50 protein-coding genes, 7 tRNA genes, 1 rRNA gene and 1 pseudogene (1 of these 59 cut by a window edge) are annotated in these 57416 nt (G+C 44.1%); 16 read left to right on the top strand and 43 right to left on the bottom strand.

Going from position 1 to position 57416, the window contains the following annotated elements; all coding sequences use genetic code 11:
* The first annotated feature begins 210 nt into the window (after window positions 1-210).
* A complete protein-coding gene (locus HMPREF9625_RS00345; RefSeq protein ID WP_009538350.1) occupies window positions 211-1725 on the top strand; it encodes a polysaccharide deacetylase family protein in 1515 nt (504 codons plus the stop codon).
* A 36-nt stretch (window positions 1726-1761) separates the two neighbouring features.
* On the top strand, window positions 1762-2061 hold the full coding sequence (locus tag HMPREF9625_RS00340) for a YerC/YecD family TrpR-related protein (protein ID WP_009535275.1): 300 nt from the start codon (window positions 1762-1764) through the stop codon (window positions 2059-2061).
* Between the two features lie 240 nt (window positions 2062-2301).
* Here HMPREF9625_RS00340 and HMPREF9625_RS00335 read toward each other — a convergent pair whose 3' ends face one another.
* The 5 genes from HMPREF9625_RS00335 to HMPREF9625_RS00315 form a co-directional block, all read right to left on the bottom strand.
* The gene (locus HMPREF9625_RS00335; protein WP_009535276.1) at window positions 2302-3816 is read right to left on the bottom strand and encodes a C69 family dipeptidase; all 1515 of its coding nucleotides are present in this window, start codon (window positions 3814-3816) and stop codon (window positions 2302-2304) included.
* A 139-nt stretch (window positions 3817-3955) separates the two neighbouring features.
* On the bottom strand, window positions 3956-4549 hold the full coding sequence (locus HMPREF9625_RS00330) for a tRNA (cytidine(34)-2'-O)-methyltransferase (protein WP_009535277.1): 594 nt from the start codon (window positions 4547-4549) through the stop codon (window positions 3956-3958).
* Between the two features lie 18 nt (window positions 4550-4567).
* Window positions 4568-4843, bottom strand: a complete 276-nt coding sequence (locus HMPREF9625_RS00325) for a DUF6472 family protein (RefSeq protein WP_009535278.1) — start codon at window positions 4841-4843, stop codon at window positions 4568-4570.
* 79 nt (window positions 4844-4922) lie between these two features.
* A complete protein-coding gene (gene nth / locus HMPREF9625_RS00320; protein WP_009535279.1) occupies window positions 4923-5618 on the bottom strand; it encodes an endonuclease III in 696 nt (231 codons plus the stop codon).
* Window positions 5619-5701: 83 nt separating this feature from the next.
* Window positions 5702-6202, bottom strand: a complete 501-nt coding sequence (locus HMPREF9625_RS00315; protein ID WP_009535280.1) for a deoxycytidylate deaminase — start codon at window positions 6200-6202, stop codon at window positions 5702-5704.
* A gap of 322 nt (window positions 6203-6524) precedes the next feature.
* On the opposite strand from HMPREF9625_RS00315, the gene HMPREF9625_RS00310 reads away from it, so the two are divergent.
* From HMPREF9625_RS00310 to HMPREF9625_RS00290, 4 genes are all read left to right on the top strand, one after another.
* Window positions 6525-8207: a methyl-accepting chemotaxis protein gene (locus HMPREF9625_RS00310; protein ID WP_009535281.1), complete on the top strand. Its 1683-nt coding sequence runs from the start codon at window positions 6525-6527 to the stop codon at window positions 8205-8207.
* 167 nt (window positions 8208-8374) lie between these two features.
* A tRNA-Gly gene (locus tag HMPREF9625_RS00300) sits at window positions 8375-8445 on the top strand.
* Between the two features lie 5 nt (window positions 8446-8450).
* Window positions 8451-8523 (top strand) — tRNA-Phe (locus HMPREF9625_RS00295).
* A gap of 4 nt (window positions 8524-8527) precedes the next feature.
* A tRNA-Gly gene (locus HMPREF9625_RS00290) sits at window positions 8528-8599 on the top strand.
* Between the two features lie 234 nt (window positions 8600-8833).
* Here HMPREF9625_RS00290 and HMPREF9625_RS00285 read toward each other — a convergent pair.
* Window positions 8834-10471: an ABC-F family ATP-binding cassette domain-containing protein gene (locus tag HMPREF9625_RS00285; RefSeq protein WP_009535282.1), complete on the bottom strand. Its 1638-nt coding sequence runs from the start codon at window positions 10469-10471 to the stop codon at window positions 8834-8836.
* Between the two features lie 97 nt (window positions 10472-10568).
* Between HMPREF9625_RS00285 and HMPREF9625_RS00280 the strand changes: the two genes are divergently transcribed.
* Entirely contained in the window at window positions 10569-10985 is a 417-nt protein-coding gene (locus HMPREF9625_RS00280) for a PaaI family thioesterase (protein ID WP_009535283.1), read from the top strand.
* Window positions 10986-11003: 18 nt separating this feature from the next.
* Here the strand turns inward: HMPREF9625_RS00280 and HMPREF9625_RS00275 are convergent, their stop codons facing one another.
* From HMPREF9625_RS00275 to HMPREF9625_RS00265, 3 genes are all read right to left on the bottom strand, one after another.
* On the bottom strand, window positions 11004-11798 hold the full coding sequence (locus HMPREF9625_RS00275) for an SDR family NAD(P)-dependent oxidoreductase (RefSeq protein ID WP_009535284.1): 795 nt from the start codon (window positions 11796-11798) through the stop codon (window positions 11004-11006).
* Window positions 11799-11945: 147 nt separating this feature from the next.
* Window positions 11946-13319 (bottom strand): sodium-dependent transporter, encoded by a 1374-nt coding sequence (locus HMPREF9625_RS00270; protein ID WP_009535285.1) that lies wholly within the window; start codon window positions 13317-13319, stop codon window positions 11946-11948.
* A 135-nt stretch (window positions 13320-13454) separates the two neighbouring features.
* On the bottom strand, window positions 13455-14126 hold the full coding sequence (locus HMPREF9625_RS00265; RefSeq protein WP_009535286.1) for a Maf family protein: 672 nt from the start codon (window positions 14124-14126) through the stop codon (window positions 13455-13457).
* A gap of 174 nt (window positions 14127-14300) precedes the next feature.
* On the opposite strand from HMPREF9625_RS00265, the gene HMPREF9625_RS00260 reads away from it, so the two are divergent.
* Both HMPREF9625_RS00260 and HMPREF9625_RS00255 read left to right on the top strand, forming a co-directional pair.
* Window positions 14301-14543 carry a hypothetical protein gene (locus HMPREF9625_RS00260; protein WP_009535287.1) on the top strand — a complete coding sequence of 81 codons (243 nt, stop codon included), beginning with the start codon at window positions 14301-14303 and terminating at the stop codon, window positions 14541-14543.
* A 17-nt stretch (window positions 14544-14560) separates the two neighbouring features.
* Entirely contained in the window at window positions 14561-15109 is a 549-nt protein-coding gene (locus HMPREF9625_RS00255; RefSeq protein ID WP_009535288.1) for an NAD(P)-binding protein, read from the top strand.
* A 33-nt stretch (window positions 15110-15142) separates the two neighbouring features.
* Here HMPREF9625_RS00255 and HMPREF9625_RS00250 read toward each other — a convergent pair whose 3' ends face one another.
* Window positions 15143-16564 carry a uracil-xanthine permease family protein gene (locus HMPREF9625_RS00250; protein WP_195891278.1) on the bottom strand — a complete coding sequence of 474 codons (1422 nt, stop codon included), beginning with the start codon at window positions 16562-16564 and terminating at the stop codon, window positions 15143-15145.
* A gap of 318 nt (window positions 16565-16882) precedes the next feature.
* Here HMPREF9625_RS00250 and HMPREF9625_RS00245 point away from each other — a divergent pair, with 318 nt between their 5' ends.
* Window positions 16883-17767 (top strand): LysR family transcriptional regulator, encoded by an 885-nt coding sequence (locus HMPREF9625_RS00245; protein ID WP_009535290.1) that lies wholly within the window; start codon window positions 16883-16885, stop codon window positions 17765-17767.
* Between the two features lie 140 nt (window positions 17768-17907).
* Here HMPREF9625_RS00245 and HMPREF9625_RS00240 read toward each other — a convergent pair whose 3' ends face one another.
* From HMPREF9625_RS00240 to HMPREF9625_RS00225, 4 genes are all read right to left on the bottom strand, one after another.
* The gene (locus HMPREF9625_RS00240; RefSeq protein WP_009535291.1) at window positions 17908-19857 is read right to left on the bottom strand and encodes a heavy metal translocating P-type ATPase; all 1950 of its coding nucleotides are present in this window, start codon (window positions 19855-19857) and stop codon (window positions 17908-17910) included.
* 173 nt (window positions 19858-20030) lie between these two features.
* Window positions 20031-20249 carry a cation transporter gene (locus tag HMPREF9625_RS00235; protein ID WP_009535292.1) on the bottom strand — a complete coding sequence of 73 codons (219 nt, stop codon included), beginning with the start codon at window positions 20247-20249 and terminating at the stop codon, window positions 20031-20033.
* A gap of 40 nt (window positions 20250-20289) precedes the next feature.
* A complete protein-coding gene (locus HMPREF9625_RS00230; protein WP_009535293.1) occupies window positions 20290-20589 on the bottom strand; it encodes an ArsR/SmtB family transcription factor in 300 nt (99 codons plus the stop codon).
* A 275-nt stretch (window positions 20590-20864) separates the two neighbouring features.
* On the bottom strand, window positions 20865-22070 hold the full coding sequence (locus HMPREF9625_RS00225) for a MalY/PatB family protein (RefSeq protein ID WP_009535294.1): 1206 nt from the start codon (window positions 22068-22070) through the stop codon (window positions 20865-20867).
* A 375-nt stretch (window positions 22071-22445) separates the two neighbouring features.
* Between HMPREF9625_RS00225 and HMPREF9625_RS00215 the strand changes: the two genes are divergently transcribed.
* Window positions 22446-23369: a CAP domain-containing protein gene (locus HMPREF9625_RS00215; protein ID WP_009535295.1), complete on the top strand. Its 924-nt coding sequence runs from the start codon at window positions 22446-22448 to the stop codon at window positions 23367-23369.
* Window positions 23370-23412: 43 nt separating this feature from the next.
* Here the strand turns inward: HMPREF9625_RS00215 and HMPREF9625_RS00210 are convergent, their stop codons facing one another.
* The gene (locus HMPREF9625_RS00210; RefSeq protein WP_009535296.1) at window positions 23413-24258 is read right to left on the bottom strand and encodes a P-loop NTPase family protein; all 846 of its coding nucleotides are present in this window, start codon (window positions 24256-24258) and stop codon (window positions 23413-23415) included.
* Between the two features lie 284 nt (window positions 24259-24542).
* On the opposite strand from HMPREF9625_RS00210, the pseudogene HMPREF9625_RS11595 reads away from it, so the two are divergent.
* Together HMPREF9625_RS11595 and HMPREF9625_RS00200 are read left to right on the top strand one after the other, a co-directional pair.
* Window positions 24543-25390: pseudogene (locus HMPREF9625_RS11595) on the top strand (PD-(D/E)XK nuclease family transposase).
* A 305-nt stretch (window positions 25391-25695) separates the two neighbouring features.
* Window positions 25696-25977 carry a thioredoxin domain-containing protein gene (locus tag HMPREF9625_RS00200; RefSeq protein WP_009535298.1) on the top strand — a complete coding sequence of 94 codons (282 nt, stop codon included), beginning with the start codon at window positions 25696-25698 and terminating at the stop codon, window positions 25975-25977.
* A gap of 251 nt (window positions 25978-26228) precedes the next feature.
* Here the strand turns inward: HMPREF9625_RS00200 and ybaK are convergent, their stop codons facing one another.
* Genes ybaK through HMPREF9625_RS00185 form a run of 3 tightly spaced genes read right to left on the bottom strand, consistent with a single transcriptional unit; the run spans window position 26229 to window position 30318 of the window.
* Window positions 26229-26711 carry a Cys-tRNA(Pro) deacylase gene (ybaK, locus tag HMPREF9625_RS00195; protein ID WP_009535299.1) on the bottom strand — a complete coding sequence of 161 codons (483 nt, stop codon included), beginning with the start codon at window positions 26709-26711 and terminating at the stop codon, window positions 26229-26231.
* Window positions 26712-26726: 15 nt separating this feature from the next.
* The gene (locus tag HMPREF9625_RS00190; protein WP_009535300.1) at window positions 26727-28448 is read right to left on the bottom strand and encodes an amino acid ABC transporter ATP-binding/permease protein; all 1722 of its coding nucleotides are present in this window, start codon (window positions 28446-28448) and stop codon (window positions 26727-26729) included.
* Complete coding sequence (locus HMPREF9625_RS00185; RefSeq protein WP_009535301.1) at window positions 28441-30318, bottom strand: ABC transporter ATP-binding protein/permease; 1878 nt, start codon at window positions 30316-30318, stop codon at window positions 28441-28443. The genes HMPREF9625_RS00190 and HMPREF9625_RS00185 overlap by 8 nt, the downstream gene beginning before the upstream one ends.
* 220 nt (window positions 30319-30538) lie before the next feature.
* On the opposite strand from HMPREF9625_RS00185, the gene HMPREF9625_RS00180 reads away from it, so the two are divergent.
* From HMPREF9625_RS00180 to HMPREF9625_RS11410, 3 genes are read left to right on the top strand one after another with little or no spacing between them, the layout of a single operon-like run.
* Window positions 30539-31276: a TIGR01906 family membrane protein gene (locus HMPREF9625_RS00180; RefSeq protein WP_242822696.1), complete on the top strand. Its 738-nt coding sequence runs from the start codon at window positions 30539-30541 to the stop codon at window positions 31274-31276.
* A 9-nt stretch (window positions 31277-31285) separates the two neighbouring features.
* Window positions 31286-31939 (top strand): HflX-like GTP-binding protein, encoded by a 654-nt coding sequence (locus tag HMPREF9625_RS11415; protein ID WP_016361577.1) that lies wholly within the window; start codon window positions 31286-31288, stop codon window positions 31937-31939.
* Window positions 31936-32568, top strand: coding sequence for a GTPase (locus tag HMPREF9625_RS11410; protein WP_016361576.1), 633 nt, complete (start codon window positions 31936-31938; stop codon window positions 32566-32568). The genes HMPREF9625_RS11415 and HMPREF9625_RS11410 overlap by 4 nt, the downstream gene beginning before the upstream one ends.
* A gap of 245 nt (window positions 32569-32813) precedes the next feature.
* Here the strand turns inward: HMPREF9625_RS11410 and HMPREF9625_RS00170 are convergent, their stop codons facing one another.
* From HMPREF9625_RS00170 to HMPREF9625_RS00050, 25 genes are all read right to left on the bottom strand, one after another.
* Entirely contained in the window at window positions 32814-33578 is a 765-nt protein-coding gene (locus tag HMPREF9625_RS00170) for a YlmH family RNA-binding protein (protein ID WP_009535304.1), read from the bottom strand.
* Between the two features lie 107 nt (window positions 33579-33685).
* Window positions 33686-34573, bottom strand: coding sequence for a DUF3881 family protein (locus HMPREF9625_RS00165; protein WP_009535305.1), 888 nt, complete (start codon window positions 34571-34573; stop codon window positions 33686-33688).
* Between the two features lie 200 nt (window positions 34574-34773).
* Window positions 34774-36177, bottom strand: a complete 1404-nt coding sequence (gene lpdA, locus HMPREF9625_RS00160; protein WP_009535306.1) for a dihydrolipoyl dehydrogenase — start codon at window positions 36175-36177, stop codon at window positions 34774-34776.
* A gap of 71 nt (window positions 36178-36248) precedes the next feature.
* A complete protein-coding gene (gcvPB, locus tag HMPREF9625_RS00155) occupies window positions 36249-37676 on the bottom strand; it encodes an aminomethyl-transferring glycine dehydrogenase subunit GcvPB (protein WP_009535307.1) in 1428 nt (475 codons plus the stop codon).
* A gap of 2 nt (window positions 37677-37678) precedes the next feature.
* On the bottom strand, window positions 37679-38989 hold the full coding sequence (gene gcvPA, locus HMPREF9625_RS00150) for an aminomethyl-transferring glycine dehydrogenase subunit GcvPA (RefSeq protein ID WP_009535308.1): 1311 nt from the start codon (window positions 38987-38989) through the stop codon (window positions 37679-37681).
* 16 nt (window positions 38990-39005) lie between these two features.
* A complete protein-coding gene (gene gcvH, locus HMPREF9625_RS00145) occupies window positions 39006-39380 on the bottom strand; it encodes a glycine cleavage system protein GcvH (RefSeq protein ID WP_009535309.1) in 375 nt (124 codons plus the stop codon).
* Between the two features lie 134 nt (window positions 39381-39514).
* Window positions 39515-40606, bottom strand: coding sequence for a glycine cleavage system aminomethyltransferase GcvT (gene gcvT, locus HMPREF9625_RS00140; protein WP_009535310.1), 1092 nt, complete (start codon window positions 40604-40606; stop codon window positions 39515-39517).
* A gap of 35 nt (window positions 40607-40641) precedes the next feature.
* Window positions 40642-41625, bottom strand: a complete 984-nt coding sequence (locus HMPREF9625_RS00135) for a lipoate--protein ligase (RefSeq protein WP_009535311.1) — start codon at window positions 41623-41625, stop codon at window positions 40642-40644.
* A complete protein-coding gene (gene lipA, locus HMPREF9625_RS00130; protein WP_009535312.1) occupies window positions 41612-42514 on the bottom strand; it encodes a lipoyl synthase in 903 nt (300 codons plus the stop codon). Before lipA ends, HMPREF9625_RS00135 begins: the two co-directional genes overlap by 14 nt.
* A gap of 17 nt (window positions 42515-42531) precedes the next feature.
* Entirely contained in the window at window positions 42532-42771 is a 240-nt protein-coding gene (locus HMPREF9625_RS00125; protein WP_009535313.1) for a biotin/lipoyl-containing protein, read from the bottom strand.
* 54 nt (window positions 42772-42825) lie between these two features.
* Window positions 42826-43797: a lipoate--protein ligase gene (locus tag HMPREF9625_RS00120; protein ID WP_009535314.1), complete on the bottom strand. Its 972-nt coding sequence runs from the start codon at window positions 43795-43797 to the stop codon at window positions 42826-42828.
* Between the two features lie 428 nt (window positions 43798-44225).
* The gene (gene gdhA / locus HMPREF9625_RS00115) at window positions 44226-45560 is read right to left on the bottom strand and encodes an NADP-specific glutamate dehydrogenase (RefSeq protein ID WP_009535315.1); all 1335 of its coding nucleotides are present in this window, start codon (window positions 45558-45560) and stop codon (window positions 44226-44228) included.
* 275 nt (window positions 45561-45835) lie between these two features.
* The gene (locus tag HMPREF9625_RS00110) at window positions 45836-46381 is read right to left on the bottom strand and encodes a LemA family protein (protein WP_009535316.1); all 546 of its coding nucleotides are present in this window, start codon (window positions 46379-46381) and stop codon (window positions 45836-45838) included.
* Window positions 46382-46461: 80 nt separating this feature from the next.
* Window positions 46462-47430 (bottom strand): DUF3137 domain-containing protein, encoded by a 969-nt coding sequence (locus HMPREF9625_RS00105; RefSeq protein WP_009535317.1) that lies wholly within the window; start codon window positions 47428-47430, stop codon window positions 46462-46464.
* Window positions 47431-47688: 258 nt separating this feature from the next.
* Window positions 47689-48360 carry a CvpA family protein gene (locus HMPREF9625_RS00100; RefSeq protein ID WP_009535318.1) on the bottom strand — a complete coding sequence of 224 codons (672 nt, stop codon included), beginning with the start codon at window positions 48358-48360 and terminating at the stop codon, window positions 47689-47691.
* Window positions 48361-48363: 3 nt separating this feature from the next.
* A complete protein-coding gene (locus tag HMPREF9625_RS00095) occupies window positions 48364-50289 on the bottom strand; it encodes a tetratricopeptide repeat protein (protein ID WP_009535319.1) in 1926 nt (641 codons plus the stop codon).
* A 16-nt stretch (window positions 50290-50305) separates the two neighbouring features.
* Entirely contained in the window at window positions 50306-50902 is a 597-nt protein-coding gene (gene recR / locus HMPREF9625_RS00090; RefSeq protein ID WP_009535320.1) for a recombination mediator RecR, read from the bottom strand.
* Window positions 50902-51243, bottom strand: coding sequence for a YbaB/EbfC family nucleoid-associated protein (locus tag HMPREF9625_RS00085; protein WP_009535321.1), 342 nt, complete (start codon window positions 51241-51243; stop codon window positions 50902-50904). The genes recR and HMPREF9625_RS00085 overlap by 1 nt, the downstream gene beginning before the upstream one ends.
* A gap of 158 nt (window positions 51244-51401) precedes the next feature.
* A complete protein-coding gene (gene dnaX / locus HMPREF9625_RS00080; RefSeq protein WP_009535322.1) occupies window positions 51402-52979 on the bottom strand; it encodes a DNA polymerase III subunit gamma/tau in 1578 nt (525 codons plus the stop codon).
* A gap of 17 nt (window positions 52980-52996) precedes the next feature.
* A complete protein-coding gene (locus HMPREF9625_RS00075) occupies window positions 52997-54079 on the bottom strand; it encodes a 6-phosphofructokinase (RefSeq protein ID WP_009535323.1) in 1083 nt (360 codons plus the stop codon).
* 221 nt (window positions 54080-54300) lie between these two features.
* Window positions 54301-54374: transfer RNA gene (locus HMPREF9625_RS00070), tRNA-Met, on the bottom strand.
* 12 nt (window positions 54375-54386) lie between these two features.
* Window positions 54387-54459: transfer RNA gene (locus HMPREF9625_RS00065), tRNA-Val, on the bottom strand.
* Between the two features lie 23 nt (window positions 54460-54482).
* A tRNA-Tyr gene (locus HMPREF9625_RS00060) sits at window positions 54483-54564 on the bottom strand.
* A gap of 23 nt (window positions 54565-54587) precedes the next feature.
* Window positions 54588-54661: transfer RNA gene (locus HMPREF9625_RS00055), tRNA-Asp, on the bottom strand.
* Window positions 54662-54808: 147 nt separating this feature from the next.
* A 23S ribosomal RNA gene (locus HMPREF9625_RS00050) occupies window positions 54809-57416 on the bottom strand (it continues 271 nt past the right edge of the window).

Genomic DNA, 57416 nt, shown 5'->3' with positions numbered 1-57416 from the left:
CTCATTACACCCGATATTGCTGCCTGTATCCGCTTTGGAGCAAGCAATCGGGTGTTTTCTTTCACTTTAAGAGAATCTACCATTGAAACCAGTGAAAATTTTCCGTAAAATAACGAGAATAGGAAGTATTTCATGCAAAAGAACACAAAAAGACTATTCTCAGCAATTTCGTGTTTCAAGCTTTTAATATAATATAGCAGAGGGAAAAAAATGACAGAACATGATTTTGAAGAAATAAATTATCAAAAAAAGATGGAAGAACATCGAAAAAAAATGGAAAAAAGGATGGAAAAAAGGAGAAGAGACAGACAGTCTCATATCCTTCTCTTTGTTTTGGCCTTAATCCTTCTTCTCCTCGCCTTTGTCGGATTCCGTTTCGCTATTCCCTACCTGCAAAAAAGGAATCTATTAACGCCGAATAAGGAAAGCGCACCCGCATGGGAAACGGATATTCAGCCCCTTTCTTCCGAGGGAGAAACGGGCGGGGAGGAAAACAGCAGTGCAGGCTCTATCCTATCCGAAAAAGAAGAAGCCATGAAGACCGCAGACTTGCAAGCCAAGCAATATGATTATGACGGTGCTGTCACAACACTCAATGCTTTAAGCGAGACCGAAGATACGGAGGTTTCCTCCAAAATCGCGGAATATGAAGAAGCGAAAGCCAAACTTGTTCCGGTAGATATGAACAATATCACCCACATTTTCTTCCATATCCTGATTGTAGATACAGACCGCGCCTTAAAAGATACCCATCAGGGAAGACAGTACAATTCCGTGATGACCACGATTCCGGAGTTTAAGGAGGTCATTCAGGAAATGTATGATCGTGGCTATGTCATGGTACACATGCATGATATTGCGGAAATGCAGGAGCAGGCAGACGGCACGAAGAAAATGGTAAAAAAGCAGATTATGCTGCCGGAGGGAAAGAAGCCCTTCATTATGTCCGAGGATGATGTAAATTATTATATTTATATGCAGGGAAGCGGCTTTGCCGACAAAATGGTTTTGGATGAAAACGGAAAACCGAAGCTGCAATATACCGATAAGGACGGAAATGTAAGTGTCGGAGACTATGACTTAGTGCCAATCTTAGATGCATTCGTGGAAGAACATCCCGACTTCGCTTATCACGGACATAAGGCCATTCTTGCATTCACGGGATATAACGGCGTTCTGGGATACCGTACGGACGAAACCTTTGATCCGAATTCACCCGCCCTTGATCCGAAGAACAAGGCAAATCCGAATATCGAAGAGGATAAAGAAACCGTAAAGAAGCTGACACAGGCTTTGAAGAGTGACGGATATGAATTCGCTTCACATTCTTGGGGACATATCAATTTTTCCACTCGTTCTTTGGAAGCAATCCAAAAGGATACGGATCGTTGGGAGAGAAATGTGGAGCCTCTGCTTCCGGATCCCTGTGAAATTCTTCTCTATCCCTTCGGAGCAGACATCGGAGATTGGCATCCCTACCAAAGCGGACAGCAAGACGGAAAGTTTGACCTTCTGGAAAATGCAGGCTTCCATTATTTCTGTAATGTAGACTCTACACAGGTTTGGATGCAGTACGGCGATCAATTCCTCCGCCAGGGAAGAAGAAATATAGACGGCTATCGCTTGTATGAATCTTATATCGGTAAGGCCGACCGGCTTTCCGACCTCTTTGATGTAAAGAAGGTTTTCGATACCCGAAGACCCACTCCCATTAATTGGGAATAAATGGAACAACGATATTGAAAGGGAGGAAAAGCTCTAATGAATAAAAAGCTGGATACGAAGGAGGTAAGACACCTCTTCGAAGGAATACAGGAGCTAAAGGGAACAGAGGAATATTTTTGCTTTTTTGAAGATGTCTGCACCATCAACGAGCTTCTTGCCATGGCACAACGCTATGAAGTCGCAAAGATGCTTCGAGAAGGAAAAACCTATATCGATATTGCCAAAACTACCGGTGCCTCCACCGCCACCATTTCCAGAGTAAATCGCTCTTTAAACTATGGCGCCGAAGGATATCGACTTGCATTTGAACGCTTAGACAAAAAGAAAAAGAAATAGATACTTATCTTCAAAAAAACAGCACCGCAGATTCTGTATGAATAAAATACGTATGAAAAAGGGAGGAGCCGGACCGCTCCTCCCTTTTATACTTATCAAGTATCGCTCCTGTAGCATGCGGTATCTCGTTTTTGATTCATACTAAATATCGCGTGCAGAGCGTACATTTCCCATTTGCAAGAATTCATGCGCAACGCCTGAGTGACCTATATATTGAATATAAGATAAATACGATACGTCCTAAGCATCGGATCGACTGAAGCCGTTTTTCATCTTACAGCTCACTTCATAAAGAACCTTATCCAGTACGGCTTCCGTCTCTTCCTTTACCATCTTTGCAATCTCTTCATTACAGTCTTCCAAGAGCTTTATGACAGCGGCATTCTTCGGAAGCTTCTTTTCCAATTTTTCTTCCAAACTCTTCATCAAGGTATAGCCCTTTGTCGGAACCTTTCCCTGATAGCGCTCAATATGCATCTTACATTCGCTAAATTGTGCATCGGCAAGAGCTGCAATGATTCTATTTGCCCAGTAAAAGCTTTCCGAAGTGACGGTCTTCGTAGTATTCGCAAAATATTCCGGCGTCTTATTCACATTTGCATAGAAAGGAACAAAGGCATTGAAGGTGTTGGAACCGAAGCATACCCATTCAATGGCGGCATATTCCTTCGGAACATCCGGACGGATCTGAACAAGACTCAGGAAATTGTTACGACTGATTCCAATAGGGCGATATTTTCCGCGATTCTTCTCATCCCCGTATTTTCCGTAGCAGTCATAGGGTGTTCCTTGGAAATGCGAGGAGAGAATATACTTTACATCCTCCGGCGTAATCTTGATTTCCGGGCAAAGGCACCAGGGAAGATCATCATCCTCCGGCTTTAACTCTGCATTTTCTCCATCAAAGCTGAACGTATTTTTATTGAAATACCTTGCCATATACCAAGCTCTCGGGGTGTTATAAATATGATCCCCGTCAGAATGTGTACCAAAACACTCTCTCGGATTAATCCAGTCTCCCTCCGTCTTTTCGATTTCATCCGAAAAACGAAGGTCCAGATGGTTCCTAGCAATAAAGTCCTTTAAATCCTTGGAGCAGATATATTCATCTTGCGCACCAAAAGCATCTTCAAAATCAAAATAATCAATTCCAAGCTGATTCGGCATCATAACATAAGCATTGTCAGGCACTCGTCTTGCAATAAAATGATGTCCTCCAATGGTTTCCAGCCACCAGATTTCCTTCTCATCCGAAAAAGCAATGCCGTTCATCTCATATGTACCGTACTGCTCTAATAGCTCTCCAAGCCGAAGCACGCCTTCTCTTGCAGAATGAATATAGGGAAGAACGAGGCTGACCATGTCTTCTTCTCCTATTCCGCCAATCTGCTCCGGCCTTCCGTTCTCCGCCTTCTTATACACTACAAGAGGATCTCCGGAAAGGACACGTTCGTTGCAGGCAATGGTTTCCGTTGCCGTCATGGATACATTTTCACTATTTACCCCTGCCGCACCCCAGATTCCTTCGTCCTCATAGACTGCATTGGGCATACAGGTATAACGAAGAGGATTGTTCGGAAGCGGAATCTTCACATGGGAAAGGACGGAAACATACTCCTCCCCCTGAGCCTTAGCTTCCACTACTATAAACTTCTTAGGGCTGAAAGAGCCGGAGCCGGAGTCTTCATTTCTGGCAATCATGGTTGAACCGTCGAAGCTTGCCTCTCGCCCTACTAAAATCGTTGTACAAGACATACTTTCCATCCTTTCTGTGGTTTCCAATTTCATAAAAAATTGGAAATAAAATACGCTCACGTTTTTAGTATACTCCGTGCGCAATTCCATTTCCATAAAAAAGACGGTCTTTATAAGGGCTATAAATCTTTTCAGCTTTTTACTTCCAATGCAGTCTGTGCAATTCTCCTGCCTTTTTCAGGCTGTTAAAATCCTGCTGCCGTAAGGCTTCGTAGAGAATAATGGCCACAGAATTCGAGAGGTTTAGAGAACGAGCTTCCTCCAGCATGGGAATGCGAATACAATGCTCTTCATTTTCCACCAGAATCTCCTCCGGAATACCGGCGGATTCTTTTCCGAACATGATGTAGTCCTCTTCGGAAAAAGAAACTTCCGTGTAGCTTCTTTTCGCTTTCGTGGTAGCGTACCAGATTTTAGGATTGGAAGGAGACTTGAGGCCGGAACATATACCGAGCTCATCTTTTCCCTGCTTATTTTGGACAGCTTCGTGGAAAGAATCGGAATTCCCATGCTTATTTTCTTCTTCTATACTCCGCAAAAAATCCTCATAGGAGAGGTACTCCTTCAGCTGCAACAGGGGCCAGTAGTCCATACCGGCCTTTTTGATATTTTTGTCATTTAAGATAAAGCCGTAGGGCTTAATCAGATGAAGCTTCGTATTTGTCGCAACGCAGGTGCGTCCAATAGCCCCTGTGTTAAAGGGGATTTCCGGTTCATGCAATACAATATTCATTATCTTTATCTAACCTCTTTATTCCACTTTCTTCCGCTTTGCAAGCTTTTCCCGTACCTTTTTCGCAATACTTTCCGCGGCGAGATGCCCTATCGCTTGGTATTTCACGGTATCGTATTCATTGCCGCTGTGTTTTGCCTTTATAGAGTCACTTCTACACCAGTAAGGGCAGTGTGCACGAGAATCGGAGTCCTGCAGCCTTGCCAGATCGTCCTCATCTAAGCTTGCCAGGCAGCCCGCCTCATCTTCATCCTCATCATAGGAATAATTTCTGCAGTCCTCACAATCTTCCATAACTCCGCTCCTTTATGCTTTTCCGTTACATCACATTCTTAGTTCATTCTATATCTTCCGTTTAACGGCTGTTTCCGTATCAGCGTTTCCGCTCCGAAGGTGCTCTCCATGTTTCGGGATCCCCCTTTACCGAAGGGCAAAGATCATTTAAATAGCAAAGCTCACACTTCGGCTTTTGAGAAGTGCAAAGGGTACGCCCCAGAGCAATAATATGCGTATTCCAGCGAATCCAGAACTCCTCCGGAAGCACTTCCATAAGCTGAAATTCCGTCTTCGTCGGATCGGAAGAATCGGCAAGGCCGAGACGGTTGGAAATGCGCTTTACATGGGTATCTACGACAATAGAGGGAATATCAAAAATATTTCCCAAAATCAAATTCCCCGTCTTTCGTCCTACACCGGGAAGGGCGGTAAGAGTATCAATATCCTTTGGAACCTCTCCCCCGTGCTCTTCCACTAAGGCTGCAGCACAGGCCTTGATGTTTTTCGCTTTGTTATGGTAGAAGCCGGTGGAATGAATATCCTCTTCCAGTTCTTGTAAGTCACAGGAAGCGAAATCCTCCAAGCTTTTATATTTCTTAAAGAGCTTTTCCGTCACCATGTTGACTCTGGCATCGGTGCACTGTGCCGATAAAATAGTGGCAAAAAGCAGCTGCCAGGCATTTTCCGCCTCTAAAAAAATCATGGGATGATCTCCGTAATGTGCGTCCAATCGAGCCATGATTTCCCGTACGCGAGCTTCTCGTTTTTTCTTACTTTCTCTTGGGATAAACATTTTTCTACTTTCTCTAAACAAATATCTTAGCGTTATAATGAAACCGCCGGTCTGTTGACCGGAGTCCTCATCGAGGACTTTTCCTATAAAGCAATAGAAATATTTCTGCCTGTTGCCTGATACTGATAATAGCGTACCCCTGCAGCATCGAGCATTCTTTTTGAAGCGCGTACAGAAGGCGTATCCGCATATTTATCCTCACGGAAAACCAATGTTTTAATGCCCGCCTGAATGATAGCCTTTGCACATTCATTACAGGGGAAGAGGGTGACATAGATTTTTGCTCCTTCTAAAGAACCGCCTCTATAGTTCAAAATGGCATTTAACTCCGCATGGGTAACATAAACATATTTTGCATTATACGGGTCATGATCAACCTCTATTCTGGTCCATGGAAAGATATCATCGGAACAGCCCTTAGGGAAGCCGTTATAGCCCATGGAGAGAATTTTGTTGTCGGAAGAAACAATACAGGCACCTACTTGGGTGGACGGGTCCTTGGAACGACGAGCGGAAAGCTCGGCAATCCCCATAAAATACTCGTCCCAAGAGATATAATCACTTCTTTTTTCATTTTCACTCATTTTATTTCCTCACTTTTTATGGAAAACTGCTCCGTTCTTCATGCATAAAGCATATTTTCCTCTTAGCAATGACAGCTTATTTTTAATAAGCCTTGCAAAAATACAAAATCTCATTCTAAAGTAAGGCTAATCATAGCAAAATCACAGAAAAATGAAAAGAGATTCTCCAAATATCCGCTTTTCGCTTTAGCAAGAAAAGCTTTGTAAGAGGATATCCATAAAAGACTTAAGTTTTAATTCTTTTATGTCGATACAGTATTCATAAAGCTAGAAATCAATACAGAATCTCTTAGAGGAAATCTTACCCAAGGAGGGGGAATTCATGAAAAAACGATGGACGCAGTCCGGAAAGCTTCGATTTTACTCAATCGGAGTCATTATTATGTTGCTTCTTACTGCAATCGCTACCATTTTCAGCGCCGTAACAATGAGGGAAGAAAAAAATACCTCCAAAAAAAGATTTGCTCTTGTTTTAGCAGCGAGGCAATTCTCTACTGCCAGTGTGGATTTAACAAGGCACGCCAGATCTTATGCATCAACCCTGGATACCCGTTTTTTAGATAAATATAATAATGAAATCAATACCTATAAGAATCGTGAAAAGGCAAGAGCAGTCATGAATCAGTATGGCTTGAATCCGGTAGAAGAGACGGCAATGCATACCATGGAAATCACTTCAGCACACCTTGCAGACTTAGAAGCGCAGGCCTTTGACTATGCAGCAAAAAAAGATTCCAAAAGCGCAAGCGAACTCCTCTATAATGCTGATTATATGCAGGGCGAAGCGGAAGTGCAAAAGCAGTATGCCGTTTTCTATAACAGCATTACGGAAAGAACCGATCGAATCATGAGGGAGGCAGAGAGTTTTTCCACCTTAGTGACAACCATCAGTATTGCGCTTTTAATTCCTTCTATTATCCTTGTTTTCCTCATGATGCTTTTCGTAAGAAGAGAACTGATGAAGCCGCTTGTGGTCATTAAGGACAGTATGCTGCGCCTTTCGGAAGGCCGTCTTTTCGATACCCATATTAATCTCCCTGTAGACAACACCGAAGTCGGAAGTACAGTCGGCGCCATAAAAGAAATGACACACCGTCTAAAGAAAATCATCGGAGATATGCATTCTCTCCTTTTTGCCATGGCAGACGGAAACTTCCGCATTAAAAGCAGCTGCAGAGAAATGTATGTAGGAGACTATCAAAGCATATTTGAATCCCTAGTACAGATACATCACAAATTAAAGGACACTTTGTCAGAGGTGGAAAAGACCTCCGAGTATGTCAACGACTCTGCGAAGGAAGTCTCCAGAGGAAGCGAAACCCTAGCCAAAAGTTCCACGGAGCAGGCAAGTTCCATCGAAGAGCTTTCCGCCAATATTTCCGATGTTTCCGATAAGATTAAAACCAATGCGGAAAATGCAAGCTTGGCAACCGAGCTTTCGGATGCTACGGAAGCAATGCTGAAGGACAGCAGTGATCAAATGAATGCTCTGAGCAGTTCCATGAACGAAATCAACGGAACCGCTCAGCAGATAAGCAGTATCATCCAAACCATTGATGATATTGCCTTCCAAACCAATATCCTCGCTCTGAATGCCGCAGTAGAAGCTGCCCGTGCAGGAGAGTTTGGAAGAGGCTTTGCCGTAGTTGCAGACGAAGTACGTAATCTTGCGGGAAAATCCGCAGAAGCCGCTAAAAATACGACAGCACTGATTGAAAATACAGTTCGTTCTATACAGGATGGTACAAAAATGGCGGATCAAGCAGCATCGTCCTTGGAAAAGCTGGTAAAGAGTTCCCGTCAGATGAATACAAAGATTACGGAGATTGCAGAATATTCCAACAGACAGTCTGAAACTGTAAGCGGAATAGAACAGGGAGTAGAAATGATTTCTTCCATTGTGCAGAACAATTCTGCCTCTGCAGAGGAATTATCCGCAACAAGCGAAAGACTCTTTGACCAGGTACAGAACATGGAAGAGATTCTTAAGCATTTCACACTTTAGTTTTGTGCATCAGATGTTTCTTTTTTTCATTTTTCATTCCTTGCCCCCCTTCTCCTGCTCTTAGAGAAGGGGGGATTTTTTTGCGAAAAACAAAAAAGTCGTTGACAAGGTCAATGGGGGTATAGTAATATATCGTTCGTGCCTTGAAAATTAAACAAAGTACAAATGCGGGTGTAGTTCAATGGTAGAATGTCAGCCTTCCAAGCTGAACACGTGGGTTCGATTCCCATCACCCGCTTTTTTGCCCAGATAGCTCAGTCGGTAGAGCAGAGGACTGAAAATCCTCGTGTCACTGGTTCGATTCCGGTTCTGGGCACTGTGCGCGAGTGGTAGAGTGGTACTATGTCTCCTTGCCAAGGAGAAGGTCGCGGGTTCGATTCCCGTCTCGCGCTCTCAGAGATTAAAAAGAAGCCTGATGATTTCAGGCTTCTTTTTACTTTACAATTTCATATCGCTCTATTATACCGCTTGATAGTAAAAGAGGCTGTAAAAAAATCAAATTAATATAGGGATTCTTTGCAATACATTTTGATTTTTTACAGCCCCTTTTATCACTCTTCTTCTATTTCCTTTACATCAGAACAGAAAAGCATTCTGTTTTTAAATTCTCTTTTGCCGCTCTTCTCTTAGTTATCTCCTGCATCATCCTCGGATACCGTATAGGTAAATCTCTTCTTGATATCCTCATCGGATGCCAGATACTCATCATAGGTCGTAAGCTTGTCAATCAGCTTTCCGTCAATGATTTCCATGATACGGTTTGCGGTGGTTTCCACAACCTGATGATCACGGGAGGCAAAGATAATCACACCCGGGAAGTTCTTTAAGCCGTCATTCAAAGCGGAAATCGCCTCCATATCCAAGTGGTCTGTAGGCTCGTCCAAAATGATGACATTGGAACCCGAAATCATCATTTTCGAGAGCATACAACGGACCTTCTCTCCTCCGGAAAGGACATTGACCTTCTTCACGCCGTCATCCCCCTTAAAGAGCATTCTGCCAAGATAACCGCGGACAAACTGGGTATCCTTGTCCGGGGAATACTGGGTAAGCCACTCTACAATGGTGTCTTCGGAATTGAATTCCTTACTATTGTCCTTTGGAAAATAGGACTGGCTGGTTGTCAGTCCCCACTTATAATCTCCGGAATCCGGCTCCATTTCTCCTGCAATAATCTGCATGAGTACCGTCTTTGCAAGCTCGTTCGGGCCTACAAGAGCCACCTTATCGGTACGGTTTAAGATAAAGCTGATGTTATCGAGAACCTTTACGCCGTTAATCGTCTTTGTCAGGTTTTTGACTTCCAATACATCATTTCCGATTTCCCGGTTCGGCTTGAACTGAATATAGGGGTACTGTCTGGAAGACGGCTTAATGTCATCGAGCTCAATCTTCTCGAGCGCACGCTTTCTGGAAGTCGCCTGCTTTGACTTCGAGGCATTCGCGGAGAAACGCTGGATAAATTCCTGTAACTCCTTAATCTTCTCCTCTTTCTTTCTGTTGGCTTCCTTCTGTTGGCGAACAATCAGCTGAGAAGACTCAAACCAGAAGTCGTAGTTTCCGGCAAAGAGGGTAATCTTTCCGTAGTCAATATCCGCAATATTGGTGCAAACCTTATTCAGGAAATAACGGTCATGGCTGACTACAATGACCGTATTTTCAAAGTTAATGAGGAAATCCTCGAGCCACTCAATGGAAACCAGATCCAAGTGGTTTGTCGGCTCGTCAAGAAGAAGGATATCCGGATTTCCGAAAAGAGCCTTCGCAAGAAGCACCTTTACCTTCTCGGAGCCCTTCAGCTCGTTCATCATCTTGTGGTGCAGCTCCGTTTCGATTCCCAAACCGTTTAGCATGGTCTCCGCATCCGCTTCCGCATTCCACCCGTCCATCTGCGCAAACTCGCCTTCCAGCTCCGCCGCACGAATGCCGTCTTCATCGGAAAAATCCGGCTTGGCATAGAGGGCATCCTTTTCCTTCATCACTTCATAGAGGCGCTTATTGCCCATGATTACCGTGTCCAAAACGGAGAAATTGTCATATTTAAACTGATCCTGCTCGAGAACGGACAAGCGCTGTCCGGGAGTCAGGATAATCTCTCCGGAGGTGGGCTCCAGAGCACCGGAAAGAATCTTTAAGAGGGTAGACTTTCCGGCACCGTTCGCACCGATTACCCCGTAGCAGTTTCCTTCCGTGAATTTGATGTTTACATCCTCAAAGAGGGCCTTTTTCCCCACTCTGTAGGTTACATTACTTGCAGCAATCATGTTTTACCTCTATATTTCCTCATAAAAATACGCTATATTATCCTCCGACAATATAGCATTTATAAGGGGAAAAGGGAAGGGCAAAGGAAACGGGAAAATGATATCTAAAATGATGAATGAGAAAATAATGGAAGGGATTCGTGCGCACATGCAGGACCTCTCCGGATTTGACCGGATAGAGCTATTAGAAATCGAGCCGGGTCACAGTCTTTTCAAAATCGATGTCACGGAAAAGATGCTGAACCACTACGGGGCAGTGCATGGCGGGGCACTTTACACGCTCTGCGACATGGTTTCAGGTATGACCGCCTATGCCTACGGTGTGAGCAATGTCACTCTCTCCGGAAACATCAACTATGTCCGTCCGGCAGGGGTTGGCACACTTTATATTGAGTGCAACACCCTGCACAAGGGAAGAACAACCGTTGTGCAGGATGTCACTGTTCGAGACAAGGAAGAGAAGCTCCTTTGCACGGCCAGAATGACCATGTATATCACCGGGGAAGTAGAATAATATGTAAAGGTATTTCGCTTATTCCACGTCCTCTTTCAAGCGATCATAGGCAAAGCTTGGATTCAGTGTCATGCTTCTTCCACCGGATACTTCAATCGTTGTTGCCGTCATATAGCTTGCGGCATCGGATGCCAAGAACACGATTGGCTTTGCAATTTCTTCCGGTTCAGCCATCCGTCTAAGCAAGGTTCCCATGGCATTTTTCTTTAGCTCCTCTTCCGGAATGGCGGCCTTTGCCAGTGGTGTTGCCGTAAAGCCCGGCATAATGCAACAGACGCGGACATTGTGAGCACAGTATTCTCCAGCAAAGGTATTGGTCAGGTTGTTAATTGCGGACTTTAACGGACCGTACAAAGTACTCCGCCCGGCAGAGGAACAGCGTGCAGCCAAAGAACTCACATTCACGATGGCACCCCCGGTGTTTTTCATGTAGCGAAATGCAGCTTGACAACCATATACCACAGACTTAAAGCAGGTATCCACCATGAGGTTAATCTCTTCCTCATCATATTCTTCCCCTTTTTTATATCCTGTCGTACCTACATTGTTCACCCAGATATCCAGTCTCCCAAAATGCTGGAAGACTTGCTCTGCAAAACGATAATTCTCCTCTCCCTTAGAGACATCCACCACTTCCGCATAAACCGGTCCAAACTTCTCAAGTGCTCCTTTTGCTTCTTCCAGCTCTTCCTTCTTTCTGGAGCAAATAGCAACTGAAGCTCCCTCTTTTAAAAAGGCCTCTGCCGTAGCATATCCGATTCCCTTACTGCCTCCGGTTACGACTGCTACCTTCCCTTTCAATCCCAAATCCATATTATCCTCCTTCTCTCAATCCCCTTCCCTGCGCGGGTTGAATTTCCTTTGCATATCAGGATTCCCCTATTTCAGATTGCTTTAGGACAAGTCATTTCCCTATTTCAGATTGTTCTAGAACAAGTCATTTCTTTATTTCAGATTGCTTTAGAACTTAATCCATCCCAGTACACTTGCCACGGAGCTAAATAAAATAATAGCTACAAAGAAGGGACAAAGATACTTAATCATGAAGTTGAAAATAGCTTTCCTCTTAAACGGTGCACCATTTTTTTCCACTTCATCCGCTATACCCTTAACCGTAATGACACGAACCACCAAAAGACAGGTTGCCATAGCGGCAATCGGCATCATCACGGAGTTTGTTAAGAAGTCAAAAAAATCCAAGAAAGGCATACCCTTAATCAAGTTGATTCCGGAAAGCGGACCATAGCCTAATGCACTCAAGGTTCCTAAAGACACCATAATAAGCGTAAGTACAAAAGTGGATAGCTTGCGATTCCATTTCAATTCATCCTGAAAAGTGGATACAGCACTTTCCGCAAGTGCAATCGCAGAGGTAAGCGCCGCAAAGAAAACCAAAAGGAAGAAGAGGAATCCCACGATTCTTCCAAATCCCATACTGACAAAGATTTTCGGCATAGTGATAAACATAAGGGAGGGACCTGCCTTTAAGACCTCCGGATCGCCGCCCGAAAAAGCAAAAACAGCAGGAATAATCATAAGACCGGCAAGAATCGCAATAGCTGTATCAAAAATCTCGACATTGCCTGTGGACTCTTCAATGGAATGGTCCGACTTCATGTAAGAACCGAAAGTCACCAGTATTCCCATAGCAATAGAAAGAGAGTAGAACATCTGTCCCATGGCGGACACAACCGTCATCCAAGAGAAATTCTTTACATTCGGAATCAGGAAATACGCTACACCTGCCAGTGCCCCCGGTCTTGTAATGGCATAGATTGACAAAACAAGAGCCAATACAACAAGGACAGGCATCATAAAAGTAGAAACCTTTTCAATTCCATTTTCCACACCCATATAGATGATGAGCATAACTAAGAGCGTAAAAACAATAAACCAAAACTCAGTCTGCATCCCGTTTCCGATAAAGCCGGTAAAATATTCTCCTGTTGCTACCGCCGTTTCCTCTCCTCGAACATAGGCAAAGAGGTACTTTAATACCCAGCCGCCGATTACGGAATAGTAGGGTACAATGAGAATCGGAATGACCGCATTGATCCAACCGCCCAAACGGAACATCCAGTCCTTTCCAAAATGCGCATAGGCACCGACCGGACTCTTCCTTGTCATTCTGCCGATGGCGCTCTCCGCAATAATCATGGTATAGCCGAAGGTCAGTACCAAAACAAGATAGATCAGAAGGAAAATTCCTCCTCCGTAGCGCGCAGCAAGATAAGGGAAGCGCCAGATATTCCCAAGTCCCACAGCAGAGCCTGCCGCAGAAAGCACAAAGCCCAATTTTGATGAAAATTTACTTCTTTTCTTTTTCTCGTCCATCTATACTCCTATTCCATTTCCAATAAAACAAAGAGCTCTTTGATTTATCCATATACTATTTTTTAATTAACTATTTTTTCAGCTTCAATATTCCCGGCTTCATTATTTCAGCTTCAATAAAAGGATTTAGCCGGATTATATCTCCTTGCTAAAGAGCTTTAGGGACTGATACAGTCTTGCAACGGGTAAGCCCATCACGTTGTAATAGTCTCCTACTATTCCCTTCACAAAACGGGAAAATGCTCCCTGTATGCCATACGCTCCCGCCTTATCCATGGAATCCCCGGACGCAATATACTCCCGAATTTCCCGCTCGGACATCTTCGCAATATACACTACCGTCTTTTCAGAAAAACCCATTTTCTTCTCTCCATACAGGAGACAAACCCCCGTATAAACTACGTGCTCCTTCCCCGAAAGGGCGGAAAGCATACGATAGGCTTCCTCCTCCGTCTTCGGCTTCCCGAGTATTTCTCCGGAAAATACCACGGTATCCGCTCCGATAATCAGCGTTCTATCATCAAAATGCTTTTGCACTTCTTCCGCCTTTAAAAAGGCCAAACGCTGTGTAAGGATTGCCGGGTCCTTCTCCGTGCTGTTCTCATCCGCCTCACTCGCGTAAACGCTAGGGTTCAAGCCCAGAAGCTTTATCAACTCTATCCGCCTTGGAGAGCGACTGGCAAGCACAATTTTAGGGAATTTTTCTGAAACACTTCCCGTGTTCTGTAACTCCCCCCTGTTCATTTCTATTTCTCTCTTCTCTCTAAGCCTTTTTTCCAGACTGTCGAGTTCTTTTTTATCCATCATTTTTTGTCCTTTTTTCACGTTTTTTCATAAATGTCGCCTTGCATTTTCCTCTTCTTTGTACTATTGTGAAAGCAAATCGACTGATTCAAATCACTAAAAGAAGCAAGATCAGTTTGGGACGGCAAAATTCACTTCATATTGCCATATTTTTAGGAGAAAGGGAATATAAATACCATGAAAATTGAAAATGTAAATAACGTTGAGGGCTTATTTAATCTATTAAACGGTTTAAAAGGTAAAGTAGAACTGATTTCCGAGGAAGGAGACCGCATTAACTTAAAGTCCAAGCTTTCTCAGATGCTTATTATGTCTCAGATGCTGGATAAGGCCTATATTAAGGAGCTTGAGTTAATCGTGCATGAGCCGGAAGATATGAAAAAAGTTGTAGAATTCATGATGGGTGACGCTCATAACTAAGCGTTAAGGAAAAAGAAATGCAAGAATATACAGACGATAAATATTATAATTGCATCGTTGTTGGTGGCGGAGCCTCCGGGCTCGCCGCCATTTCTGCTATGGTGGACCTCGGCGTAACAAATACGATTCTCCTGGAGAAAAGCAACGAAGTCGGCGGTCAACTCTTAACGAATGCGGAGCCGATTGTTCTTTCCGGAAAGACCTTTTCCGGAAAAGAACTGTTAGCACAGTTTTTAAGGCTCATAGAAATCTACGAAATGAAGACTGCTCCGCATACCGCACTCTTATCGATTGAGATGAACAAGAACAGCGGAATGAAAGATGCCTATTTTACAATCTCGGTACAGAACTCCGAGAAAGAGCCGGAAGAGTTCTACTACTGCAACTATATCATTCTCGCGATTTCGGACGATGCTATTACAGCTTTGCGTGCTGATTCAAACAGTCTTTCCGATCCAAGGGTGAAAATCATCCCTAAAGAGACCCCGGTTTCCGGTGCATTGGAACTTGGCGGGAAAACCGGGAGAGAGATGGGAGAACTTCTCCTCCGTGAAAACAAGAAATAAACTAAAAGGAAAAATGAAACCGGATATCGCAGTTTACTTCTCCGCTTCTTCCTCTTTCGTCTTCATAGCAAGCTCCCAAAGTAAGCTTTTTCCTTGTGAAATCTGTAAATCCACACCGGTCTCGTTCGGCTCATCTTCCTCAAACTTGTAATCCTTTTCCGGAAGAATTGCATTTAGAATAATTCCCACCAAAGAACCGGTTGCCAAGCCCGAGAAAGCAATCTGTACTCCAAAGACGTTGAAAATCAATGCCCCTGCACCGGAATAGTTGATTCCTATCGAAAGAACCAAAATCATTGCCGCTACAATGATGTTTCTACTCTTCGAAAAATCCACCTTGGTTTCCACTACATTTCGTACTCCGACTGCGGAAATCATTCCGTAAAGCACCAAAGAAATACCGCCGATAACGGCGCTGGGCATAACTTCAATCACAGCGGAGAACTTCGGACAAAAGCTTAAGAATACGGCAAAAACCGCAGCCAATCGGATAACTCTCGGATCGTACACCTTAGTAAGGCTTAATACACCGGTATTTTCACCATAAGTTGTATTTGCCGGTGCACCGAAAAGAGAAGCCAAAGTCGTTGCCAATCCGTCACCGGTAAGAGTTCGGTGCAGACCCGGATCCTTCATATAGTTTATTCCCACAGTAGAGGAAATAGCGGAAATATCACCGATATGCTCCATCATGGTTGCAAAGGAGATAGGAATAATCGTAAAGCAACTGCTAAGCAATAGGGCCGGATCCAGATTTCCGCTTGTAAAGAGAGAAAATACCGTTCTGTTGTACTGTACCGGGAAACCGAACCAAGCCGCATTTTTCACAGGCTCAAAATTTATGAATCCCAAAACTGCCGCTAGCAGATAAGAAACCAAAACGCCAAGAAGGATGGGAATGATTTTCACCATGCCTCTTCCGAAAATATTGCAGACAATAACCACTACTATGGCGGTTAAAGCCAATGCCCAATTGCTGGAACAGTTTTCCACCGCAGACTTGGATAGGTTTAAACCGATTGCAATAATAATTGGGCCCGTTACTACCGGAGGGAAGAACTGCATAACTTTTTTTGCCCCGAATGCCTGAAAAGCAAAAGCCAGAATCAGGTACATCAACCCGGCAAGGGCGACACCGAAACAAGCATAAAGAAGTAATTCCGGCTCCTTATTCGGTGCAATACTCATATAGCCCGCAAGGAATGCAAAGGAAGAGCCGAGGAATGCAGGAACCTTCTTTTTCGAAATCAAGTGGAACAGAAGTGTTCCAAGTCCTGCAAAAAGTAATGTAGAGGAGATAGGCAGACCTGTAAGTAAAGGCACAAGTACCGTAGCACCGAACATCGCAAAGAGATGCTGGAATCCTAAAACAAAGAATCTCCACCCCCCCAAAGATCTTGCATCAAAAATAGCCTCTTCACCAAACTTTTTTATCGTCTTTACTTGCTCTTTCACGTCTTCCCCCTTCTCTTTAAAATACAATTCAATCCGCCTGCTTGTTCATCTTAAAAATTGCCGTTCCCTATCATACTCCCTTGCATTTTTTCTGTCAAAGAGAAAGGATATATCTCTAAAGAAAAAAGTTTATAAAAGCGTCACTTTTATCTTTTTAGATTTAGTGATAAAATATAGGCAATAATCTACATCATAAATTCAAATTTCAATTTTATAAGTAATTTGCACGAATCGAAAATAACTTTTATACATCCGTTTCCACAAAAAGGCGGGATGGGGGTATATAATACTAAAGATAATGCTTGGAGGTATGACATCATGGAAATTAGACAGCTGCATTCTTTTATAAAAATCGTTGAGTTGCAAAGCTTCTCCAAGGCAGCAGAAGCTCTGGGTTATACCCAAGCCGCTGTCACCATCCAGATTCGTCAATTGGAGCTGGAATTTAATACTCGCTTTTTTGATCGAGTAGGAAGACACGTGGAGTTAACCCCACCCGGAAAGAAGTTCCTTCTCTATGCCAATGAAATATTAAGGAAGGTAGATGATGTACATACCATTTTAGGCACCACGGTGGTACGTGATCATAAGTTGCGCATCGGTACCTTAGAGTCTCTTTTAAACTTTAAGCTACCTGAGGTTATAACTTATTTCTATCGTCATTATCCCTCCATCTCGTTAGAGATTAAATCCGGCACACCAAAGGAATTGAATGAGATGTTGGATCACAACCAGATTGACCTAGCATATTACATTGATCAGAAAGTTTACGGGCAAAACTGGGAAAAGACGCTGGAAGAACCGGAGTCCGTTATTTTCGTTGCCGCAAAAGATGCCGATTTGCCGGAGAAGAGCGAATACCTTCTTCCGGAGCTTTTGAATCTGCCCTTCTTCTTAACAGAGAAGGATTCCAACTATCGTTTTGCACTTGAACAGGAGTTGGCATCACAGCACCTTACCATTCGTCCATTTTTTGAAACCAGAAATACGGAAGTGATTATTGAACTGATTAAGGAAAATAAGGCAATTTCCTTCCTTCCTTACTATGCCGTACAAAAAGCCATTGAAGAGGGCTCTTTGCGCAAGCTGGAAGTGAAAGATTTTCAGCTTACCATGTATCGGCAACTTTTCTATCACAAGGACAAGTGGATGACGGAAGAGATGAAGAAATTTATCAGCTTAAGCGATGCATCAATGTTATAAAAGAATGAAAGAAAAACCCGGCTTGTGGACTTTCCACTAACCGGGTTTTTTTCTATTATTGGGCTTATAGAAGGCTTATAGAACAAAACGTGTTGCTATTTTTTCCTTGGATTAGGGCGCATCGCTTTTTCTCTCCGCTTCTACGAGCGCTTCAGTAAACGCATTGCATTTACAATACAAATCACGGTCACTCCCACATCGGCAAAAACAGCCGCCCACATATTGGCAAAGCCGAAAGCACTAAGCAGTAAAACAAGGATTTTTACACCAAGAGCAAAAGCTATATTCTGTGTAGCAATTCTCACCGTTCTTCTTCCTATGGAAATCACTCTTGGAATCTTAAGCAAATCATCATCCATAATGACAATATCCGCCGCTTCTATAGCGGCATCCGATCCCATACCGCCCATGGCAATCCCTACGTCCGAACGGGAAAGTACCGGCGCATCATTGATGCCGTCTCCCACAAAAGCAAGATAACTGCTTTGTTTTCCATCCTTTTTCAATCCCCTAAGCAGTTCCTCTACCTTTTCTACCTTATTCGCCGGAAGAAGTTCACTGTAAACCCTATCCACTCCCAGAATTTCACCTACTTCTTCCGCCACAGGGCGACTGTCTCCTGTGAGCATTACGATTTCCTTAACGCCTTCCTCCTTCATTTTCATAATGGCTTCATGGCTGTTTTCTTTTATTTCATCCGCAATATAAATTTTTCCCAGATAAGAGGAATCTACCGCAACATGGCATACTGTAGCACAGTTTTGCTCTCCCGTCTGATAGGCAATGCCGAATTCCTCCATAAGCTTTTCATTTCCAACAAGAACTCTGCTGGACTGCACTCTTGCAATGAGCCCCTTACCGCTTCGATTTACAATTTCTTCCGGTGTAAGCAGCTCCTGATCACCAAACCACCTCTCCTTGTATGCCTGTAAAATGGATTGTGCAATCGGATGCGTGGATCCGTTCTCCACGATTGCTGCCGTATTCAGAAGCACATCCTCGGAAATCCCTTCCTCCGGACATAAGCTTTTTACCACAAAGTTTCCCTTGGTCAGTGTTCCCGTCTTATCCGTTACCAGAATAGACAGCTTGGAAACAAGCTCTAAATAGTTCGATCCCTTAACAAGAATTCCCTCCCGGGATGCTGCACCGATTCCGCCAAAGAAGGAAAGCGGAACAGAGATAACCAAGGCGCAGGGACAAGATACAACAAGGAAGGTACAGGCTCGATAAAGCCAAGTGATTGGCGGGTGCATCTTCCAAACCACCGGTGGAAAAACACCGATTACCACACCAAACAGCAATCCGAGATTCGGAATAATAGCAAGCGCCAGAGCGGCAAACACGACAATCGGGGTATAAATCCGAGCAAATCGGGTAATAAAGTTCTCCGTCTTGGACTTCTTTTCCGAAGCCTCTTCGACAAGCTCAAGAATCTTCGATACGGTAGAGTCCTCAAAGCACTTTGTGGCCTCTACACGAAGAAGACCTTCTCCGTTAATACAACCGGAAATAATAGTATCTCCCGGAAAAACGGATCGCGGTACGGACTCCCCTGTAAGGGCTGCCGTATTCACCATACTTTCTCCACTCCGCACAATCCCGTCCACGGGTACCTTTTCTCCCGCTTTAATGAGAAGAATATCTCCGATTTTCACCTCATCCGGGTCAACCGTTTCTATGCTTCCATCTTCCCGTTCTACATTCGCATACTCCGGAACAATGTCCATCAGCTCTTTAATGGAAGCACGACTCCGCCCGACTGCATAGCTTTGGAAGAGTTCTCCGACCTGGTAAAACACCATTACCGCAACAGCTTCCGCAAACTCACCTGCAAAAAAAGCACCGACGGTGGCAACGGTCATAAGCAGAGCTTCGTCAAAAGGGCGGCGGTTTTTAATCCCAAGAAAGCACTCTCGAACCACATCATATCCACTGATAAAATAGGGAATAAGATAGAGTGGCAGAAAGAAAAGCGGATGCTCATTGAAAATGGGAATCAGCTTCACTTTTTCCACCAGTATCAAAAGTAAAAAAAACGCCACTGATACCGCAACTCGATTTCTTTCTTTTTTTAACTTCTCCGACATCTTCTCTCCCCTTAATTCTTTCTACTCCAAAACAACCCCTTTATCTCATCGGCTTTTTGTCTGCATTTTTATCCGGCTCCATGTCTGATTTTTTTCCGGATTTTTGTCCGGCCTCTTTTCCTCATTCTATCTGCTAAAAAAGCTTCTTATTTATCAAGCAGAGAGTCCTTTTTTTATACTCCCATTACCTTAAAATCCGGCTCGATGGTTTTTCCGATACGGATTGCCTCTTTCAAGATTTCGTCAAAGCGTTCATCTTCTGCTTCCAAAGTAAACTTCTGCATCATAAAATTGACCTTTGCAGACTGCACTCCGTTAATCTTACTGATTGCATCCTGTACCTCTGCAGCGCAGTTTGCACAATCGATTTCACAATCATATTTCTTTTTCATTTTTATCCCCTCCTTATTTCTTCGACAAAAGTTTCGAAACTTATTCCTCTATGTGTTCTATCCCCATAGCGATGATTGTTTTGACATGATCATCCGCAAGAGCATAAACAATGCTTTTCCCCTCTCTTCTTCCCTGCACAAGCTTTGTCGTACGGAGTATCTTTAGTTGATGAGAGACTGCTGATTGGTTCATTTCCAGATCTTGGCAGATTTCCGTGACATTTTTCTCGCCCGAAAAGAGGTCATACAAAATCTTAATCCGGGTGGAATCTCCAAATACCTTGAACAGTTCGGAGAGGTCATAGAGCGTATCCTTTATTTTTTTAAGCTTTGTTTCCACCTATCCCTCCTTTCCTTTTGGATTTTACCTACCGAAGTTCTACATGCACTTGTTAAAAATGAAATCCTGCACTCTTAACGAGCTATATCCGCTAAGAGCAAGGTATCTAAGGCTTCCTCTGCTCGGCTTATAAACAACAAACAGAATCAATACATGAATATATTATCATATATTGATTCTATGTCAATTCTTTTTTCTTTTATTTCGTTTTTTTAAAGGAGCAGGCAGATTGGAAGCTCTTCCTGCAAGAGATGACCGGCTTAGAAAATCTCCCCTTAAACAAATACATATTCCTTTAGTCTCCTGAAAGCCTCTTCCACCCTACTCTTCGGAAGTGCGAGATTCATGCGGAGGTGCGTCATTCCGTGGAACATCTTTCCGTCCTGCACGGCGACTCCAACCTCCCAGCATCTCTTCTCCAGCTCCTCTAAGGAAAGCGTATGACTCTCCAAATATTTACCGCAGTCAAGGAAGAGCATATAGGTTCCCTGCGACTTCATTACGGAAATCCCCGGGAGATTCTCCTCTATAAAAGCACAGGCAAAGTCCCTGTTTTCGGAAAGAACGGAAAGAAGTTCCTTAAGCCACAGCTTCCCTTCCTCGGAATACGCGCCGATAAGAGCATGCATGGAAAGCACATTCATGGAATTATAGTGGCTTAAGGAAGTCTCCTTTTCCATTCTGTCCTGCAAGGTCTTGTTGTAGCAAATGTGATATGCCCCGACAAGACCTGCCAGATTAAAGGTCTTGGACGGCGCATATAAAGCGATAGTGTGCATTTTAGCATAGTCGCTCACAGACTGCGTCGGGATATGATGAAAGCCCGGCATAATGATATCCGACCAGATTTCATCGGAAATGACCTGCACATCATACTTTTCATAAAGTGCCATAGCTTTCTTAAGCTCGGAACTTTCCCACACTCTCCCCGAGGGATTATGAGGAGAGCAGAAAATAGAAGCATGGATTTTTTCCTCCCTTAGCTTCCTTTCCATATCATCAAAGTCTATCCTCCAAATCCCCTCTTCATCACGATACAAAGGACTGGAAACGATGGTATAGCCGTTATTGATAAGACTTCTTGTAAATCCGACATAGGTCGGAGAATGCAATAGGACCTTATCCCCTTTAGAGCAGAAGATACTTAGCGCGGAAAGAAGACCCCCGAGAACTCCATTTTCGTAGGAAATGTTTTCCGGAAGTAAACTCTCTGCCCCGTTCTGCGTTTTCTGCCAGTCTATAATCCCCTTATAATACGCTTTACTCGGCTGAAAATAGCCGAAGCAGGGATGCATGATTCTGTCCGCCATGGCTTTCTGAATGCAGGGTGCTGTAGGAAAGTTCATATCCGCAACCCACATCGGAATCGCATCAAAACCCTCTTTCGGTGCCTTGGGTGCAGCCGGCAGCTTCCCGATTCCGTCAATTGCTGTCGCGTCCTTCCCCTGCCTATCTATAATACTTGTAAAGTCGAATTGCATCGTTTGCTCCTTTCTCTTTTTTCTCTCTTCTTTTCTCTCTTCTTTTCTTTCTTCTTTTTTCTTTCTTCTTTTTTCTTTCTCTTTTCTTTTCTGTCTCTTTTTTTCTTCTCTAGCTTTAGCTCTTCTCTCTTTGCTTTTTCCTTTTTTCTTTTCCACTTATTTCTATCAAAAAAGCTTTCTTCTTATTATACCTAAAAAATCCTCTTGCAGAATAAAATCTCCTCCCTTTCTTTCGTACTTTTAGTAGCGAACGATATTGTAGAAAGGTCATTCCCCTCCCCCCTTTATATTTTTCTCTCTCCCGCCGATAGGAAAGGCATGGGGAGGCTCTTCTCTTACCCTTCCCTTTTCGATGCGGAAATAGGGAGGAATAGAATGAAAAAGAATATAAGGAAAAAAACAAGGCTTTTCCGTGCGCCGATGAGTCTTATCCATAGCTTAGGAAACTCACTCCGTGTCTTACTGGGCTCACTCCGTGCCTTTCCGGGCTCACTCTGTCTCTTACCGAGCTTGCTCTGTGCCTTCATGAGCTTCGTCTTTCTTCTTTCCGGTACTGCACAGGCAGACTGGGTAAAGGGAGAAAGTAAAAATGCATGGTGGTTTGATTTTGGAAATGGGGATTATTTCAAGTCCTCTTGGCAATGGATTGACGGCAATCAGGATGGCATTGCAGAATGTTACTGTTTTGATGAAAATGGTTGGATGTATGAAAACACTATTACCCCTGACGGATATACTGTTAATGGAAATGGGGCTTGGACAGTAAGCAACATTGTTCAAACTAAACCCTCAGATTTGATTCCTAAGAATAATACGAATAATAGTGTTAACACCGTAAGCAATACTTTCACAGAAACACAAAACAATAATCTTGCCGAAACAAGAAGCTATGAAGAAAATCAAAGCAATGAAGATTTTAATGAAAAGCAAGATGAATATCGGGCAGATCTTTTAAGAAGAGTGAACAAATACAGAGATAGGCAAGGTTTGAACACTTTGGAAGAAAACGACTATCTAAACGAAATGGCACAGATTAGGGCTGAAGAATTAAGTATACGGATGTCTCATGCTAGACCAGATGGCGAAATTTTAATGGGGAAATATGGAGTGAATGGCGAAATTATTACAAAAGGACCGAAAACTCCAAAAGATGCTTTTCTTGCTTGGAAAGGAAGTGAACAACACAATAAATTAATGCTTCATGGTGATTATTTAACGTTCGGTTCTGGATATTATGTTGATGGGAACGGAAAGTCTTATTGGGTTGTTTTGTTTAGTACTGACATGAATCCATATTAAAAATAATCCACAAAAAAAGAGAGGAATTCCCTCTCTTTTCTTTTTACATCTCAATATGATCTACATCGTAATTTTTTATTTTGTTTACGATGTCGGAATGGTTCACGGAACTAATGATGATGTTATCATACTGTTCTTGTATATCTTGATCCGTAACAAATTTCAACAATACCTCAAAACTATCCTCATCTAAATGATCCGTATCATCAATAATTAAGAAACCAGAACCAGAAAACAGATTAACGAGATCCGTCATAAGAACAATGGCTAATATCTTTTCCCCAGCAGATAAAGAAGTATAGGGTAAAAATGGTTTTAATTCTCCAAGTTGGAATAACATTGTGAGTCCATCCTTTACCAACAATTTCACTTTCATCCCCGTTTTCAATACGGTTGCCCGTTCATTACACACATCCTCAATTGGTTCAACAAGGGTTCTAATAAAATCAGAAACAACTGGACCTTTGATGTCTAAGGACTTTACAATGAAGTTAAGAACATTATATTCTCTTTTGTTTTTCCAGAATCCATTATATCTATTTTGCATATCTTTATATTTCTTAATCTTATTTAATTCTGCAATCACATTTGCTTTCTCAGCGGAATAACTTGTAATAGAAATTTCTTCTGGTTTCTCTGGAATTTCAATCTTCATTTTTGAAAGTCTTTCTTTCTCATTAATGAAATTCATTTTCTTATTCCAATTTTCTCTATTCTCATAGAAAATCTTGATTTTACTATTTAATTCATTAATTTCATTTTGAGACTTTGTGATATTCTCATCGGAAAGTTTGATGCTATTTTCAATGTCGGAAATACTTTCAAGTAATTCTTTTTTGAATGGTGATTTATCTGTTGTACAACAAATCTTATCGTGCCTTAAAACCATATCCGAATATGGAGTATAGGCAATTTTTCGGCCACCTGCTATACTGAAAAAAGACGCAAGCTTGGTTCTTAAGCGCCGGAATAATCAAGTCTTTTTCTACCTCTATTTTTTCTATTTATTTCCGTTGTATCTATTTCTATTTTTTCGTTTTATTTTTACACCATATCTATTGCTATATTCATTCTATTTCTGTACTCATGTTATTTCTATGCTCTGCTTTTATTTTTGTAATCTATTTTTTCAATCTGATTCTATTTCCATTCTCTTCTGAAAGGAGGCAGTCTATGCCTAGTATTAAGGGGTTTTCCAAATCCAAAGAGCATCTTAGTCCGGAGCAGAAGTTTTTGTCCGAGCTGATTCTTATGGACGATATTTTCATGCGAATCGTTTTAAAAGATAAGAAATGTACCGAATTTATTCTACAAACCATTTTACAGAAACCGGACTTAAAGGTTAAAACGCAAAGTATTCAAAGTGATTTAAAAAATCTGCAGGGACGCTCTCTTATTTTGGATTGTCTTTGCAGTGATACAAAAGGCACAGTATACAATATAGAGGTTCAAAACGATTCGCATGGAGCGAGTCCAAAGCGTGCTCGCTATCATTCCGGACTCATTGATATGCATATTTTAAAAAAAGGAAAACTTTTGAAAATTTGCCCGAAAGCTATGTTATATTTATCTGTGCAAAGGACGTTTTAAAAGAGAACAAACAGATTTATCATATTTCCAGAATAATACAGGAATCCGGCAAGAAGTTTCCGGATCAGGCGGAAATCATTTACCTAAATACAAGTAAAGACAGCGAGAATGAATTGGGAAAGCTGATAGAGGATTTCTACACCAAAGATCCGAAGAAGATGCATTCCAAGGTTCTTGCCAAAAGAGTCGCTGATCTAAAAGAAAACAAAAATATAGAGAAGGGAGAGCGTGACGCCATGACAACATATTACGATCGATTAAAAAAACAATGGGAGAAAGAGGGAATGGCAAAGGGTAAGGAAGAAAGCGAAAGCAAGATGGCTAAGCTGATGGGTTTACTCGTAAGAGAAGGAAGAATTGCGGACATTGAAAAAGCCTCCGAGAGCCCCGACTACAGAAAGGCTCTGCTCCAAGAGTTTCAATTGTCATAAGGGGATGCTACAAAAAACGACCGAAAACAAGTTTAACGGTAGTAAATAGTCGCCGATCTAAAAGAAAATAAAAATGTAGAGAAGGGAGAGCTTTCCCTTATCTGTTATTACAAAAATTTTAGAACTATAAAGCATTTTTTCGTTGCAATAGGCCCCGACTTCCCGTATTGTAAAACAAAGAATGTACTCGAGATACCGCACGCTTTGCGAGCGATACTCGCTGTAAAGAAAAAGGCTTTATCTTTAAATGAGATATTCGGCTTTTACCGGATAAAGTCCTGTTTTTGAAGAATATGGAGGTAAATATGGCTCAAGTAAGATTTTTTTATGTAAACGGTTGCCCCTACTGCGCACAGGCAAGAAAGGCAAGAGAAGAACTCATTTCGGAGAACCCGGAATACGGCAAAGTGGAATTTGAGGAAATCGATGAAGGACTGCACCCCGAGATTGCCGATCAGTACGATTACTGGGCAACTCCGGCGATGTTCGTAAAAGAAGAAAAAATTTACGAAGCACATGTCGGAGAAAAGTACGCCGAAGCAAAGGAAAATGTAAGGAGAGTGCTGGAAGCAGCATTAAAGGCATAAAGAGAAAAAATAGGCTTGAAAACAAAGCTGTAGTAATTTGCTGTGCAGGTCCGTTGCAGGGTAATCTGAGCCCGTGGGTACTTGCGAAAAACAAATGTAATGCTGTTTTTCGCTTAGTATCCCCTACTGGGCGAGGTTAGCGAGAGCGTGCCCTGCAACGGACCTGCACAGTGTAAAAGCTTTGTTTTCAAGCCTATTTTTTGTGTATCTATCTCTTATCTTCTCCGAATCGAAACGCTTCCGGAGCCTTTCTACTTCTGAATACAATCCGCAAACTCGCCCTGTAGGAAACTGACTAATTCTTTCGGAGAGAGGACAAGCTGTGCTCCTCTTCTTCCGGCGGAGATAATGAAGCTCTCCCGCTCCCTTGCTTCTTCCTGTACAAAGGTCGGGAAAAGCTTTTTCATTCCGACCGGACTGCAGCCTCCCCGGATATAACCGGTAATCCCTAGTAAATCCTTCATAGGGAGCATTTCCACCTTTTTATTTCCGGAAAGCTTCGCGCATTTTTTCAGGTCAAGCTCCTCGGCTACCGGAATTAAAATCACAAGGTAGCCCGTCTTATCGCCCTTTAGAACCAAGGTCTTATACATACTCTCCGGCGGAACACCGAGCAGTTCCGCAACATGCACGCCGGAGAGGTCATTTTCATCGACGGGGTACTCTCTTTCCTCATAGGAAATCTTCGCCTTGTCGAGAATCCTGCACGCATTGGTTTTTGTTTCTTTTCCCATACTATTCTCCTAACTTTAAGAAACTCGCCCCTTCTCCATCTCATAAATCCGGTCGGCAAGGGACATGGTGGATTGTCTGTGAGAAACCAGCACTACGGTCTTTCCTTCTTTTTCCCTCTCTAAGGACTGCAAAATAATTCCCTCGTTTAAGACATCGAGATTACTGCTAGGCTCGTCGAGAAGCAGAAGCTCCGCATCGTGGAGGAAGACTCTTGCGAGACCGATTCGTTGCTTTTCTCCATCAGAAAGAGAATCTCCAAGCTCGCCCACCTTCGTTTCATATCCTTTAGGGAGGCTCATGATAAAGTCATGAATGCTTGCTTTCTTCGCTGCATTTTCAATCTCTTCCTGCGTAGCGGAGAGCTTTGCGACCGCAATATTTTTCCCGATGCTGTCCTGGAAGAGAATGGTATCCTGTGTCACATAGCTCGTCATTTTGCGAAGGCAGTCCGTATTGATTTCCTTCACATTTTTTCCGGAAAATAAAATCTCTCCCTGTTTCGTATCCCAGAAACGCATAAGCAGCTTTAAAAGAGTGGATTTTCCGGAGCCGCTGACACCGTGAATCCCGAGAACCTTTCCCTTCGGAATGTCCATCGAAACCTGATTCAGAATGATTTCATCCTGATAAGAAAATGTAAGTTTTTCGACGTTTGCACCGTTAAATACAATATTTTCTCCGTTCGATATCTCTTCTACCGCCGGCTCCTCCTCTAAAAGGGAAAGTACCCTCTCTCCGGAGGCCAAGGTCTGGTTTAAGGTATTGGAAAGAGAAGAAAGTGCTACAACCGGTCCAAAGGAGCTCATCATGGCAAGGGTGGAAAGGAGCAGAGCGGAAAAGCTTGCGGCATGGCTCTGATAGAGGAAAAGCATGGTAAAAAACATTCCCCAGGAAAACAGCTGAATTGCAAGATTCGTCACCGCACGCTGTGAACCCTCAAAGGAGCTTAAGTTTCTCTGGAAAGCGGAGAGTCTTTTCGACCTTTCGTCCATTTCCATAGCCTGCTTTTCTCCCACATGGTATTGCTGGATTTCATCCAGACCGTAGAGACTGTCCAAAACAAAGTTATTTAACTCTCCCATCTCGCTTCTCAGTGCCATGCCGGCTTCTGCACTGCGCTTTCCGTTCCAAATGGGAAGTAGCACGCCGACAGTAAGGTAGGCAAAAAAAGCAATCCCCCCTGCCAGGATATGTTGCTTTCCGATAAAAATCAGCATAATCAGCGAAGTCAAAAAGGCAATGGCAATCGGGGAAACGGTATGCGCAAAAAAGACCTCTAAAAGTTCGATGTCCGAAGTAATCACGGAGATGAGATTCCCCTTTTCCTTTCCCTCCAGCTTTGCCGGGCAGAGTTTTCTTAATATGGCAAATACCTTGTGACGGATAATCGCTAAGATTCGAAAGGCAATGTAGTGGTTGCAATACTGTTCACCGTAGTGCAGGATTCCACGCGCTGCGGCAAAGAGGAGAATCACGGTAAAGAGCTTCTGCCATGAGCCTGTAGCAAAAGAGAAGAAGCCCCCCGGCATAGAAAAGCTAGCCCCGGAAAGGCCATGCAGGGCAGGAAGCTCCAAAATCCCCTTTAGGATTCCGTATCCCCCGAGAATGGTAAGGAAGATTGCACATAAAAATCCTAAAACGCCTAAGATAATGCCGGTCAGCATCACTCCCGTAAGAGGCTTTATAAGAACGATAAGTTTCCGCATAATCGCCAAGTCCGACCTTCTTTTATTCATGCTTTTCCCCTCCTTCCTCTACCGTATCTTCCCTTTCTCCTGTTTTATCCTGCAAGTCTTCCATATGCCCCGGTTCTTCCATACCAGTATCTCTTTGTGTTTCTACAAAACTTTCTTTATGTCTTCCTGCAGAACTCTCTTTGTTTTTATCCGAATAGCATTCCAGCTCCTTTTGTTCCTTAAACAAACGGCTGTAGCTGCCTCCCTTTTTAAGGAGCTCCTCATGCTTTCCGGCTTCCGCCACTCTACCGTTTTCCAACATAAAAATACAATCACTCCCTACAACATTGGCGAGTCTATGGGAAATCAGGAGTATCGTTCTGCTCTTTGCGAGCTCATGAATGACCTCCATAATCATTTCTTCACTTTCCGCATCGATATTCGAGGTCGCTTCATCAAAGATATAGACCGGAGAATCGTGGAGGAGTGCTCTTGCAAGAGAAAGTCTCTGCTTCTGCCCTCCGGAAATATTGCTGCCGTTCGAGAGGAGTGGCATTTCCAGTCCACCCTGTGCTTCCACGAAAGAGAGAAGATTTACCTTCCTTAAGGCCTCCTTCATTTCCTCCTCTGTCGCGGAGGGCTTTCCGAGAAGAAGATTCTCCCGCACAGTCCCCTTAAAGATCCAACTGTCATGCCCGATCATCGTCATTTTATCGAGGATAGACCGAGACGAAAATTCCGTAAGCTCTCTTCCGTTTAACTTTACGGAGCCTTTATAGCCCTTATTTTTCCCCATAAGAATCCCGGCTATCGTGGATTTTCCAGATCCGGAAAGACCCACGAGGGACACAAAGGAGCGCGCGGGAATCTCCAGTTCGACATCACGAAGGATTTCCCGACTCTCCTCATAGGAAAAGCAAAGTTTCTCCATAGAAATCCGTATTTCTTTTTCTTCCAGTACAGCTTTCCCGTCTTCCGCTTCCGGAAGATCCAGAAAAGCAAATATTCGGTCACTTGCCTTCATGCCGTTCATGCCGATATGAAAGAAGCTTCCGAGCAGTCGCATGGGGAGAAAGAATTCCGCCGCAAGGAGGATAATCATTAAAACACCGGAAAGGGAAATTGCCCCTTTGGAAAATTGGCCAAGTGCCGAGATGATTCCGACTGCCGCCCCGCCGTAAGCGATAATATCCATCACCGAAGTACTGTTTAACTGCATGGAAAGCACCTTCATCGTGATTTTCCGGAAAAGCTCCGCTTCCCTGTCCATGTCCTCCGCTGCAGCCTGATCCGCCTGATAAATCTTTAAGGTGGTCATGCCCTGCAGCTTTTCCAAAAAGCTGTCGCCCAGTCCATAATAGATTGCAAAATAGTTGCTGAGCAATTTTTTGGCTACAATCATAACAAGCATAATGACAATAGGAATAAGAGGCACAGCAAGTAGGAGGAGCAGTGCCGTTTGAACGCTGATACGCGAGAGGATAAAGAAGAGGGTAATCGGAGCCAAAAGGGAGTAGAAGAACTGACTTAAGTACCTTCCGAAATAGGTTTCCAGCTGTTCCACGCCTTCTCCTGCCATTTGCACGATTTCCGCGCTGTTTACGCTTTCTCGATAAGACGGCCCGAGAGAGAGCATTTTCTCATAAATCTTATTCCGAAGAATTCTCTTTACATCCGCACTGGCATGAAAGCTCGCCTTTGTATACAGGCGGTCGCAGAGAAAGCGAAAGCCCAGTCCGAGCAGAACAATCCCCATAGTCAGGGCTATTCCCTCCGTACTGAGATTCTCGCGCCAAGCATTCTCTAAGAGATGGGCAATATTGTACACAATCACGACCTCGGCAAGGAGCGAAATCCATTGCCATACTATCTGCTGTACGATATACTTTCCGGCCCCCTCTAAGAGCCGAATCAAACGCATTTTAATCATTAATTCTCCCTTTTCTTTTATCTATTTACACTTTCTTTTTCCATTATTTCAGTTTTATCCCCTAAGCATCCGGCTTTTTTCCCGCTTTCTTATTTTTCATTCCCTCTACCGCATGGGAAATGGATAAAATCGGATGGTAGAGCAGCATATTCTTTCCGCCCTATTTATGCTACAATATCGAAGTATTTATGATGCAAAAAAAGTTTTCGGAAAGGTTTTTATGAAAAAATATCTGCGCTTTAGCTATCCTATTTTGGCTGTGCTTTTCACGCTGATGCTTTACTTTATTCTTTTTGTCAGTGCTTTTGACTTAGCTTGTTATAACAACTCCTCTTATTATAGAAAAGAATTTAAAAAATTCAAAGTAGAAGAAAGTCTTAAGGAATATAGGGGGGAGGAAATTCCTCTTTCCGATTTGGAAAATGTGATGCAGGAAACTCTGCGTTATCTTCGGGGGGAGCGGGAGAATCTCTTGATTCCCGTTTCGGTAAATGGAGAAAGTACCGAGTTCTATCAGGAGGATGAGGCTTCCCACATGGCGGATGTTCGGGTGCTGTTTACGACAAGTCTTACACTACGCACCATGTTTATTCTTTCCTGCCTCGCCATTCTCTTTTTCCTTCTGATTTTGGAGCACGGAAGAGCCTTCTATATTCTGGGAAAGGGCTTTCTCTTTACTTCTATAGGACTGCTTTTTCTCCTGCTGCTTCTTTCCCTCTATTCCGTAATGCATTTTGATACCGCGTTTACAGAGTTTCATCATATTTTCTTCTCACAGGGAAACTGGGAGTTTGATCCTAGCCTGAGCCGCATGATTGACATTATGCCGGAGGAATTTTTTGCAGATACCGCCCTAAGAATTCTTATGCATTATCTTTTCCTTTTGGCCTTCCCCTTCCTCGTAAGCTTTTTCTTTGTGAAAAGAGCTAAGGGCTGGGGCTATCCCAAAGAAGTATAAAGGAGTTTTATGGAAGAATATAAAATCGAAGAAAGAAAGGCCGTCTTAGTCGGTGTTCAGTTTCCGGACAATAAGGATTTTTCTCTCGATATGGAGGAGCTTTCCGGACTTTGTGAAGCTTTAAGCATTCGTCCCGTAACAAGCCTTAGTCAGAGCCTTGTGAGAGAAGACAGCGCAAGCTTTATCGGAAGCGGTAAGGTGGAAGAGGTACGAGAAGCCATTCTGTTCCATGAGGCAAATCTCGTTATTTTCCAAAATCCGCTTTCCCCCTCTCAGCTTCACAATCTAACAAAAGCACTTCCCTGTGAGGTTTTAGACCGCACACAGCTTATTTTACAAATCTTCTCGGAAAGAGCGAAAACCAAGGAAGCGAAGATGCAGGTAAAGTACGCCACACTCCAATATATGCTTCCCCGCCTTGTCGGCTTACGGGAAAATCTATCCCGTCAGGGTGGTGCTTCCGGCTCCCTTTCCAACCGTGGTTCGGGAGAAAAGCAGATCGAGCTGGATAAGCGGAAAATTCAGGAGGAAATGGCTATCCTCCGTAGAGAATTAAAAAAGCAGGAGGAAGTGCGAAAGGTAAAAAGGCAAAAAGGGATAGGTCCGCCATTCCAAGGGTGGCGCTGGTCGGCTATACCAATGCAGGAAAGTCCAGTCTTATGAATGCACTCCTTGCCCTCAGTAAGGAAAATCAGGCAGAGGGCGTAGAGGAAAAAGATATGCTTTTTGCCACCCTCGACACCACCATTCGAAGAATTGTACAGGAGAAGGGGGAAGAATTCCTGCTTGCCGATACGGTAGGCTTCATCCGTTCACTTCCGGACAAGCTCCTCGATGCCTTTCACTCCACCTTGGAAGAAGCCGTGGAAGCGGATTTGATTTTACAGGTCGTGGATTACAGTGACGAAAATTATCAGAAACACATGGATGCCACGCTGGACACCCTAAAGAAGCTGGAAGCCGGGCATATTCCCATGCTCTATGTGATGAATAAATGCGATAAAGTTCTTCCCTTGGAAGAGCTTCCGAAGCTGCGAGGCGAAAAGCTATACATTTCCGTAAAAGAAAAGCTGGGCATAAAAGAGCTTGTCGAAAAGATTTCGCAAGTCCTCTCGGCAGGTCTAAAGCAGGTAGACATCCTTCTTCCCTATACCGCTTCCGCCTATGAAAGCAGAATCCGCAGCGAAGGGAAGCTCCTCTCCCTCTCCTACGAAGAAGAAGGCATCCTGATTTCCGCCAAAGTTCCGGCTGCCTTGGAGGCACAGCTCGAAATATATAGCTTGACGAAATAGCCCAAAGTAATAGCGGCGATTTTTCGTTATTGATAGAGTTTTGCAAGCAGAATATCACATCCACTTTGCATAATACAGACATACATAGAGCTCCGGCTATCCTCTTAAGTAAAGTGTGCGGAGACTCCGGCACTTAACGAACACGAGCGACGCGAAGTGCGAGTTTAGTACCGCTGAGTCGGAGCCCAAGCGAGAGCGCCTTTACGAAAGAGGATAGCCGGAGCTCTACTCGTTTTAAGCAGAGTCTATATATACCTCAAAATCACCGCCACAATCCGCCCTTTCTTCGTGTTCTTCTCCACCCCGATATAACGAAACTTTCCCAGTCCCCGGACGGAGATTTTTTCTCCGCCCTTTAGACTGCTGCTGCCTTTTACCGTTATCCCGTCCCGGTAAACGAGTTCCTTTTGGAAGTACTCCTGCGCGTTTCCTCTCGAAAGATGGAAAACGGCGGAAACAACGGCATCCAATCGCTCGGAAGGCACAAAAATCCGCTCTTCAACCTCTCTTCTCTCTATCCCTTCCGTATCCATAACTTCCCTTACTTCTACAGTAGTGTGTCGGATAGTCGTAAGATTTTCCGCAACATAGTCCTTCATTTTCCGTAATAGAAAAAGGTAGGAGATGCTTTCCTGAAAAAGGATATCCCCAACCTGCTCTCTGGTAATTCCCAGATTCATCACTGCGCCGAGAATATCTCTATGAGAGAGCTTTTCTGCGAATTTTTCCTGCTTTCCCCGAATTTCCAGGATAGAAAAGGGCGCATTTTCTCCGAAAAGAGAACTTTTACACTCTTCCTCCGTCATAAACCTCGGGTAGAAAACAAAGAGCTGTCTTTCCCCATTTTCCGGCAAAAGAAAATAGGAGGCGCCTCGCTCCCCCTTGATACTTTGCAGGAACTTTGCCCGTTCCTCTTCCGACAGAAAGGCGCTTGTTGTCGCGTAACCTCGCTCCTCCGCCATGCGCCGTAGATCTTTACTATGTGAAAGGATATCTTCTTTTTCTTTCATGATGGCTCTATCTATGGTCTTTCCATTCTTTCATGCCGCTCTATGTATTTTCTTCCGATTCTTTTCCGGCAACTCTGTCTATTATCTTCCCATTCTCTTATACAACTCTATTTGTTTTCTTCCAAAAATTCCATTTCCCCCTGCATCCATACCGTTCCCTTAAAGCGTCTTCCGATAGCCGGAACGCCGAGAAGATCTTTCTCATTCATGCAGACATGGAAAATGGCGTCATTGCATTGTACCTTAAGATCCAGCACATTTTCTTGCGTATAGACATTGCTCTTAATGCGTAAAGAAATGATTTCTCCCAAAATGGCATACTGGTCACATTCCACGCCGGTGGGCATAAAACTACTCTCTACCAGACTGTAGAGGTCTTCTTCCTCAATCCTGCGGTTAATTTCCGACATAATATGCATATCGGTCTCCGTCAAAGTCTCGATTGCGTCCTCATCTCCGGCTCTTGCAGCATCAAACAGGCGTTTTTGTTCTCTCTTTCTCTGCTGGAAAACATCTTCGTCTTCTACTCTTTTTTCGATTGGTAAAATGATTTTTCCTTCGACAGCCATGCCGGTTAAAAATACCTGCTTGGGCTTAATCGGTACATTCATCCGCTTTAATTGTCTTGCCTCCAAGGAGTTACAAAGATAAAAAATCAGGGTAATACCGGAGCTGAAATCTTCCATGATACCGGCATAAGTTTCTCTCTCTGTATGTCGCTCAATCCCAGCTTCCTCCGTACGGGCACCTTCATAAGAATGCATATATGGAAAATAATAGTCCCGAACAAACACGCCGTCCGGATCCCTATGTCCCACCACCGTGATTCCCATTGACGGTGCGACCGGAAGCTGATACTGCTCCACTACTCTTCCGGACTCCGCGGCAACAAAGGCAGTACGATATTTTTCATGGATTGCCCTGTCTAAGTAAAATTCCGTCTCCCGATCATTTTGTAAGGCGGAAAATCCTATAGACCGTAGGAACTTGTGCATTCTCTCTCCCTCATCCTTGGTCCTATCATCGCATAGTTACACTGCATCTTACGATATATTCTCTCTCCTTGCAAGATACTTCCCAATAATTGTAAGAAAAAAAGGGATTCAGCCTGTAATAAACTGAAATCCCTCTTTCTTCATAACGAGTATCATTCATAACGAGTATCACTCATAAAGATTGCGGTATCTCGTTGTCCTTATTTTCTCTTCGGTGCAGCATGCACTGCTTCGGAAAATACATCTTCCAGAGCTTCTCCAACCGCTTCATTGTAAGTCGGGTGAGCTCTCATAGCCTTCAGAAGCTGTGGAACGGTAAAACCGTTTGCTACCGCATTCCCGAATTCGCCAATCATATCGGTTGCACGAGCACACATCATCTGGACTCCCAAAACTTTCTGGGTTTCCTTGTCAGCCAGAATCTTCACAAAACCGCGCTCTTCCTTGGAAATCAAGGACTTTCCGTTTGCACTCATCATGAACTTTCCAACTTCAATCTCTATTCCTTTATCCTTTGCTATGGCTTCGGTAATGCCGACGGAAGCAATTTCCGGAGAAGTGTAGACACATGACGGAACTACGGAAAGATCTATGCTTCTCTTTTCTCCTGCAAGCTCTTCCATAAGACAAATCCCCTGTGCGGAAGCAAGATGTGCAAGCTGCATTCCCGGAATCAGGTCTCCGATTGCATACACACCGTCCATAGAGGTCTTAAAGTGCTCATCTACAATCACCCTACCTCTTTCCATGCTAAGACTTACCCCTTCTCCGAAAAGTCCCTCTGTTGCAGGAACTCTTCCTACCGCACAAAGAACATACTGAGAACTAACACTCTCCTCCTGTTCCTTATCCAGATAAATACAGGAAACTCCGTCGGCTTCCTTTTTAATTTCCTTTACCTGTACACCGGTGTGAACCTCTACTCCTCTTTTCTTTAGAATCATCTTCAGATTCTGTGCAAAATCTTTATCCATGTTGGCAAGGATACTGGGCAATGCCTCTAAGATAGTCACTTTTGTCCCCAAAGCTGCAAAGATAGAAGCAAACTCCACACCGATAACTCCGCCTCCGATGATGCTTAAGCTCTCCGGTACTGCTGTGAGTTTAAAGATTTCATCACTGTTCAGAACTCCCTCGCTATCGAGTCCCGGAATCGGTACCGTAGCCGGCTTGGAGCCAACCGCAAGAATCGTATGCTTTGCCTTGCAGTGTATTTCTCCCTCCACAGAGTGAACCGTTACGGAGCCATCCTTTTCCAAGGTGCCCGTTCCTTCCAAAAGCTCCACTCCGTTTGCCTTAAAGAGCTGTCCTACACCGGACACAAGCTTATTAATCACATCATCTCTATAGGATAGAATCTTTTCGTAATCGTAGCGAACATTCTCCGCAAAAATGCCGTACTCCGCTGCCGATTGCATTTCTCGAAACAGCTCCGTAGCATGAATCATGGCCTTTGTCGGAATACAGCCTCTGTTTAAGCAGGTTCCACCCGGCTTGTCCTTCTCTACTACCGCAGTTTTAAAGCCGAGCTTAGCAGACTTTAAAGCCGTCACATATCCTCCCGGACCCGCGCCGATTACGATTACATCATACTGTTTATCCATATTTCTCCTTAATATGCAGAGTACTATTCCTGCATAAGCAGAAATAGTACTCTACTAAAAATCAAACAATCTTATGTCCACTGATACCGAAGTACCGGCTCTCTTGCAGCCTTTACCTCATCCAGTCTGCCGACCGGTGTCGTAACCGGTGCATTGTGGAGCGCTTCCGGATTCTTTTCAGCTTCCTTGTAAAGCTTTCTGAATACTTCAATCGCCTGATCCAATGTTTCCTTCGACTCGGTTTCGGTCGGCTCAATCATGAGTGCTTCATGAACGATAAGAGGGAAGTACATTGTTGGCGGATGCATGCCGTTGTCTAACAGACTCTTTGCAATATCCATTGCGGACACGCCGGTTTTATCTTTCAGATCCTGCAGGCTCATAACAAATTCATGCATACATACTTCATCATACGCCATGGTATACAGATCCTTCAGCTTATAGCGCATATAGTTCGCGTTGAGAACCGCATTCTTACAAGCCTCGGGAATTCCTTCCTTACCTAAGGTAAGAATATAGGTCAGAGCTCTTACTACAACCAGGAAGTTGCCGTAGAAAGCCTTCATATCTCCAATGCTCTTTACCGGCTTAACGAAGTGCTTGTCCTGCTCTCCTTCCACAAGTACAGAAGGGAGGAAATCGGCTAGAAGCTTCTTACATCCTACAACACCGCTTCCGGGACCGCCGCCACCGTGTGGAGTGGAGAAGGTCTTATGGAGATTCAAGTGAATAACATCGAATCCCATATCTCCCGGACGAACTACGCCCATAACGGCATTCAAGTTAGCACCGTCATAGTAGTTTAAGCCGCCGCAATCATGAATGAGCTTTGTGATTTCCAGAATATTGTCATCGAAAAGTCCGACTGTGTTCGGGTTTGTCAGCATTAAGCCTGCCACATCATCTCCGAGCACCGCCTTCAACTTCTCCATATCCACTAAACCGCGCTCGTTTGACGGAATGGTTACTACCTTATAGCCTGCCATTGTCGCACTTGCAGGGTTTGTTCCGTGTGCCGCATCCGGAATGATGATTTTATCTCTCTTAAAGTCATTTCGGCTTTCATGATATGCCTTAATCAGCATTAAGCCCGTAAATTCTCCGTGAGCACCTGCTGCCGGCTGTACAGTAAGTCTGTCCATTCCGGTGATTTCACAAAGCAGCTTTTCTATAGTTTGGATTACTTCCATAGCCCCCTGTACTGTACTCTCCGGCTGTAAGGGGTGAATATCCGCAAAGCCTTCCAGCCCTGCCATATCATCATTTACCTTCGGATTGTACTTCATCGTACAAGATCCCAGAGGATAGAATCCGTCGTTTACACCTCTGGATTTCTTCGATAACTCGGTGTAATGTCGGCTGAGTTCCGTTTCGGAAAGCTCCGGAAGATGCAACTCGGTTTTTCTTCTATCTCCTTCAGGAAGAGTCTTAAGCTCTACGTCACAAGGGGGAAATAAGCTACATTGTCTTCCTGCTCTGCTTTTTTCAAAAATCAGCATACTTACACCTCCTTTATAAGCTGTACTGCCCGGTCAATAGAGGCTTTGTCATTTACCTCCGTGCAACACCAAAGGATTCTCTTCTCATCCAGTGGATATCCTCCGAGGATATCTTCCTTTTCCAAAGCAGCCAAAACCTTATCGGAAGGAATCTCCGATTCCGTAACAAATTCGTTGAAGAACTCTCCGTCCTCTGTTCTCTTAAAGCCAATCTTCTCCAGCTCAGCAGCCATATAATGCGCCTTGGAAAGACAAAGCTCGGCAGCCTGCTTCAGGCCTTCCTTTCCTACTGCCGCAAGATATACACCTACAGCCAGTGCGCAAAGCGCCTGGTTCGAGCAGACGTTACTGGAAGCCTTTTCTCTACGAATGTGCTGTTCTCTCGCCTGTAAGGTCAGAACATAACCGGTTCTTCCCTGATGATCCTCTGTCGCTCCTACAATTCTTCCCGGAAGGCTTCTCTTCATGGCATCCGTGCAAGCCATAAAGCCGATGTAGGGACCTCCAAAGGAGATAGGAAGACCAAGGGCTTGTCCGTCTCCAACGGCAACATCCGCACCGTACTCTCTCGGGGTCTTTACCAGACCTAAGGAAATGGGGTTCACGCTCATTCCGAACTTTGCACCCTTTTCGTGTGCGATTTCTCCGATTTCCTGCGCCTTCTCCAGATTGCCGTGGAAGTTCGGATGCTGAATGAATACTACTGCCGTCCCTTCATCTGCATGAGCCTTGATATAGTCTATATCGGTCAAACCGTTCTTCTCAGGAATGATTTCCACTTCCATCCCATTTCCATGGCAGTAGGTCTTTATAGCGGAAATGTAGTCCGGATGCATTAAAGCGGAAACAAGAGCCTTGCTTCTCTTCCTTTCCCGACACATATTTACCGCCTCAGCTGCAGCAGATGCTCCGTCATAAATAGACGCATTGGAAACATCCATGCCGGTGATATCGCAGATCATCGTCTGATACTCAAAGATAGACTGTAATACACCCTGACTGGTCTCTGCCTGATACGGGGTATAGGAGGTTAAGAAATTCTCCTTGGAAATAACGCTCTTAACAATAGCCGGAATAAAGTGTCTGTAGGCACCTGCACCGCGGAAAATCACGGGAAAAACATGGTTTTTCTTAGCCATGCCCGTCATAATCTTCCGAACCTCAAGCTCCGACTTGCCTGAAGGGATGTTTAATTCTGCACTCAGTTTCACTTCCTTGGGTACATGAGAAAACAGCTCGTCAAAAGACGCAAAGCCGATTTCTTTTAACATCTCTTTTTGCTCTGTACTCGTATTGGGAATGTATTTTCCCATAGCCTCACCGCCTTTCTTATACAGTCTTTAAGAACTCCTCATATTCATCCGCTGTAAGCAAATCTTCCTTATCGCTTACATCCTTAACTTTGATAAGCCAAGCCTCGTACGGCTTTGCATTCATGCTCTCCGGAGCATCGAGTACTTCTTCATTGATAGCACTAACGGTTCCGCTTAAAGGAGAAAGTACATCGGAAACCGCCTTAACGGACTCTACATCGGAGAACGGCTCTCCCATGGTCACTGCATCGCCAACTTCCGGAAGGTTGATGAAAACCAAATCACCCAACTCTGCCTGCGCATAGTCAGTAATCCCTACTAAATACTCTCCGCCTTCTTCCTTCACCCACTCATGAGATTTTGTGTACAATAATCCCTGTAATACTGCCATTTCTTTATCCTCCTTGTTTTCTTTATCTCTAGCACGGGGAATCCCCTTGCTAATCTTTGTTCTCTTTTATTCTCTTTTGTTCTTCTTTGTCTTACAAAGCTTTTCTCTTTTGCAATGATTTTACTCTTTTACAATTATTTAGCTCTCTTATAGAAGGGAAGCGGAATAATCTCTACTTCTACCTTTCTTCCGCGCACATCTACTTCCAGCTTTGTACCGACTTCCGTATAGCGTGCATCCAGCAAAGCCATACCTACCGGCATATTTAAGAATGGTGCCTGTGTTCCGGATGTAGTATGTCCAATTATTTCTCCGTTTAAAAGAACATCCTGTTCTTCACGGATAATTCCTCTTCCGACAACCTTCAGTCCCACTCTCTGAATCTTCGGCTCTCCCTTTGCTTCAATGGCAGCCTTACCGATAAAGTCCGGCTTGTCCATCTTCACTGCAAAATTAAGTCCTGTTTCAAGAGGAGTAATCTCATCATTCATCTCATGTCCGTAAAGCGGCATGGATGCTTCCATGCGAAGCGTATCTCTTGCTCCAAGTCCGCAGGGAACGAGTCCTTCTTCCTTACCGTTCTCCAGTAATAGATCCCACATCTTCTCTGCATACTCATTCTTTAAGTAAAGCTCCACTCCGTCTTCTCCGGTATATCCGGTCTTGGAAACGATGCAGGGCATGCCGCCAACCACTGCGTCAAATACTGCATGATAGTATTTTGTCGGGATGTACTCTTCTTTGGTCAGCTTTCTTAAGATGTCCATAGCCTTCGGGCCCTGCAACGCAATCTGAGAATACTGATCGGAAACATTTTCGAATTTCACATCGCCGAACTGGTGCTTTAACATCCAGTCAAAGTCCTTCTCCTTATTTGCCGCATTTACAACAATAAAGTAGTCGTTGTCTTTTCTCTTATAAACAATGAGGTCATCCACAACGCCACCCTTTTCGTTACACATAAGACTGTAACGGGCTTGTCCGTCAACCATATTTTCAAAGCGGTTGGTCAAGAGCTTCTCCAGATTGGCTAAGGCATCCTTACCCTGGCACAAAATCTCTCCCATGTGGGAAACGTCAAACAGTCCCGCCTGATTTCTAACCGCTAAGTGTTCCTTAATTACACCGGTAGGCTCATACTGTACCGGAAGGCAATAGCCTGCGAAAGGAACCATCTTTCCCCCTGCTTTCACATGGGCATCATACAGCGCTGTTCTTAATTCCATAGCATTCCTCCTTTATTTTGTCTTAAAAAATGTATCTATCCCAAAAACTCCGCAATTTCTTCCGCGGAAATTCTGTAGATTTTTCCTTCCAGATTTCGACTCTTTAAGCCCTCATAGAGAGAGTCCTTGTCGAAATACAAGCCGATAAAGGCTTCTGCAATTTCTTTTTCATCCAAGGTACTGAAAAAGTCTCCGCTTACTGCGGCTTCTTGAATTTTTCCCTCCTTCACTTCAAAAGAAAATTGCATCTTTCCTCCCGGAAAGCGTCCGGTTTTTTCTATCGAAAACTTGGGATTCTTCCCATACAGTTTTTCCTTATTTTCAAAATGTTCCCTTGCAAGTTCGGACACCCGTTCCCGCTCGGAAGACTCCAGCTCGTATTCCCTGCTCTTCGGATCCGCCGCCATAATGGCTTCTATCATTTTTCTTTTAAAGACTTCCGGACTGATCTTTTCTTGCAGGTGTTCGGCGATATTGCAAACCCGCTCCCGTACCGATTGAATACTTTTGGATCGAATCTTACACTCATCCACCTTGGTAGAAGCCACCATTTGCTCTATATCCGTATCGAATAAGAGGGAGCCGTGGTGAACGATGCTCTTTCCCAAGCGATACTGTGCATTTCCGGAAAACTTTCGTCCCTCTATACAGAGGTCATTTCTTCCATTAAACTCTCCATGAACCGACAGCTTTTCCAAGGCATTTAAAATCGGGCTCAAATATCCTCTGAAGTCAATTTCCTCTCCCCTGTCCCGGTCGATGAAGCTGAACTGCCAGCCTCCAAGGTCGGTGTAAATCGTTCCGCCTCCGCTCATTCTCCGAACCAGATGAATCCCTTTTTCCCTGACATAGGGAAGGTTGATCTCTTCCATAAGATTCTGGTACCTTCCGAGCATAAGAGTCGGTGTGGTTCTCCAAAAGAGAAAGACGGTTTCCTCAAAGAGCTTCTCTGTTGCCAGATAATACTCCAAGCCGAAATTTTCATAGACATTTGTGCTATCCAGCTCAATATAAATCATGGACGTCCTCCATCACTTCCCATGCCTTATACGAGCTTCTGGCAAGCGGAGCCGAGGCAACAAAGCGAAAACCGATGTTTAATGCCTTCTCCTTATATCTTTGGAAATCCTCCGGGCTGGCATAGCGTGCGAGGGGATAGTGCAACTTTGTCGGTTGCAGATATTGCCCTATCGTTAAGATATCACAGCCGGTATCGTAGACATCCCGCATTAACTCTTCAATCTGCTCTTCCGTCTCTCCAAGCCCCACCATAAAACCTGTTTTCGTGCGGATACTCTTTCCGTGCTCCTTGCAATACTGTAGAACAAAGAGAGAACGCTCATAACTTGCCTTGGAACGAACCGCTCTCTGCAGTTCCTTTACCGTTTCCACGTTGTGATTTAATACATCGGGTGCAGCCTCCAACACGATATCCAAAGCCTCCGTATCTCCCTGCATATCGGAAATCAGCGCTTCCACGGTCGTTCCCGGGCAAAGCTCCCGGATTGCCTGAATGGTCTTTGCAAACTGCGTCGCTCCCCCGTCCGGAAGATCATCTCTTGTGGAGCAGGTAAGCACGACATGCTTTAGATTCAGCTTCTTCGCGGCAAGCGCTACATTCTTCGGCTCCTCCTCATCGGGCGGCTCCGGTCTTCCCGTACAAACATTACAAAAACGACAGTTTCTGGTGCAAATGTTCCCAAGAATCATAAAGGTAGCCGTATGCTTTCTATAGCACTCCGCAAGATTCGGACAGTTCGCTTCCTTACAAACCGTATTCAGATGCAGATCTTTCATCAGACTTGCCACTTCTTCCGTAGCTTCCTGATTGAAGCGAACCTTGAGCCAGTCCGGCTTTTTCTCTGAAAAGGCTTTCTTTTCTTCTGTTCTTTCCAAGCTTTTTTCCAATGCTTTCTCCCTTACAACTATTCTTCCTCGATAAGGCCTACAACCTCTTCTATCTTTACTTCATCCCCTTCTTCGAAATACACTTCCTTTAAGGTTCCGCTAAAGGGGGACTCCACCTGAGTCACTACCTTATCCGTTTCGATTTCAAAAACCGGCTCCCCTTTTTCTACCTTATCGCCCACTGACTTTACCCAAGAGCACAATACTGCTTCCTGCATCTCTTCCCTAAGCTTCGGTAACACCAATTCCTTTTTCATTGCCTACTCCTATTCTGTCAAAAAAATCGTTCTTTCCTCTATGTGCTCCCTTTGCTATAGCAAAAGAGAGAGCAAGGCTTCTTTTTCTCTGGTGGACTGCTGCCCCAGAACTTTCTCAACATTTTCCTCAAAAAGAGAAAGCTTGTATCGTTTGCCCTGAAATAAGTCTCTCGCCTTCTTTTCGTCCAGTAAGGGGGAGTTCATGGCAAAGTTCTCTATCATCCCCTTTTGCACATGGTAGTCTATAATCAAAGGATAGTCCTTATATTGTGTTTCTCTGTGGAAGTGGAAGGCGGGTGACTTTCCAAAGGTCCATTCCCAGGAACGATACTTTTCTTCCGCAAGCTCCTCTATTTCTTTATGCTCTTCTTCCCCTAAAACAAGGTGTTCTCCATCCCTTCCCAAGAGTTGCCGAAAAAGAAGCTCCATGAACTCTTCTGTCGAAGGGGGCTTCTCCATCGTTTTTTCCCATTCTTTTTTTATATTGGTCACTTCCGATATCGCGGAAACAGAGGCCTTGGAGGAGATATCCTTACTCTTATGCGCAGTGCATATCTCCGATAAAAGCGAAAGCTCCGCATCATACAGAAGTGTACCGTGATGTAAAACACGGTTTCCGCTTACCTTCTGTGCACTGCCGGAGATTTTTTTCTTTCTTATACAGAGGTCTGAAACCTTATCCTGCTCCGCTTGAATGCCCAAGCTTTGTAAGGCCGAGAGAATAACAGATAAAAAACGTCCATAGTCCAGACACTTTTCCCGATCTCGCATCAAGCTGTAATTGATATTGCCCAAGTCATGATAAACCGTTCCGCCGCCACTCATTCTTCGTACGACCGGAACCCCCCTCTGCTTTAACTGCAATAGATTTACTTCCTGGGAAATGTTTTGATAGCAGCCCACAACCACCGAAGGACGATTTCTCCAGAGTAAAAAAACGTCCTTATCCTCTATCTTCCGGAATAAATATTCCTCCAGTGCCAAATTGTAAAAAGGGTCCAGTGTATCACTCAGTACGCCTATCATCTTTCACCCCTTCTGCAAAAAGCAGACCACTCTCCAGTACTCCCAAATGGCATGAAAGCCAATCCGAAGTTATATGAATCTTACTATGTTTCCTATTGTATACTAAGTCACAAGAAACATGAAGCATTTTATCCGGATAATTAATAAATATTTTTGCTTTTCATCAAGTTCATTTATTTATTATGCACGAAAGGATAGTCCTCTATTTGTTTCGGAGCAAAATTGAATTGTATAAATTATACATCGTTAAACATTTTTTATTTTATTTGAAAAATATTCTAAAAAAAACTGCGAAAAGAAAAGTTCTTCTATACGAAGCTTCTCTTTTCACAGTCTTCTCGTCTTTTTCTTGCTTACTCAGCTTTTCAGTCAGTTTTTTAATCCGGTTTATTCTTGCGCTCAGCGCTGTTTAGAACTCTGCTTCTTACTTATACCATACCCTGGCTAAGCATTGCCTCTGCAACTTTCTCAAAGCCGGCCACATTCGCACCGACTACAAAGTTTCCTTCATAACCGTATTTCTTTGCGGCTCCGGATACATTCTTATAAATGTTCTGCATAATCCCTTTAAGTTTTTCATCCACTTCCTCAAAGCTCCAGGAAAGTCGCTGTGAGTTCTGGCTCATCTCCAAGGCGGATACGGCAACACCGCCGGCATTCGCAGCCTTGCCGGGCATATAGAGGATCTTCTTCTCCAGGAAAATATCTACCGCATGCTCATCGGAAGGCATATTTGCGCCTTCCGCAACGCAGAAGCAGCCATTCTCGATTAAAGTCTTCGCTTCCTCTCCGTTCAGCTCATTCTGTGTCGCACAGGGCAATGCCACATCACACTTCACAGCCCATGGACGCTCTCCCGCATGGAAGCTTGCTCCCGGAACTCGCTCTGCATATTCGGAGATTCTTCCTCTCTTTACCTGCTTGATATCAAAAAGTACATCGAGCTTAATGCCCTCCGGATCATAAACATAACCGCTGGAATCTGAGCAGGTCACTACCTTTGCTCCGAGGCTCTCCGCTTTTTGAATCGCATACTGCGCTACATTCCCGGAACCGGAAACCGCAAGCACCTGTCCCTTCAGTTCTTTTCCGGCAGCCTTAAGCATCTCATCCACAATATAGATTAAGCCATAGCCCGTTGCCTCCGGACGAGCAAGAGATCCGCCGAAGCTTCTTCCCTTTCCGGTAAGAACCCCCTCATAGAGATTGGTAATTCTCTTGTACTGTCCGTACATGAAGGCCACTTCTCTTCCGCCTACACCGATATCTCCGGCAGGCACGTCTTCATTTGCCCCGATATACTTATAGAGCTCTGTCATAAAACTCTGGCAGAAGCGCATAACTTCCGCTTCCGACTTTCCCTTCGGGTCAAAGTCTGCACCGCCCTTACCGCCACCGATAGGAAGGCCGGTAAGAGAGTTCTTTAAGATCTGCTCCATACCGAGGAACTTTAAGATTGCCTGATTTACGGTCGGATGGAAACGAAGTCCTCCCTTATACGGTCCGATTGCAGAATTAAACTGTACACGATAACCGATATTCACATGATTTTTTCCCTGATCATCCGTCCATGGCACACGGAAGCTCACAATCCTTTCCGGCTCCACAAAACGCTCCAGTAATGCGTTCTTCCGGTATAAATCTTCATTGGCCTCCACGATAGGAGAAAGGGACTCCAAAATTCTCTTTGCAGCCTCCAAAAACTCCGCTTCATGAGGATGTTTCTTCTCCAGTGCCTGATATACTTCACTTACATAAGACATACATTTGCCTCCATTCTTTCTTCATTTACCGCTAAACTATAGCACCAATTGCGGTTTTCCTACAATAGAAAATAGCTTGCATTCCGAAAAAGAATAGTAATTGTACCCTAAATGGAATACAGTATCCTTAAAGCATAAGCATCAAGAGAAAGGCTACCTTTCCCATCTGTCGTATAGGAAAAGATAGCCTTTCTTTTTTCTTTATATCGGTTACCAAGTGGGCACACCAGAAAATGATGGCGCGAACTGAATTTTTGTCCTTAAAGAGAACGCCCCTAATCTATATTATAATTTAAATCCTTCAGATCTCTCTTTCCCTGAAGATCTTCCTCCAGAAAATCAAACTTAGCCATACCCTTAAAACCTGCCACAAGGGAGGTGGGGAAGCTCACTATTTCCTGATTGATTACGCGAACATTGCTGTTTACGATGCGTTTTGCCGCTGCAAGGTCCTCATTTTCCGAAGCAATCTCCTTCTGGAGTGCTAAAAACTGCTCGGAGGAAAGGAGGTCAGGATAGTTCTCCGCCACAGCACGAATCTGTGAAAGAACATCATTTTGATTCGCAATCACCTGGTTGGTGTCCTTCATACTGCCACCCTGTCTTAAGCCCACAAGCTCCGTAAACACCTTCTCTTCATGCTTGGCGTAGGCTTTTGCTACCTTTAGCATCTCGGAAATCGTGTCATAACGCTTTACCAGTGTGATGTCCACCGTCTTCTTGGATTCCTCGATAGAAACCACATAGCGATTTAACTTATTGCTCTGTCCGATAAACCAAAAGAAAACCACTGCCAAAACAATAATCGGAATTAAAACCATTTTTTTCTCCTTTTCTCTTCTTTTTATGGAAATGCGCTTTACTTCATTTCTAAAGTATACGCTCGTTCCAACACAACGCTTTATGTAAAGATCTCCGTAAAGCCTTCGATAAAATCAATCTCCGCCCGAAGCTTCTTATACTCTTCCACCATGGAAAGCTTGTCTATCGCCTCTACCGTTTTGGGAACAGGGAAAAGCTGATAGCCCGTATAACGGGAGATATACATGCTGCTGTCTTCTATATAGATTGCCGTCCGGCTTTCGGCAATATTTTTGTCAAACCACTCTAAGACAGTCGGGTTTAAAAAGCGCCTCGCCATGAACTCGTCGGTACAGAAAATATTGTAATGTTCGTTATGTCTGATGTCCTCCGTATCAATCTTCAACTCATTTTTCTGCTTACCCGGATAATTCTGTATCTCTCTCTTCAAAATGGCCGTTTTTTCTGTAGGAATAATCCGGATATGTCCTGAAAAGGGTCGCGGAAAATGCATTCGGAAAACCTGTCCGTAGAAATCCGTTACCTCTTTTCTCGATGTCCTTCCTTTGCTGTCCGTGCTTTCCACAACATGATAAGCGTAAAGATTCATTACGGAGAGTTCTCTACTGTCATGAAAGCTAAGTTCCGTATTTCCCTGATAATTAGTGGAAGAGGGACAAACCTTCTTGACAGGGTCCAGAAGAAAGTCCGGCGTGACCTTCATTTCTCCCGCGGGAAAGATCTCTTTTACAATGGGAGATAAAAACCTTTCCACGTAGAGGACTTCGTTGTTCTCTTTCTTTTCACGAAAGAGTTCCCGCTTCCTTTTGAACACGGGATAGACGAAAATGAATCCTAAAACTGCTGCAATACCAAGTCCTACGAACTTAAACATGGCAAAGAGTAAAATCGCTCCAATCACCATGGCAATCTTATACATCTTCCATCGGAGGTTTAGTTTCATCTTTTCCCGAAGAATTTGTAGCTTCTCTTGGTACTCGGAAGAGGCTTCTATCTTTCTGATGCGTTCAAGCTCCTCTTCTCTACTCTCTCTTATTTCTTCTGCCATTCTCACTCCTAAGAACTCACTCCTAAAAATCTACTCTATTGCTATCCGGAACTTTCCTGCAAGACTCGTCTTTTTTACAACTAAGGTCCAGCCAATAACGAGGAAAGTTGAATTGGAATCAAATTAATAAATTATATAATCTGACTGTTTTTAAGAATAATAAAGGAGGAAGGTACTGTCAAGAATAAAGAAGTAAAATACTCATTCTTTTTCAAGCAGTATGAAGCGGAAAGGAATTCCGATTTAGAACTCTGTTGCTTAGCCCATAAAGATTAGGGCAATCAGATTATTTTCCTTAATGAAATAGGCAATGCTTCCTTCCTTCGAAAAGCCCTCTACAATCCACAAGCTTAGAAAGGACTCGGGAAGTAAACTGAAGAGAATCAGAAATACCCAGATGAAGAACAACCACTCTATTCCACCAAGGCAGAGTCCCAGCATCCTGTTTCCGAAATTTAAGACGGGGAGTTTAAAGATATATTCGAGGATTTGTTGCACAATCTTAAAAAGCAGCCTAAAAAGAAAGTACAAGATAATAAAAAACAAAATCCCGTTAATAAAGCTGATAATCTGCTGTGCAAAATAATCCTGCCATTTTCCCATTGTCTCATATAGTCCACCGAAAAGAGGCGGTGCCGTAGGCTCCGGCTGGGAGGGCAGAAAATCACTGATTCCCTTCGGAATAGCTACCATATTGTTTTTTACCGGAAGAATAGCAGACCATATTTTGCTAAAGATCCCTTTTAAAAAGGCACTCTCTACTACCGCTCTGATTGCAAAGGGATAGAGGAGCTTTGCCAATATAATGGACGCAAAAAGAGAAAGAACGGAAAAAATCTTCTTTACCGCCCCTTTTTTATACCCTATTACTGCAAAAATAATAAAGGAAAGGAGTAGGATGATTCCTACTCCTATTTCACTGCTTCCCATCCCTTACCCCATAAAATGTTCTTCTCTCAAGATGAGTTTATCATCCTTGTCATACTTCGGGCGGAAAAGAGAGCCAATCTTCTTGCCTATGCTCGGCTTCTCTGCCTGATCCGCAGTATCTTCAATCAAGTCTCTGGCACTTTCTTCATTTAAGACGATGCCGTCTTCCTCCATAAGCTGGATGCGCTCATAGAGGGCGGTGATGCCCTTCTCCGTAATACTGCAATCAATGCTCTTCGCATAGTTGATTGCGTAATCGGCAAATTCTTCTATATCCATGGAAGAAGCGGATTTCGAAGTAGCCTTTTCAGCAGGGCGAACGTCCTCCTCTATCGCTTTTCTATCCTCTCTTACCGTCGGAAGAATTTCTTCTTCCTCCTCTTCTTCATTTTCCTTATTTGCCTCTTCTAAGACCTCGGTATAAGGTCTTGCAGGGCGTTCAAAGATAGAAGGCTTATGCGGAACATACTCTTCCGGCTCCTCCGCGTCTTCAGGCTCATCGAGATATTCCTCTTCGGATTCTTCCTCACCCTCTTCGTCATAAAGAGCTTTTTCCGCGCTTTCCTCTTCGGGGAAAGAATCCTTTTCCAGATCTACCTCTTCCAGAAGATCATCCTCTTCCTCTTCATGATCGGATACGATATCAAAATACTCGATGAACTTCGGTCTATCCTCTGCAAGTCGATCGAAATGATCCACTTCATCAATTAAAACAACGGAAGAAGCATCCTTCGGATGAAGAATATATTCCTCAATTTCATCTAAAACAGAATATTTCAATTTACCGGCATGCTCAATGATTAAGTCTCTCTCCTGCAATTTATCTGCAAAAACGGCAAAGCCCTTTTCATTCAGCTTATCTGCACTGACCTTTGCCACTTTAAAATTGAGATTATGTTCTTTATGGAAATACTTGATTTCCTCTACTGCAATATGAAAAGCTTCCTCTATCGTTTTCGCTTCAACAATCATGTGGTAGTTCGGAAAACTTCCCTTTGTCGGCTCATTTTCTATGGAAGCACTCTCTACAGCCGGTTCTGAACTTGCTTTTGTTGTAGCTTCTTCTAAGTTAGCCTTTTCCGGTTCCGCTTCTCCCAAAGAAATTCTGTCATCTGACTGTAGGTCCTGCTTCTCTTCCGCTACAGAAACTTGCTCTTCTTCGAATGAGGGCTGCTCCGCATTTTCCTCTTCAGGAGCAATCTGCTGCATCTTCGGAAGTTCGGAAGCATCCTCCTCCATGTCATCATCAAGGTAGCCTTCTTCTGAATCAGCTTTTACCAAAGTCTCCTGAACCACTGTCTTTGGCTCCTCATTATATTCTTCTTTTACAATAGTACGAGGTGCTTCCTCTTCTTTCAGCGGGCGGTAGTGGAGTTTTAAGTCCATTGCCTTATCCACATATTTTCCCATACCGAAGAGTAAAATCATCTTATCACAGGTACGAACACAATCGTCCTCTCTTCCCGCCTCTCCGTAAAGCTTTGCCAATTCGTAAAGCCACTGCTCTTCCAGTTCCGTTTCCGTGAACTGTTCCAAAGGACCGACAAGCTGTTCCGCCCTTGCTCCCTTGGCTTTCAAAATCATATACTGTAAAAGGAATTTGCGAGGATCCTCCGGACTTACATCCATAAACTCCCTGTAAAACTCCACCGCATCATCAATAGCACCGGAGCTTAAGGATAACTCGGACAGCTTATATAGGAAGCGCTTTCCGACCGGAGCTCTTTCAAAGGCAAGTAATAAAATATCCTTTGCTTCCTCATACTCTCCGTTTTTTTCATAAATTTCCGCAATTGAAGAAAGCAAATTTGCATTGCGGACTCTATTCCAGTCAATGGTGTCGGCAATCTGCATCGCCGTCTTATAGTCTCCCTGCCCGCTTAACTTTTTAATTTGCTCTGCTTTAATGCTAAACTCGTACTTATCCATATTTCCCCTTTTTCCTTTATAAGCTGACTCTTCCGTCCAATGCTCTAAGGAGTGTTATTTCATCTATATTTTCTATATCTCCCCCCACAGGAACTCCTGAAGCGATACGGCTTAGTTTGATTCCCAGCGGTTTAATGAGCTTTACGATGTAGCTCGCGGTAGTTTCCCCCTCTAAAGAAGAATTCGTGGCAATGATTATCTCTTCCACATCAGCCGGCAGACGTTGCATAAGCTCTTTTAAGCGAATGTCATCCGGTCCGATACCCAAAAGCGGTGATATTGCGCCATGTAGGACATGGTAAACTCCATTGTATCTTCCTACTCTTTCATAAGCTCCCATATCTCTTGGATTCTCTACAACCATAATCTGCCCGTGATTTCTTCCTTCATCCCTGCATACCGGGCAAAGCTCTTCATCCGTCAAGGTACAGCAACATTTGCAGTAGCGTATGCTGTCTCTTGCTCTTTTTATACTGTCGGAAAGAGCATAAGCACTTTCCTTCTCTTCATTAATGATGTGATAAGCCAAGCGCTGTGCAGACTTCGCACCGATACCGGGAAGTCTGGAAAGCTCCTGCACCAGTTTATCCATATCTTTGGAAAAATATTCCATTAAAATCCTAAGCCCATTCCCCCTGTCAATCTGCCCATTTCTTGACTGGAGTCCTTCTCTATCTCAGTTAACGCTTGGTTTACCGCAAGCGCAATCATCTCTTCCAAGGTCTCTACATCCTCCGGATCTACTGCATCCTTATTAAGGCTCACCTTTAAGACTTTTTTTTCTCCACTGATTACAATCTTTACGGCACCGCCGCCGGCCTGTCCGGTATATTCCTTCTTGGCCAGTTCCTCCTGTGTCTCCTCCAGCTTCTTCTGCATCTTCTGGTATTGTTTCATCAGATTGTTCATATTCATGCCGGGCATTCCTCCGGCAAAACCGCCATGCTTAGCCATTATTCCTCCCTGGAAAAAAACTCTTTTTACATAATCAAAATCTTTGCTATTTTATCATGAATCCGATAGATAAATCTATTACTTTTCTTATTTTTACCTTACAGCAGAAGCTTTTAATAGATTTTGCCTGCAAAAATGCAATAAAAAACGATTCAAAGCTAATTATCCGTGATTTCTATGGGCATATCGATTTTTTCCAGTTCTTCATCGGAAATATAGCGGGTACTCCGTTCTCTTTGCTCTGCAGCCCCGATATGAAAATGATATTCTATACGATACTTTTCCTTCAGAACTTCCTCCAAGGAATTATTGGAAGATAAAATATTCCGGCTGACATCATCCATTGGAATAATCAGCATGGATTTCTTATCCTTCCCGGGATAAATACGGGACTTCACAAGAGCCCCTCGCATGGGCTGCGGAAAATAGCTGGGCACAACTGCCCAGTTTTTCTTTAACTCCTGGTAATCTTCAAACTGTGCTTGAGGAAGTTTTACCGTCTTCTCCTGTTCTGTCTCTACAGGGTTTTCCGATACATTCTTTCCCCCTCCCAAGACAGACGCGCCCTCCACAATTCGAACGCCCTTCCGTAGCCCTTCCTCAAGCTCCTGCATACGCTGCTGTAAAGCATCGGCTGTTCCTTCCGTTTCCGGATAGGCAAGCTTCATTAAGCAGGTTTCGAGGAGCACCCGCTTTTGATTGGCATAGCGAAATTGCTGTAAAAGCTCGGAAAGGAGACGAATTCCTCTAAGAATCTCCTCCATGGGCATGGATTCCGCATCCTTCAAAAGTCTGTTTTTGTTTTCCTCTGATAAATCCACTAAGCCTTGCAGATTGTTAACGGACTTCGCAAGCATCATATTCCTAAAATAGCTTAAAAGATCCGAAACATATTGGCTAAGCTCCTTACCTTGCTCGAGGACTGTCGCAATATTTTCCATAACCGCTTGAATATTTTTTTGCCGTAAAGCGGAAATCATCTCGGAAAATACCGCAGTATCAACGGCCCCCAATACCTTCAAGGCATCTTCATAGGAAATTTCCTGTTGAAAATCATAGCTTGCGCACTGGTCCAGAAGACTAACGGCATCTCGCATGGATCCGTCTCCCATACGGGCTATATAGTCCAAGGCTTCTTCGGAAATGGCAATATTCTCCTCTTTGGTAATCATTTCGAGTCTTTTTGCTATTGTCTCTACAGATATACGCTTAAAGTCATAGCGCTGGCAACGTGACAAAATGGTAATCGGTAAAGCGTTTGGCTCCGTAGTTGCAAGAATAAAAATTACATACTCGGGAGGTTCTTCCAAGGTCTTTAAAAATGCATTAAATGCTGAGGGAGAAAGCATATGAACTTCATCAATGATATAGACCTTATATTTCATATCGACAGGCGGGTACTCCACCTGTTCCCGAATCAAACGAATGTCGTCTACTCCATTATTGCTTGCTGCGTCCATCTCATAAACATTGATACTGGTATTTGACAAAATGGACTTACAATTCTTGCATTCGTTGCAAGGATTCCCGTTAATAGGATGTTCACAGTTTACTGCTCGGGCAAGAATCTTTGCCAAAGAAGTTTTCCCGGTTCCCCTTGTACCGCAAAAAAGGTAGGCATGACCTACCCTTCCGCTACTTACCTGATTTTTAAAGGATTTTGTGATAGCATCCTGTCCGACTATGTCATCAAAATCCTTGGATCTCCATTTTCTATATAAGGCTGTATATCCCAATAAGCTGTCCTACTTTCTTATTTTTCATCACCGAAGGAAATACCCAGCAATCTTGCTTCCTTAACAATTCCTGATTCCGGATCCACGGTCTTTAATTTTCCGGCAATGTCAGCAAGAGGAACTGCTACGATTTCCGTATTTTTCAAAGCAAGCATATAGCCGAATTTTTCCTTCTTAATCAGTCTCGCCGCCTCTGCACCGATTCTGGTTGCAAAAACCCTATCATAAGGAACAGGATGTCCACCTCTTTGTGTATGACCCGGCACGGTAACTCTTACTTCTGCACCTGTTTTTTCTTCAATCTCCTTTGCCAGTTTATAGGCAACAGAAGGGTGCAGCTTTCTTTCCTCTGCAATCTTCTTTTTTAATTCCTTCTTTGTCAGCTTGGAATCTTCTTCGGAAATAGCCCCCTCAGCAATTGCAATAATGGAAAAGCGAGAGCCTCCGGCATGACGCTCTGCAAGCTTCTTACAAACAGAATCTACATTGTACGGAATTTCAGGAAGTAATATGATGTCTGCACCGCCGGCAAGCCCTGCATACAAAGTAAGCAGCCCAACCTTATGTCCCATAATCTCTACAATAAAGACTCTTCCGTGACTTGCCGCAGTTGTATGAATGCAATCAATTGCATTGGTAGCTACCTCTACTGCAGAGTAAAATCCGAAAGTCATATCTGTACCATAAAGGTCATTGTCAATGGTCTTCGGGCAGGCAACAATATTCAATCCTTCTTCGCTAAGAAGATTTGCCGTCTTTAAAGAGCCATTTCCTCCTAAAACGACAAGACAATCCAAGCGAAGCTTTCTATAGGTATGCTTCATTGCTTCCACCTTATCCAGACCATTTACATCCGGCTCATGAATCAGCTTAAAAGGAGTTCTGCTGGTCCCCAGTATAGTTCCGCCTTCCGTAAGAATACCGGAGAAATCCGACTTTTCCATTCTTCGATACTCGTCGTAAATCAGTCCTCTATATCCATCTAGAAAACCATAAATCTCAACGTTATCAAATAAGTTAAATAAGGATTTACCAACACCTCTCATAGTAGCATTGAGTGCCTGGCAATCCCCTCCACTGGTTAAAATACCAACACGCATAATTCTCCTCTCCTACTTGAAAAACTGCAGTTTGCTTGTAGAACAAATTTTTCCGAATCAATCTTCTATTCTCACCGTATAAGATTTCTCCTATACAATAGAGTATAGCGGATTTCATTGCAAGTATATCGTTGTTCTATATTAGTTTATTACCCTGTTTTAGTTTATTATTCTATTTTAGTTTCAATTTCAAAAAAAAGGAACCCCTTAGGGTTCCGGAGTTGCGGGAGATGGATTTGAACCAACGACCTTCGGGTTATGAGCCCGACGAGCTACCAGACTGCTCCATCCCGCGATGATATGGAAATGGGGCCTACAGGGCTCGAACCTGTGACCCTCTGCTTGTAAGGCAGATGCTCTCCCAGCTGAGCTAAGACCCCATATAAAGACATTTCTGTCTTAGTGGATGGAGGTGGATTCGAACCACCGAAGTCAGTGACAACAGATTTACAGTCTGCCCCCTTTGGCCACTCGGGAATCCATCCATATATAAAAGCCCTTAGGCTAGCGACCCGGAACGGATTCGAACCGTCGACCTCCGCCGTGACAGGGCGGCGCTCTAACCAACTGAGCCACCGGGCCATTTCGTACCTGCTTCTTATAATAGAAGTTTATATCTTACCGAGTACTTAGTAAACCCCGGAGTGCAATTCTCCGGCAAAAACCTTTCCTCAGAAAAACAACATATCAAAGAAATAACTCTAGCAGTAAAACAAATCAATCAGACGCATTGGATAAGCCCTCGACCTATTAGTAACTGTCAGCTGAATGTATTGCTACACTTACACCTCAGTCCTATCTACCTCGTTCTCTTCAAGGGGTCTTACTCTTGCGATGGGATATCTCATCTTGAGGTTGGCTTCACGCTTAGATGCCTTCAGCGTTTATCCATTCCCAACTTGCCTACCCTGCGATGGGATTGATTCCCAACAGGTTCAGCAGAGGTCAGTCCATCCCGGTCCTCTCGTACTAAGGACAGATCCTCTCAAATATCCTACGCCCGCGCCGGATAGGGACCGAACTGTCTCACGACGTTCTGAACCCAGCTCGCGTACCGCTTTAATGGGCGAACAGCCCAACCCTTGGGACCGACTTCAGCCCCAGGATGCGATGAGCCGACATCGAGGTGCCAAACCTCCCCGTCGATGTGAACTCTTGGGGGAGATCAGCCTGTTATCCCCAGGGTAGCTTTTATCCGTTGAGCGATGGCAATCCCACTTTCATACCACCGGATCACTAAGTCCGTATTTCTACTCTGCTTGGTCCGTCAACCTCGCAGTCAGGCTCCCTTATGCCTTTACACTCTTTGGATGGTTTCCAACCATCCTGAGGGAACCTTTGAGCGCCTCCGATACTCTTTCGGAGGCGACCGCCCCAGTCAAACTCCCCACCTGACATTGTCCCTTGACCGGTTTACGGCCTAAGGTTAGAAATCCAATAACATAAGGGTGGTATCCCAACAGCGACTCTGATAATACCGAAGTACTATCTTCTCAGTCTCCCACCTATCCTGTGCATACATTACCGAATCCCAGTATCAAGCTGGAGTAAAGCTCCATGGGGTCTTTCCGTCCTGGCGCGGGTAACCAGCATCTTCACTGGCACTTCAATTTCACCGGGTGCATTGTTGAGACAGCGCTCAAATCATTACGCCTTTCGTGCGGGTCGGAACTTACCCGACAAGGAATTTCGCTACCTTAGGACCGTTATAGTTACGGCCGCCGTTTACTGGGGCTTCAATTCAAAGCTTCGCTTACGCTAACCTCTCCTCTTAACCTTCCAGCACCGGGCAGGCGTCAGCCCATATACTTTACCTTACGGTTTCGCATAGACCTGTGTTTTTGCTAAACAGTTGCTTGAGCCTTTTCTCTGCGGCCCAGTTGCCTGGGCACCCCTTCTCCCGAAGTTACGGGGTCATTTTGCCGAGTTCCTTAACAATGCTTCTCCCGCCGGCCTTAGGATTCTCTCCTCATCTACCTGTGTCGGTTTGCGGTACGGGCTTACTAAACACTATAGCGGCTTTTCTCGCCACAGAGTCCAAGAGCTTCTCTACTTTATTTCGATCCGCATCAGGTCTTCAGATTATGTAGCGGTTTTTCCTACTACACTCCTACCTCCCTTGCACCGGTCTTCTCATTCCCGGCTCTCTCTTTCTCCATGTGTCCCCACATTTCTGATTTAGTAAGGTACTGGAATCTACACCAGTTGTCCATCGACTACGCGTCTCCGCCTCGCCTTAGGCCCCGACTTACCCAGGGCAGATCAGCTTTACCCTGGAAACCTTAGATATTCGGCCTGGAGGATTCTCACCTCCATCTCGCTACTCATTCCGGCATTCTCTCTTCAAAACAATCCACGGCTCCTTCCGGTACCGCTTCATCTCGTTTTCAATGCTCCTCTACCGATGGTTTACACCATCCCTAAGCTTCGGTGTCATGTTTTAGCCCCGTTAATTTTCGGCGCAGGACCTCTCGACTAGTGAGCTATTACGCACTCTTTGAATGTGTGGCTGCTTCTAAGCCAACATCCTAGTTGTCTATGAAATCCCACATCCTTTACCACTTAACATGTACTTTGGGACCTTAGCTGTAGATCTGGGCTGTTCCCTTTTGACTACGGAATTTATATCCCGCAGTCTGACTCCCGCTTATATCTTACCGCCATTCGGAGTTTGATATCTCTTGGTAGACTTTGACGCCCCCTCAAGAATTCAGTGCTCTACCTGCGAAAGACTTATCAGCGAGGCTAGCCCTAAAGCTATTTCGAGGAGAACCAGCTATCTCCGGGTTCGATTGGAATTTCTCCGCTATCCACACCTCATCGCCACCCTTTTCAACGGATGTGCGTTCGGACCTCCACCAAATTTTACTTTAGCTTCATCCTGGACATGGATAGGTCACCCGGTTTCGGGTCTATATTTACTGACTTAACGCCCTATTTAGACTTGCTCTCGCTTCGGCTCCGGACCTAAAGTCCTTAACCTTGCCAGTAACTATAACTCGCCGGACCGTTCTACAAAAAGTACGCGGTTCAGCTTGCGCTGTTCCACAGTTTGTAAACACAGGGTTTCAGGTTCTCTTTCACTCCCCTCCCGGGGTCCTTTTCACCTTTCCTTCACAGTACTAATCGCTATCGGTCACTGAGTAGTATTTAGCCTTGGGGGGTGGTCCCCCCGTCTTCCTGCCAGGTTCCACGTGTCTGACAGTACTCTGGATACTGCTTAATCCTTTATGCCTCGTGTAAGGGGCTTTCACCCTCTATGGCGCCTATTTCCATCGGCTTCCACTCACTTACAGATCTTTATGCAGTCCGAACCCCGAGGTGCACGCACCTCGGT

The sequence above is a fragment of the Oribacterium parvum ACB1 genome (assembly GCF_000238055.2).
Taxonomy (GTDB): Bacteria; Bacillota; Clostridia; order Lachnospirales; family Lachnospiraceae; genus Oribacterium; species Oribacterium parvum.
This window is presented reverse-complemented; position numbering and strand designations above follow the sequence as displayed.

Excerpts from the sequence above, each read along its gene's own strand:
- HMPREF9625_RS00345 (WP_009538350.1), top strand. The coding sequence starts at position 211 with ATGACAGAACATGATTTTGAAGAAATAAATTATCAAAAAAAGATGGAA.
- HMPREF9625_RS00340 (WP_009535275.1), top strand. The coding sequence starts at position 1,762 with ATGAATAAAAAGCTGGATACGAAGGAGGTAAGACACCTCTTCGAAGGA.
- HMPREF9625_RS00335 (WP_009535276.1), bottom strand. The coding sequence starts at position 3,816 with ATGTCTTGTACAACGATTTTAGTAGGGCGAGAGGCAAGCTTCGACGGT.
- HMPREF9625_RS00330 (WP_009535277.1), bottom strand. The coding sequence starts at position 4,549 with ATGAATATTGTATTGCATGAACCGGAAATCCCCTTTAACACAGGGGCT.
- HMPREF9625_RS00325 (WP_009535278.1), bottom strand. The coding sequence starts at position 4,843 with ATGGAAGATTGTGAGGACTGCAGAAATTATTCCTATGATGAGGATGAA.
- nth (WP_009535279.1), bottom strand. The coding sequence starts at position 5,618 with ATGTTTATCCCAAGAGAAAGTAAGAAAAAACGAGAAGCTCGCGTACGG.
- HMPREF9625_RS00315 (WP_009535280.1), bottom strand. The coding sequence starts at position 6,202 with ATGAGTGAAAATGAAAAAAGAAGTGATTATATCTCTTGGGACGAGTAT.
- HMPREF9625_RS00310 (WP_009535281.1), top strand. The coding sequence starts at position 6,525 with ATGAAAAAACGATGGACGCAGTCCGGAAAGCTTCGATTTTACTCAATC.
- HMPREF9625_RS00285 (WP_009535282.1), bottom strand. The coding sequence starts at position 10,471 with ATGATTGCTGCAAGTAATGTAACCTACAGAGTGGGGAAAAAGGCCCTC.
- HMPREF9625_RS00280 (WP_009535283.1), top strand. The coding sequence starts at position 10,569 with ATGATATCTAAAATGATGAATGAGAAAATAATGGAAGGGATTCGTGCG.
- HMPREF9625_RS00275 (WP_009535284.1), bottom strand. The coding sequence starts at position 11,798 with ATGGATTTGGGATTGAAAGGGAAGGTAGCAGTCGTAACCGGAGGCAGT.
- HMPREF9625_RS00270 (WP_009535285.1), bottom strand. The coding sequence starts at position 13,319 with ATGGACGAGAAAAAGAAAAGAAGTAAATTTTCATCAAAATTGGGCTTT.
- HMPREF9625_RS00265 (WP_009535286.1), bottom strand. The coding sequence starts at position 14,126 with ATGATGGATAAAAAAGAACTCGACAGTCTGGAAAAAAGGCTTAGAGAG.
- HMPREF9625_RS00260 (WP_009535287.1), top strand. The coding sequence starts at position 14,301 with ATGAAAATTGAAAATGTAAATAACGTTGAGGGCTTATTTAATCTATTA.
- HMPREF9625_RS00255 (WP_009535288.1), top strand. The coding sequence starts at position 14,561 with ATGCAAGAATATACAGACGATAAATATTATAATTGCATCGTTGTTGGT.
- HMPREF9625_RS00245 (WP_009535290.1), top strand. The coding sequence starts at position 16,883 with ATGGAAATTAGACAGCTGCATTCTTTTATAAAAATCGTTGAGTTGCAA.
- HMPREF9625_RS00240 (WP_009535291.1), bottom strand. The coding sequence starts at position 19,857 with ATGTCGGAGAAGTTAAAAAAAGAAAGAAATCGAGTTGCGGTATCAGTG.
- HMPREF9625_RS00235 (WP_009535292.1), bottom strand. The coding sequence starts at position 20,249 with ATGAAAAAGAAATATGATTGTGAAATCGATTGTGCAAACTGCGCTGCA.
- HMPREF9625_RS00225 (WP_009535294.1), bottom strand. The coding sequence starts at position 22,070 with ATGCAATTCGACTTTACAAGTATTATAGATAGGCAGGGGAAGGACGCG.
- HMPREF9625_RS00215 (WP_009535295.1), top strand. The coding sequence starts at position 22,446 with ATGAAAAAGAATATAAGGAAAAAAACAAGGCTTTTCCGTGCGCCGATG.
- HMPREF9625_RS00210 (WP_009535296.1), bottom strand. The coding sequence starts at position 24,258 with ATGGTTTTAAGGCACGATAAGATTTGTTGTACAACAGATAAATCACCA.
- HMPREF9625_RS00200 (WP_009535298.1), top strand. The coding sequence starts at position 25,696 with ATGGCTCAAGTAAGATTTTTTTATGTAAACGGTTGCCCCTACTGCGCA.
- ybaK (WP_009535299.1), bottom strand. The coding sequence starts at position 26,711 with ATGGGAAAAGAAACAAAAACCAATGCGTGCAGGATTCTCGACAAGGCG.
- HMPREF9625_RS00190 (WP_009535300.1), bottom strand. The coding sequence starts at position 28,448 with ATGAATAAAAGAAGGTCGGACTTGGCGATTATGCGGAAACTTATCGTT.
- HMPREF9625_RS00185 (WP_009535301.1), bottom strand. The coding sequence starts at position 30,318 with ATGATTAAAATGCGTTTGATTCGGCTCTTAGAGGGGGCCGGAAAGTAT.
- HMPREF9625_RS00180 (WP_242822696.1), top strand. The coding sequence starts at position 30,539 with ATGAAAAAATATCTGCGCTTTAGCTATCCTATTTTGGCTGTGCTTTTC.
- HMPREF9625_RS11415 (WP_016361577.1), top strand. The coding sequence starts at position 31,286 with ATGGAAGAATATAAAATCGAAGAAAGAAAGGCCGTCTTAGTCGGTGTT.
- HMPREF9625_RS11410 (WP_016361576.1), top strand. The coding sequence starts at position 31,936 with ATGAATGCACTCCTTGCCCTCAGTAAGGAAAATCAGGCAGAGGGCGTA.
- HMPREF9625_RS00170 (WP_009535304.1), bottom strand. The coding sequence starts at position 33,578 with ATGAAAGAAAAAGAAGATATCCTTTCACATAGTAAAGATCTACGGCGC.
- HMPREF9625_RS00165 (WP_009535305.1), bottom strand. The coding sequence starts at position 34,573 with ATGCACAAGTTCCTACGGTCTATAGGATTTTCCGCCTTACAAAATGAT.
- lpdA (WP_009535306.1), bottom strand. The coding sequence starts at position 36,177 with ATGGATAAACAGTATGATGTAATCGTAATCGGCGCGGGTCCGGGAGGA.
- gcvPB (WP_009535307.1), bottom strand. The coding sequence starts at position 37,676 with ATGCTGATTTTTGAAAAAAGCAGAGCAGGAAGACAATGTAGCTTATTT.
- gcvPA (WP_009535308.1), bottom strand. The coding sequence starts at position 38,989 with ATGGGAAAATACATTCCCAATACGAGTACAGAGCAAAAAGAGATGTTA.
- gcvH (WP_009535309.1), bottom strand. The coding sequence starts at position 39,380 with ATGGCAGTATTACAGGGATTATTGTACACAAAATCTCATGAGTGGGTG.
- gcvT (WP_009535310.1), bottom strand. The coding sequence starts at position 40,606 with ATGGAATTAAGAACAGCGCTGTATGATGCCCATGTGAAAGCAGGGGGA.
- HMPREF9625_RS00135 (WP_009535311.1), bottom strand. The coding sequence starts at position 41,625 with ATGATTTATATTGAGCTGGATAGCACAAATGTCTATGAAAATTTCGGC.
- HMPREF9625_RS00125 (WP_009535313.1), bottom strand. The coding sequence starts at position 42,771 with ATGAAAAAGGAATTGGTGTTACCGAAGCTTAGGGAAGAGATGCAGGAA.
- HMPREF9625_RS00120 (WP_009535314.1), bottom strand. The coding sequence starts at position 43,797 with ATGATAGGCGTACTGAGTGATACACTGGACCCTTTTTACAATTTGGCA.
- gdhA (WP_009535315.1), bottom strand. The coding sequence starts at position 45,560 with ATGTCTTATGTAAGTGAAGTATATCAGGCACTGGAGAAGAAACATCCT.
- HMPREF9625_RS00110 (WP_009535316.1), bottom strand. The coding sequence starts at position 46,381 with ATGGTTTTAATTCCGATTATTGTTTTGGCAGTGGTTTTCTTTTGGTTT.
- HMPREF9625_RS00105 (WP_009535317.1), bottom strand. The coding sequence starts at position 47,430 with ATGGCAGAAGAAATAAGAGAGAGTAGAGAAGAGGAGCTTGAACGCATC.
- HMPREF9625_RS00100 (WP_009535318.1), bottom strand. The coding sequence starts at position 48,360 with ATGGGAAGCAGTGAAATAGGAGTAGGAATCATCCTACTCCTTTCCTTT.
- HMPREF9625_RS00095 (WP_009535319.1), bottom strand. The coding sequence starts at position 50,289 with ATGGATAAGTACGAGTTTAGCATTAAAGCAGAGCAAATTAAAAAGTTA.
- recR (WP_009535320.1), bottom strand. The coding sequence starts at position 50,902 with ATGGAATATTTTTCCAAAGATATGGATAAACTGGTGCAGGAGCTTTCC.
- HMPREF9625_RS00085 (WP_009535321.1), bottom strand. The coding sequence starts at position 51,243 with ATGGCTAAGCATGGCGGTTTTGCCGGAGGAATGCCCGGCATGAATATG.
- HMPREF9625_RS00075 (WP_009535323.1), bottom strand. The coding sequence starts at position 54,079 with ATGCGTGTTGGTATTTTAACCAGTGGAGGGGATTGCCAGGCACTCAAT.